Origin of the sequence: Vibrio injensis (genome assembly GCF_001895205.1) — a bacterium.
In the GTDB taxonomy this organism is placed as follows: domain Bacteria; phylum Pseudomonadota; class Gammaproteobacteria; order Enterobacterales; family Vibrionaceae; genus Vibrio; species Vibrio injensis.
The window spans coordinates 57,672-115,342 of sequence record NZ_BDJF01000010.1 but is presented as its reverse complement, the minus strand read 5'-3'; the positions used below and the strand labels follow the sequence as shown (position 1 = coordinate 115,342).

General features: G+C 44.7%; 52 protein-coding genes and 9 tRNA genes (2 of these 61 cut by a window edge). 36 read left to right on the top strand and 25 right to left on the bottom strand.

Annotation, left to right across the window (positions count from 1 at the left end; genetic code table 11):
• The 25 genes from BSR11_RS03300 to BSR11_RS03180 form a co-directional block, all read left to right on the top strand.
• Positions 1-394 carry the 3' portion of a PilN domain-containing protein gene (locus BSR11_RS03300; protein ID WP_072669055.1) on the top strand. Its footprint begins 1,049 nt before the window's first position, so 394 of the gene's 1,443 nt are visible here — the last part of the coding sequence; its start codon lies off the left edge, out of view; it ends in the stop codon at positions 392-394.
• Positions 394-1,044 carry a type IV pilus inner membrane component PilO gene (locus BSR11_RS03295; protein WP_072669054.1) on the top strand — a complete coding sequence of 217 codons (651 nt, stop codon included), beginning with the start codon at positions 394-396 and terminating at the stop codon, positions 1,042-1,044. Before BSR11_RS03300 ends, BSR11_RS03295 begins: the two co-directional genes overlap by 1 nt.
• Entirely contained in the window at positions 1,037-1,354 is a 318-nt protein-coding gene (locus tag BSR11_RS03290) for an MSHA biogenesis protein MshK (protein WP_240004038.1), read from the top strand. Before BSR11_RS03295 ends, BSR11_RS03290 begins: the two co-directional genes overlap by 8 nt.
• Positions 1,355-1,366: 12 nt before the next feature.
• Entirely contained in the window at positions 1,367-2,977 is a 1,611-nt protein-coding gene (gene mshL / locus BSR11_RS03285; protein ID WP_072669074.1) for a pilus (MSHA type) biogenesis protein MshL, read from the top strand.
• Between the two features lie 45 nt (positions 2,978-3,022).
• Positions 3,023-3,868 carry an ExeA family protein gene (locus BSR11_RS03280; RefSeq protein ID WP_072669053.1) on the top strand — a complete coding sequence of 282 codons (846 nt, stop codon included), beginning with the start codon at positions 3,023-3,025 and terminating at the stop codon, positions 3,866-3,868.
• The gene (locus BSR11_RS03275; RefSeq protein WP_072669052.1) at positions 3,865-4,998 is read left to right on the top strand and encodes a tetratricopeptide repeat protein; all 1,134 of its coding nucleotides are present in this window, start codon (positions 3,865-3,867) and stop codon (positions 4,996-4,998) included. The genes BSR11_RS03280 and BSR11_RS03275 overlap by 4 nt, the downstream gene beginning before the upstream one ends.
• Positions 4,988-6,712 carry a GspE/PulE family protein gene (locus BSR11_RS03270; RefSeq protein WP_072669051.1) on the top strand — a complete coding sequence of 575 codons (1,725 nt, stop codon included), beginning with the start codon at positions 4,988-4,990 and terminating at the stop codon, positions 6,710-6,712. The genes BSR11_RS03275 and BSR11_RS03270 overlap by 11 nt, the downstream gene beginning before the upstream one ends.
• Positions 6,713-6,727: 15 nt before the next feature.
• On the top strand, positions 6,728-7,948 hold the full coding sequence (locus tag BSR11_RS03265) for a type II secretion system F family protein (RefSeq protein ID WP_072669050.1): 1,221 nt from the start codon (positions 6,728-6,730) through the stop codon (positions 7,946-7,948).
• A 168-nt stretch (positions 7,949-8,116) separates the two neighbouring features.
• Positions 8,117-8,719 (top strand): prepilin-type N-terminal cleavage/methylation domain-containing protein, encoded by a 603-nt coding sequence (locus BSR11_RS03260; protein ID WP_072669073.1) that lies wholly within the window; start codon positions 8,117-8,119, stop codon positions 8,717-8,719.
• 47 nt (positions 8,720-8,766) lie between these two features.
• Entirely contained in the window at positions 8,767-9,237 is a 471-nt protein-coding gene (locus BSR11_RS03255; RefSeq protein ID WP_072669049.1) for a type II secretion system protein, read from the top strand.
• Between the two features lie 117 nt (positions 9,238-9,354).
• The gene (locus BSR11_RS03250) at positions 9,355-9,837 is read left to right on the top strand and encodes a type II secretion system protein (protein ID WP_072669048.1); all 483 of its coding nucleotides are present in this window, start codon (positions 9,355-9,357) and stop codon (positions 9,835-9,837) included.
• Positions 9,827-10,402 carry a prepilin-type N-terminal cleavage/methylation domain-containing protein gene (locus BSR11_RS03245; protein WP_072669047.1) on the top strand — a complete coding sequence of 192 codons (576 nt, stop codon included), beginning with the start codon at positions 9,827-9,829 and terminating at the stop codon, positions 10,400-10,402. The genes BSR11_RS03250 and BSR11_RS03245 overlap by 11 nt, the downstream gene beginning before the upstream one ends.
• Positions 10,402-11,181: a type II secretion system protein gene (locus tag BSR11_RS03240; protein ID WP_072669046.1), complete on the top strand. Its 780-nt coding sequence runs from the start codon at positions 10,402-10,404 to the stop codon at positions 11,179-11,181. The genes BSR11_RS03245 and BSR11_RS03240 overlap by 1 nt, the downstream gene beginning before the upstream one ends.
• Entirely contained in the window at positions 11,156-11,614 is a 459-nt protein-coding gene (locus BSR11_RS03235; RefSeq protein ID WP_139299792.1) for an MSHA biogenesis protein MshP, read from the top strand. The genes BSR11_RS03240 and BSR11_RS03235 overlap by 26 nt, the downstream gene beginning before the upstream one ends.
• On the top strand, positions 11,607-16,172 hold the full coding sequence (locus tag BSR11_RS03230) for a DUF6701 domain-containing protein (protein ID WP_339374554.1): 4,566 nt from the start codon (positions 11,607-11,609) through the stop codon (positions 16,170-16,172). Before BSR11_RS03235 ends, BSR11_RS03230 begins: the two co-directional genes overlap by 8 nt.
• A 159-nt stretch (positions 16,173-16,331) precedes the next feature.
• Positions 16,332-17,375, top strand: coding sequence for a rod shape-determining protein (locus BSR11_RS03225; protein WP_072669044.1), 1,044 nt, complete (start codon positions 16,332-16,334; stop codon positions 17,373-17,375).
• A gap of 177 nt (positions 17,376-17,552) precedes the next feature.
• A complete protein-coding gene (mreC, locus tag BSR11_RS03220) occupies positions 17,553-18,443 on the top strand; it encodes a rod shape-determining protein MreC (protein WP_072669043.1) in 891 nt (296 codons plus the stop codon).
• The gene (mreD, locus tag BSR11_RS03215; RefSeq protein ID WP_072669042.1) at positions 18,430-18,918 is read left to right on the top strand and encodes a rod shape-determining protein MreD; all 489 of its coding nucleotides are present in this window, start codon (positions 18,430-18,432) and stop codon (positions 18,916-18,918) included. Before mreC ends, mreD begins: the two co-directional genes overlap by 14 nt.
• A complete protein-coding gene (locus BSR11_RS03210; protein WP_072669041.1) occupies positions 18,915-19,481 on the top strand; it encodes a Maf family protein in 567 nt (188 codons plus the stop codon). Before mreD ends, BSR11_RS03210 begins: the two co-directional genes overlap by 4 nt.
• A 22-nt stretch (positions 19,482-19,503) precedes the next feature.
• Positions 19,504-20,973: a ribonuclease G gene (gene rng, locus BSR11_RS03205; protein ID WP_072669040.1), complete on the top strand. Its 1,470-nt coding sequence runs from the start codon at positions 19,504-19,506 to the stop codon at positions 20,971-20,973.
• Between the two features lie 12 nt (positions 20,974-20,985).
• Positions 20,986-24,852: a YhdP family protein gene (locus tag BSR11_RS03200; RefSeq protein WP_072669039.1), complete on the top strand. Its 3,867-nt coding sequence runs from the start codon at positions 20,986-20,988 to the stop codon at positions 24,850-24,852.
• A gap of 17 nt (positions 24,853-24,869) precedes the next feature.
• On the top strand, positions 24,870-25,703 hold the full coding sequence (locus tag BSR11_RS03195) for a carbon-nitrogen hydrolase family protein (RefSeq protein ID WP_072669038.1): 834 nt from the start codon (positions 24,870-24,872) through the stop codon (positions 25,701-25,703).
• Positions 25,700-27,145 carry a metalloprotease TldD gene (gene tldD / locus BSR11_RS03190; RefSeq protein ID WP_072669037.1) on the top strand — a complete coding sequence of 482 codons (1,446 nt, stop codon included), beginning with the start codon at positions 25,700-25,702 and terminating at the stop codon, positions 27,143-27,145. Before BSR11_RS03195 ends, tldD begins: the two co-directional genes overlap by 4 nt.
• Before the next feature lie 133 nt (positions 27,146-27,278).
• Complete coding sequence (rraB, locus tag BSR11_RS03185; protein ID WP_004396090.1) at positions 27,279-27,701, top strand: ribonuclease E inhibitor RraB; 423 nt, start codon at positions 27,279-27,281, stop codon at positions 27,699-27,701.
• Positions 27,702-27,837: 136 nt separating this feature from the next.
• Complete coding sequence (locus BSR11_RS03180; protein WP_072669036.1) at positions 27,838-28,629, top strand: glycosyl hydrolase 2 galactose-binding domain-containing protein; 792 nt, start codon at positions 27,838-27,840, stop codon at positions 28,627-28,629.
• Positions 28,630-28,654: 25 nt separating this feature from the next.
• Here BSR11_RS03180 and BSR11_RS03175 read toward each other — a convergent pair whose 3' ends face one another.
• The 5 genes from BSR11_RS03175 to argR all read right to left on the bottom strand — a co-directional run bounded on the left by BSR11_RS03175 (position 28,655) and on the right by argR (position 34,393).
• Complete coding sequence (locus BSR11_RS03175) at positions 28,655-29,056, bottom strand: DUF2061 domain-containing protein (RefSeq protein ID WP_004396088.1); 402 nt, start codon at positions 29,054-29,056, stop codon at positions 28,655-28,657.
• A gap of 118 nt (positions 29,057-29,174) precedes the next feature.
• Positions 29,175-29,612 carry a universal stress protein gene (locus BSR11_RS03170; protein WP_072669035.1) on the bottom strand — a complete coding sequence of 146 codons (438 nt, stop codon included), beginning with the start codon at positions 29,610-29,612 and terminating at the stop codon, positions 29,175-29,177.
• Between the two features lie 68 nt (positions 29,613-29,680).
• Complete coding sequence (locus BSR11_RS03165) at positions 29,681-32,263, bottom strand: TRAP transporter permease (protein WP_072669034.1); 2,583 nt, start codon at positions 32,261-32,263, stop codon at positions 29,681-29,683.
• Between the two features lie 311 nt (positions 32,264-32,574).
• Positions 32,575-33,543 (bottom strand): TAXI family TRAP transporter solute-binding subunit, encoded by a 969-nt coding sequence (locus tag BSR11_RS03155; RefSeq protein WP_004396086.1) that lies wholly within the window; start codon positions 33,541-33,543, stop codon positions 32,575-32,577.
• 379 nt (positions 33,544-33,922) lie between these two features.
• Positions 33,923-34,393 (bottom strand): transcriptional regulator ArgR, encoded by a 471-nt coding sequence (gene argR, locus BSR11_RS03150; RefSeq protein ID WP_072669032.1) that lies wholly within the window; start codon positions 34,391-34,393, stop codon positions 33,923-33,925.
• Between the two features lie 419 nt (positions 34,394-34,812).
• Between argR and mdh the strand changes: the two genes are divergently transcribed.
• Together mdh and BSR11_RS03140 are read left to right on the top strand one after the other, a co-directional pair.
• Positions 34,813-35,745, top strand: coding sequence for a malate dehydrogenase (gene mdh, locus BSR11_RS03145; RefSeq protein ID WP_072669031.1), 933 nt, complete (start codon positions 34,813-34,815; stop codon positions 35,743-35,745).
• Between the two features lie 534 nt (positions 35,746-36,279).
• Positions 36,280-37,686, top strand: a complete 1,407-nt coding sequence (locus BSR11_RS03140) for a basic amino acid/polyamine antiporter (protein WP_072669030.1) — start codon at positions 36,280-36,282, stop codon at positions 37,684-37,686.
• A gap of 90 nt (positions 37,687-37,776) precedes the next feature.
• Here the strand turns inward: BSR11_RS03140 and ispB are convergent, their stop codons facing one another.
• A complete protein-coding gene (gene ispB, locus BSR11_RS03135; RefSeq protein WP_072669071.1) occupies positions 37,777-38,748 on the bottom strand; it encodes an octaprenyl diphosphate synthase in 972 nt (323 codons plus the stop codon).
• A 272-nt stretch (positions 38,749-39,020) separates the two neighbouring features.
• Between ispB and rplU the strand changes: the two genes are divergently transcribed.
• The 6 genes from rplU (at position 39,021) to folA (ending at position 42,885) form a co-directional block, all read left to right on the top strand.
• Complete coding sequence (gene rplU / locus BSR11_RS03130) at positions 39,021-39,332, top strand: 50S ribosomal protein L21 (RefSeq protein WP_004396080.1); 312 nt, start codon at positions 39,021-39,023, stop codon at positions 39,330-39,332.
• A 20-nt stretch (positions 39,333-39,352) separates the two neighbouring features.
• Positions 39,353-39,610 (top strand): 50S ribosomal protein L27, encoded by a 258-nt coding sequence (rpmA, locus tag BSR11_RS03125; RefSeq protein WP_072669029.1) that lies wholly within the window; start codon positions 39,353-39,355, stop codon positions 39,608-39,610.
• 214 nt (positions 39,611-39,824) lie between these two features.
• Positions 39,825-40,994 (top strand): Obg family GTPase CgtA, encoded by a 1,170-nt coding sequence (gene cgtA / locus BSR11_RS03120; protein WP_072669028.1) that lies wholly within the window; start codon positions 39,825-39,827, stop codon positions 40,992-40,994.
• Positions 40,995-41,124: 130 nt separating this feature from the next.
• Positions 41,125-41,886, top strand: a complete 762-nt coding sequence (locus BSR11_RS03115) for a threonine/serine exporter family protein (protein WP_072669027.1) — start codon at positions 41,125-41,127, stop codon at positions 41,884-41,886.
• Positions 41,880-42,362: a threonine/serine exporter family protein gene (locus BSR11_RS03110; RefSeq protein ID WP_419796211.1), complete on the top strand. Its 483-nt coding sequence runs from the start codon at positions 41,880-41,882 to the stop codon at positions 42,360-42,362. The genes BSR11_RS03115 and BSR11_RS03110 overlap by 7 nt, the downstream gene beginning before the upstream one ends.
• Before the next feature lie 22 nt (positions 42,363-42,384).
• Positions 42,385-42,885, top strand: a complete 501-nt coding sequence (gene folA / locus BSR11_RS03105; RefSeq protein WP_072669026.1) for a type 3 dihydrofolate reductase — start codon at positions 42,385-42,387, stop codon at positions 42,883-42,885.
• On the opposite strand, the gene apaH is transcribed toward folA, so the two are convergent.
• From apaH to lptD, 6 genes are all read right to left on the bottom strand, one after another.
• Positions 42,882-43,697 carry a bis(5'-nucleosyl)-tetraphosphatase (symmetrical) ApaH gene (apaH, locus tag BSR11_RS03100; protein WP_072669025.1) on the bottom strand — a complete coding sequence of 272 codons (816 nt, stop codon included), beginning with the start codon at positions 43,695-43,697 and terminating at the stop codon, positions 42,882-42,884. The two genes, folA and apaH, sit on opposite strands and share 4 nt — an antisense overlap.
• A gap of 10 nt (positions 43,698-43,707) precedes the next feature.
• The gene (apaG, locus tag BSR11_RS03095; protein WP_072669024.1) at positions 43,708-44,088 is read right to left on the bottom strand and encodes a Co2+/Mg2+ efflux facilitator ApaG/CorD; all 381 of its coding nucleotides are present in this window, start codon (positions 44,086-44,088) and stop codon (positions 43,708-43,710) included.
• Positions 44,089-44,155: 67 nt separating this feature from the next.
• Positions 44,156-44,971: a 16S rRNA (adenine(1518)-N(6)/adenine(1519)-N(6))-dimethyltransferase RsmA gene (gene rsmA, locus BSR11_RS03090; RefSeq protein ID WP_072669023.1), complete on the bottom strand. Its 816-nt coding sequence runs from the start codon at positions 44,969-44,971 to the stop codon at positions 44,156-44,158.
• Positions 44,972-44,984: 13 nt separating this feature from the next.
• Positions 44,985-45,974, bottom strand: coding sequence for a 4-hydroxythreonine-4-phosphate dehydrogenase PdxA (gene pdxA / locus BSR11_RS03085; RefSeq protein WP_072669022.1), 990 nt, complete (start codon positions 45,972-45,974; stop codon positions 44,985-44,987).
• Positions 45,964-47,259, bottom strand: coding sequence for a peptidylprolyl isomerase SurA (surA, locus tag BSR11_RS03080; protein WP_072669021.1), 1,296 nt, complete (start codon positions 47,257-47,259; stop codon positions 45,964-45,966). The genes pdxA and surA overlap by 11 nt, the downstream gene beginning before the upstream one ends.
• Positions 47,260-47,362: 103 nt before the next feature.
• Entirely contained in the window at positions 47,363-49,720 is a 2,358-nt protein-coding gene (lptD, locus tag BSR11_RS03075; RefSeq protein ID WP_072669020.1) for an LPS assembly protein LptD, read from the bottom strand.
• A 146-nt stretch (positions 49,721-49,866) separates the two neighbouring features.
• Between lptD and djlA the strand changes: the two genes are divergently transcribed.
• Positions 49,867-50,721 carry a co-chaperone DjlA gene (gene djlA / locus BSR11_RS03070; RefSeq protein WP_072669019.1) on the top strand — a complete coding sequence of 285 codons (855 nt, stop codon included), beginning with the start codon at positions 49,867-49,869 and terminating at the stop codon, positions 50,719-50,721.
• A gap of 134 nt (positions 50,722-50,855) precedes the next feature.
• On the opposite strand, the gene BSR11_RS03065 is transcribed toward djlA, so the two are convergent.
• The 12 genes from BSR11_RS03065 to mutY form a co-directional block, all read right to left on the bottom strand.
• A tRNA-Asn gene (locus tag BSR11_RS03065) sits at positions 50,856-50,931 on the bottom strand.
• Between the two features lie 16 nt (positions 50,932-50,947).
• Positions 50,948-51,023 (bottom strand) — tRNA-Thr (locus tag BSR11_RS03060).
• 36 nt (positions 51,024-51,059) lie between these two features.
• Positions 51,060-51,135, bottom strand: a tRNA-Asn gene (locus BSR11_RS03055).
• Positions 51,136-51,151: 16 nt separating this feature from the next.
• A tRNA-Thr gene (locus tag BSR11_RS03050) sits at positions 51,152-51,227 on the bottom strand.
• A gap of 53 nt (positions 51,228-51,280) precedes the next feature.
• Positions 51,281-51,356, bottom strand: a tRNA-Phe gene (locus BSR11_RS03045).
• Positions 51,357-51,794: 438 nt separating this feature from the next.
• Positions 51,795-51,870 (bottom strand) — tRNA-Asn (locus BSR11_RS03040).
• 12 nt (positions 51,871-51,882) lie between these two features.
• Positions 51,883-51,958, bottom strand: a tRNA-Phe gene (locus BSR11_RS03035).
• 6 nt (positions 51,959-51,964) lie between these two features.
• A tRNA-Thr gene (locus BSR11_RS03030) sits at positions 51,965-52,040 on the bottom strand.
• A 53-nt stretch (positions 52,041-52,093) separates the two neighbouring features.
• Positions 52,094-52,169, bottom strand: a tRNA-Phe gene (locus BSR11_RS03025).
• 109 nt (positions 52,170-52,278) lie between these two features.
• Complete coding sequence (gene mltC, locus BSR11_RS03020) at positions 52,279-53,409, bottom strand: membrane-bound lytic murein transglycosylase MltC (protein ID WP_072669018.1); 1,131 nt, start codon at positions 53,407-53,409, stop codon at positions 52,279-52,281.
• A 95-nt stretch (positions 53,410-53,504) separates the two neighbouring features.
• A complete protein-coding gene (locus BSR11_RS03015) occupies positions 53,505-53,780 on the bottom strand; it encodes an oxidative damage protection protein (RefSeq protein ID WP_004396066.1) in 276 nt (91 codons plus the stop codon).
• 20 nt (positions 53,781-53,800) lie between these two features.
• On the bottom strand, positions 53,801-54,856 hold the full coding sequence (gene mutY / locus BSR11_RS03010; RefSeq protein WP_072669017.1) for an A/G-specific adenine glycosylase: 1,056 nt from the start codon (positions 54,854-54,856) through the stop codon (positions 53,801-53,803).
• Positions 54,857-55,065: 209 nt separating this feature from the next.
• Here mutY and trmB point away from each other — a divergent pair, with 209 nt between their 5' ends.
• Positions 55,066-55,785, top strand: a complete 720-nt coding sequence (trmB, locus tag BSR11_RS03005) for a tRNA (guanosine(46)-N7)-methyltransferase TrmB (protein WP_072669016.1) — start codon at positions 55,066-55,068, stop codon at positions 55,783-55,785.
• A 224-nt stretch (positions 55,786-56,009) separates the two neighbouring features.
• A complete protein-coding gene (gene glsB, locus BSR11_RS03000; protein ID WP_072669015.1) occupies positions 56,010-56,930 on the top strand; it encodes a glutaminase B in 921 nt (306 codons plus the stop codon).
• Positions 56,931-56,981: 51 nt separating this feature from the next.
• Here glsB and hemW read toward each other — a convergent pair whose 3' ends face one another.
• A protein-coding gene (hemW, locus tag BSR11_RS02995; RefSeq protein WP_072669014.1) for a radical SAM family heme chaperone HemW crosses the window boundary here: on the bottom strand, positions 56,982-57,671 show its 3' portion. 480 nt of this gene lie beyond the right edge of the window; 690 of the gene's 1,170 nt are visible here — the last part of the coding sequence; the start codon falls outside the window, past its right edge; it ends in the stop codon at positions 56,982-56,984.

Genomic DNA, 57,671 nt, shown 5'->3' with positions numbered 1-57,671 from the left:
GTTGACAGAACTTCAGCAGCAACAAGCCAAACATCGTCCTTCGGCAGGAAAAATGGCGGCTATCGAACGGGTCAAGCGGCAGATTGCAGGTCAGCAAGCGGCGCTAAGGGCAATGGATCAATTTACATACAGCCAGCAAGAAGGCTACTCCGCTATCATGAATGCCTTAGCGAACGTTGCTCATCGTGATATTTCGCTGACTCATATCGAGATTTCGCCCAATCGGTTAGATATTCAAGGTGTGGCTACTGAGGCTCGAGTTATTCCGTACTGGATTGGTCAATTTAAACAGCAAGCGCCGTTAGTCGGTCGCAATTTTGAACGTTTAACCATGGGTCGCAATGAGCAAGATCTGGTGACATTTGAACTGAAAACTCAGCAAGGAGCGAGATAATGAGTCAATATTGGCAAACGCTCAGTCGTCTATTTGCTGAGCGAAAAAACAGTGAAAAGGGACTCATCAGTCTGTGTGGATTGGTGATCATTGTATTATCAATACAAACTTGGCTGGTTGATCCTTTGCTTGCTCAGCATCAAAGGCAAACTCATCGTTTGCTGAGTTTGCAAACTCATCAGCAAAGTATGCAAAACACTATTCAACAATTACAACATCAACTCAGTACCAATCCGGATGCAGATATTGATATTGAGCTTGCTCAATTACAAGTTTATCACCATCAATTAACAGAGCAGTTAGCGGAAAAAGTCGGCAGCTTAGTCTCCCCGTCACAAATGGCCTCACTATTGCAAGAGGTATTAGAAAAAAGCCAGCGATTGAAATTGGAAAGTTTAATTTCATTACCCGCAGAGCCGATCGTTCTGCAAGAGCCTGTCGAGGGGGCTGGGGGTTATTTTGTTCATCCGGTGCGTATCGAACTAACCGGCAACTATTTTGCGATTCGTGATTATTTACAGGCGTTAGAGAACTTACCGGTTCGTTATTATTGGCGACGTTTTCACTATCAAGTAGGCGAGCATCCACAAGCGAGACTATTACTGGAAGTGTACACGCTCGGTACGCAGAAGGAGTTTATTGGTGGCTAACATTCCATATAGTGCAGTGCTGATGGTGTTGATGAGCACTTGTGCCGTCGCCGCCCAAGATCCGACAGCGCCTCTAGGAGGGCGGGTTTCTAACACTGGTACGGTGTCATCAGTGGCTACTGCCTTACCGGAATTACAGAGTATCGTGTGTCAGCAAGTGTGTTACGCGACGCTTAATCAACAAGTACTGTCTAGAGGTGATGAGATTGATGGTTATCGTGTTAAGCAAGTCAGTGAAGAGCAAGTGACGTTAACTAAAGGGCAGCAGACTTGGCAACTGCAGTTATTTTCGCTGGATATCAAAGAGTAGGGTATAAAAATGATGCGTCAAGTTGTTATCGCAGTAATGGTTACCACTTTAGCGGGCTGTGCTATGGGGCACCGAGATCCGGTGGAAATCAAGCAAGCCTTGAACGAAGCGATTAATGAGGCCAATAGCCGTCAACTACAACAGTTACCGGCTTCTGTTGAAGCGGATTTAATGCCCGAATTAGTCGATAGAAGTCGTGATCAGCCGCTGAATGTTGCTCGTTTTCGAGTGCAAGCTAACCAAGTTGATGCGGCGGCTTTTTTTACCAGTTTAGTCAAAGGCAGTGAGTATAGCGTTGCCATTCATCCTGCTGTTTCTGGACAAATTACCTTAAATCTAAGCAATGTTACTTTAGATGAGGTACTGACGGTAGTTCGAGATTTGTATGGCTTTGAAGTCGAAAAAGTCGGCAGAGTGCTACAAGTCTATCCTGCTGGGCTACGAACTGTCACGATTCCGGTGGACTATTTGCAATTTCAACGTAGTGGACGCTCCATTACGTCAATCAGTACCGGAACGGTGACTAATCCTACTTCATCCAATAGTTCAGGTAACAATACTGGTTCAAGCAATAATAATGCTTCTCGTGGGGGGACGGAAATTGAAACCATCAGTGAAAGTAATTTTTGGCAGCAGTTAGAAATTACCATTGGTCGATTAATTGGGTCGGGCAGTGGTCAGAGCGTGATGGTCACACCACAAGCGTCAGTGATCACCGTGCGCGCTTATCCAGATGAAATTCGTGAGGTTCGCCAGTTTCTCGATACGTCTCATTTACGGATTCAGCGTCAAGTGATCCTTGAAGCGAAAATTCTTGAAGTGACATTAAATGATGGTTTCCAACAAGGGATCAATTGGTCAAAAACTTTTTCATCTAATGGGACTAATTATCAGCTAGGTCAGGGGGTTATTCCTGCACCTACGCCCCGTTTACCGGGGATGGACGCGATTGGTACTTTATTGGGAGGACAGACTAATTTGGTGATCCAAAGCGGCAGTTTTGATGCCGTGTTAAACTTTATGGCTACTCAAGGCGATCTTAATGTCCTGTCTAGCCCGCGAGTCACGGCTGCCAATAACCAAAAAGCGGTGATTAAAGTTGGTACCGATGAATACTATGTGACTGACCTGACTAGTGAAGTCGGTACTGGTGATAACGCCAACGTCGCTCCCAATATTCAATTAACCCCATTTTTCTCGGGTATTTCACTCGATGTGACGCCACAAATTGATGATGATGGGTATGTCTTTTTGCATGTTCACCCTTCGGTGATTGAAGTGGAAGAGCAGAAGAAATCGGTGCAGTTTAATGATCGAACGATTACTTTGCCGTTAGCGCGGAGTTCAATTCGTGAGTCTGATTCAGTGATTCGAGCGCAAGATGGCGATGTGGTCGTGATTGGTGGGTTAATGAAATCGAATACTACGAATCAAACCTCTAAAGTACCGTTTTTTGGTGATATTCCCCTGTTGGGGCATCTGTTCCGCCAAACTTCTAATGTGACCCAAAAAACGGAGTTAGTGATTTTACTCAAGCCGACGGTGGTTGGGGTGAACACCTGGCAAAAAGAGTTAGAACGTTCACGAGACTTATTGCAAGAATGGTTTCCTGATTCCCAATAGTGGTTGGTCACAACACGTCGTCTTCATCAGGGGGATAAATCAGCCGTGTATTTAGCACACTTTGGTTTTGAGCAGCTACCGTTTCATCTCACCCCAGATACGCAGTTGTTTTTGGGGTTAGCGCCTCATTATGAAGCGATTCAAACCGTCAGTGGTGCGTTGACGATGGGAGAAGGGATCGTCAAAGTAACCGGAGAAGTCGGCACAGGGAAAACCATGGTTTGTCGGATGCTCTTAACTCATATGGGTGATGATATTCTGTGGCTCTATTTGCCGAATCCGTTGTTAACCGGCGCGGAATTACGCCGCGCTATTGCCAATGAATTACAACTGCCTGACGTGCCAGAGTTGCAACTGATTGAAGCTATTCAAACTCGGTTATTGGCGTGTCATCAGCAAGGGCAACGAGTGGTGGTTATTGTTGATGAAGCTCAGGCTTTGCAAGATGAAGGGCTCGAAACCTTAAGATTGCTTGGCAATCTAGAAACTGAGCAGAGTAAGCTGTTACAAATCGTCTTGCTAGGACAACCTGAACTTGATCGTCGATTGGCTGAACATCACTTAAGACAGTTTCGCCAGCGGATCACTTTTAGTGCTCATTTGCGACCATTATCATTATCTGAGTCAGTGGCTTATATTGATAATCGCCTATTCAAATCCGGTTGTCAGCGATCCCTGTTTACTCATCAACAAAAAAAAGCGTTATGGAAAGCCTGTCACGGCATTCCTCGCTTATTAAATCAGGTAAGCCATAAGGCATTATTATTGGCGTATTATGCTCAGCAACCAGCCGTTTCCAATGACCATGTCTTTGATGCGATTCATGATACGTTTGATACCTGTAAACCTAAATTTAAAATCCCGCTGTTTTGGGGATGGAGTCAGCAGTGAGTGTGATTAATAAAGCGTTATCGCAATTGGTGACTAAGCAACCGAATTCCTTAGCGGGTATAGAGCGAGCTAAGGTCGCTCCGGTCGCTGCTCGTCCAGCTTGGGTATGGGCATTGGCGGGGTTTGCTGTCAGTGTTGCTGTCGGTGGTTGGGCGGTATCTTGGCAGGCTACTTCATTGGATGCCTCTTATGGACAACATTCTCTGTCGGTCACCGCATCCCCACGGTTGGCTGAGAATCATCTTGAACTCTCAACGCCGCGTTCACCGACTCAAAATACTCAGATGTCCACCGTTCCCGTTTACCGAGTGGCTTCGGTGACAGGAACGACATCGACGGAATCTTCTCAATCTAAAACCAAAGAAAAAAAATCAGCACAGCAGACGGTTACTGCACCATTGGCCCATTTACCCGCTCTGCAAGAGCACAACGCGCCAGCGGTTGGTGTGGTAAAAACCGCGCAACCCCCTGTAACGACCGCCACCAATGTGCCTAATATTGGTGCCTCTCAATTGTCGATTGAACAAGTTGAATTAAGCCCTGAACAACTCGCTCGCAAAGCCATTGCTCGTGCGGAGCGAGCAATGGTACAGAATGATTTTAACCAAGCCGTGAATGGTTACAGTGAAGCGTTACGTCACACCCCTTTAGATGAAGTAGTGCGTCAACAATTGGCCGCTCTCTATTATGGCAAAGGTGAATTAAGAAAAGCGTTTGATTTATTACAACGTGGTATGCAACTGAATCAGGAAGGGGAAACGTTACGAATTGCGCTTGCTCGGATGCTACTCAAAGAGGAGCAAAACCAAGCGGCGCTAACTCCACTCGCGTATTTACCCGCTAACCCATCGATTGAGTATTTATCGCTGCGAGCGGCAGTTGCTCAGCGTAATCGGGTTGATGATATTGCTTTGCAAAGTTATCAATTATTAACGGAGCAAGAACCGAGTAATGGACGTTGGTGGCTCGGGTTAGCGATTACTCAAGAGCGTTTAGCGCAATGGAGTGAAGCCAAGTATGCTTATCAGCAAGCGTTGAAGAACATCGGGTTATCTTCTCAATCTCACCAGTTTATTCGTGAACGTTTACAAGCGCTGACTCATAGCGAGGAGACGAATCTTGCAAATTAAACTTAGAAAGCGTCTTGGGGATCTCTTAGTTGAAGAAGGGATCATTACTGAGCAACAAGTACAACAAGCACTGGCGGCCCAAAAGCAGACAGGCAGTAAATTAGGCGCAACCTTAATTGAGCTTGGTTTTGTAACCGAGCAACAAATGCTCAGCTTTTTATCTCAGCAACTGTTTATCCCACTGATTGATCTCAATCGCGCTCATGTAGACATTGATGCGGTGCAAATCCTCCCCGAAGTTCACGCTCGACGTTTACGAGCGTTGGTGATGGGCAGACAAGGTAATGTATTGCGGGTAGTGATGAGTGATCCTGCGGATCTGTTCGCGCAAGAAGCACTACTTAATCAATTGGCTGATTATCAATTTGAGTTTGCGATTGCGCCAGAAAAGCAATTGGTTGAAGCTTTTGATCGCTATTATCGCCGGACTAAGGAAATCGCTTCATTTGCTGAACGGTTGCAAGCGGAACACCAAGAAAATGACGCCTTTGACTATGCCGTTTCTGGTGAGGAGACCGAGGATGTCACGGTTGTTAAACTGATTAACTCCCTGTTTGAAGATGCGATTCAAGTTGGTGCATCCGACATTCATATTGAGCCTGATGCCAATATTTTGCGTATTCGGCAGCGAATTGATGGGGTATTACACGAAACGCTGCTTAATGAAGTCAATATCGCTTCCGCCTTAGTTTTGCGTCTTAAACTGATGGCCAATTTAGATATCTCAGAAAAACGCCTGCCACAAGATGGTCGATTTAATATCCGTACCAAGGGACAATCGGTGGATATTCGTTTGTCGACCATGCCGGTGCAATATGGTGAATCGGTGGTGATGCGTTTGCTTAACCAAACCAGTGGCGTACGTAAACTGGAAGAGTCTGGTTTACCGGATGATTTACTCCTACGCTTACGTAAGCAACTCAAACGTTCTTACGGAATGATTTTAGTTACCGGCCCGACGGGGTCGGGTAAAACCACCACTTTGTATGGTGCATTATCAGAACTTAATGAAGCGGGTAAAAAGATCCTGACGGCAGAAGATCCCGTTGAGTATCGCATCCCTCGCCTGAATCAAGTGCAAGTGAATCCCAAAATTGGCTTAGATTTTTCAACCTTACTGCGAACGTTTTTACGTCAAGACCCAGATATTATTTTGGTCGGTGAGATGCGTGATCAAGAAACGGTTGAAATCGGTTTACGTGCCTCGTTAACGGGGCACTTAGTGTTAAGTACGCTGCATACCAATGATGCCATCGATAGTGCACTACGTTTGATTGATATGGGCGCTCCCGGTTACCTTGTGGCCAGTGCCGTGCGTGCCGTGGTCGCGCAGCGTTTGATCCGTAAAGTTTGCCCAGATTGCAAAACCGAAGAGATACTCGATGATGCTCGCCAGCAATGGTTGAATGTGCGTTTTCCTAATCAAGTCTCGGCGACGTTTATGCATGGACGAGGTTGTCAAAGCTGCAATCTAACCGGATACCGAGGACGGATCGGGGTGTTTGAAATGTTGGAATTAGAGGCGCATATGATGGATGCTTTACGGTCAAACGACGCAGTAGGTTTTGCGGAAGCGGCTCGCGCTTCAGCGGGATACAAGCCTTTATTGGCTTCCGCGATGGATCTGGCTTTACAAGGCATTGTGAGCTTAGATGAAGTGATGGCGCTGGGTGAGGGGGATATTTCTGGCCTTAATCAGCCGATTCATCTCTAGGAGAGCGAATAGACTATGCCGAGATACCATTATACCGGACGACATGCTGATGGCAGTAAAGCTTCGGGAACCGTTGAAGCGGCGACAGAAAATTTGGCCGCCGAAAGCTTGCTCAATAAAGGTATTATTCCGACAACGATTACTGCTAAATCATCCAGTCAAACTCCGTCGATTGATTGGCAAGCTTGGTTTATGCCTTCGCTGCCACTTGAGGTTCTGGTGATTTTCTGTCGTCAGCTCTACAGCTTAACAAAAGCAGGAGTACCGATTTTACGCTCGATGCGTGGCTTAACCCAAAACTGTTCCAACAAACAATTGCAGCAGGCATTAGAAGAGGTTGGTCGAGAGCTGACCAATGGCCGCAGTTTATCGGCGGCAATGCAAATGCACAGTCGAGTTTTCAGCCCGCTGTTTGTCTCAATGATCAATGTTGGGGAAAATACCGGTCGTCTGGATCAGGCGCTACTGCAATTGGCGAACTATTATGAGCAGGAAGTAGAAACCCGTAAGCGAATTAAAACCGCCATGCGTTATCCAACCTTTGTGATCAGTTTTATCACCTTGGCGATGTTTATCCTTAACCTAAAAGTGATCCCTCAATTTACCACTATGTTCAGCCGTTTCGGGGTTGAACTGCCTCTACCAACCCGAATTTTAATTGGCATGTCGAATTTTTTCGTTAATTACTGGATGGTAATGATAGGAGTGATGGTCGCTTTGCTGTTTGCCTTTCGGGCTTGGACCGGTACTCGTCGTGGCGCTGAAAAATGGGATAAATTTCGTTTACGGATGCCGATTGTGGGTGGAATCGTCAATCGAGCACAATTAGCCCGTTTTTCGCGGACTTTTTCCTTAATGCTTAAAGCAGGGGTGCCGCTTAATCAGTCGCTCTCTTTATCGGCTGAAGCGTTGGAAAACAAATTTTTAGAGAATCGAATTTTAAAAATGAAAAGTGATATCGAGGCGGGGACCAGTGTTTCGGTAACGGCGGCTAATGCCAATATTTTTACTCCGTTAGTGCTGCAGATGATTGCGGTGGGTGAAGAAACGGGACGGATTGATGAGTTATTACTTGAAGTCGCTGATTTTTATGATCGTGAAGTCGATTATGAATTAAAAACCCTCACCGCACGAATTGAACCAATTTTATTAACCTTGGTCGCGGGCATGGTGTTGGTGCTTGCCCTTGGCATTTTCTTACCAATGTGGGGCATGCTCGATGCTCTGAAAGGTTAATGTTATGCAGCGGTGATGAAATGAACGTGCGTTATTATTAGTCTTATTTTTAAGACGATGTAAAAATTTATCTACTGAGCACAGTTTATTACTGTATTTCATTCTATAATCATTAGCATAGATAAAGTATCACAGAGGTTATGGATGCAGATTGCAACCTTCACGGTGATGCCTAACGTGGCTCATCAGCATCGTATAACGCGACCGTCAGAGCAGGGGTTCTCTCTCGTCGAATTAGTGATCGTGATTGTAATTATTGGCCTATTAGCCGTCGCGGCATTACCGAAATTTCTTGATGTCACTGATGAAGCGAAAAAAGCCAGTATTGAAGGTGTTGCCGGTGGCTTTGCGACTGGGGTGTTATCTGCCAGAGCGCAATGGGAAGCGAAATCGCGACCGAGTGTCGCCTCCGGTGAGCAAAATCAAAACCGTATTGATTACGATGGCGTGCAGTTTTGGCTCACGCGTGCCCAAGACAGCAGCGGTAATGCAACGGGTTTTCGAGATGGCTATCCCATCGCGGTCAATAATAACGGCAGCTTTCCTTCTGGCTTAACCGATCAAATCTGTGTCGATTTGATGGAAAATTTATTACAAAACCCACCGCCCGTGGCCAGCGCATCTCAGGCGGGGGAAAGTAATAATTTGCGTTATCTAGCGCGAGCGAATAGTGCAGAGTGGCAGTGTGTTTATGTCCAGCAAGAGGGAAAAACCGCACACCAATTTGTGTATGAAATTACTACCGGACGAGTGACGGTGACCTTAAATTAACCCGATCATAATTTGTTAATTAAATGCAGAATAGAGAGAGAGTCATAATGAAAAAACAAGGCGGTTTTACCCTAATTGAATTGGTGGTGGTGATCGTAATTTTGGGGATCTTAGCCGTCACTGCAGCCCCACGGTTTTTAAACTTACAAGGTGATGCGCGTGACGCTTCACTGCAAGGTCTAAAAGGCGCAATGCAAGGGGCGGCAGGGATAGTTTATGGTCGTGCTGCTATATCTGGTAATGAAGCTAGTGCTTCTGGAGCCGTAACTATTGATGGAGTCTCTGGAGCCGTGAGTTTAGTATGGGGTTATCCCGCAGCCAGCGAAACTGGTATTGGTCGAGTAGTTACAGGTTTAGAAAGTGATTGGAAGGTAGTATCGGGTTCAGATACTACAAACTCGATTGCTTATACATTCAAATCTGGTGTAAATGATGCTGCTAAATGTTTTGTAAGATATGACGTGACCCCAGCAGTATCTTTTTCTGAGCCAACCATTACAGTTGTAACCTGTAAATAAAAATTGATTACCTTAGCCATTAAGCAGTGAAAATAAGTTGCTTAATGGCTATTAATTTATAACTGATTAATAAATCGATTTTATCATCCATGATATTCCCACTTCGGTGAGACAACGATGCGCAAATCCCTTCGTCGAACATTGGGCTTTACCTTAGTCGAGCTGATCGTGGTTATTCTCTTGCTCGGTATTCTGTCTGCCTATGCGGCGAGCCGCTATTCGGGTACCAGCTCGGTCGCTGCGTTCACCACTCAACAAGAAATTCTTGCTTCACTGCGTTTAACCCAAAACCGCGCCATGCAGCGCACGGGTTATTGTAACCGCTGGTTAGTCACCGCTAATCAAGCTGGTCAAATATCACCACAGGCTGTAGCTGGAAGTTGCAGCAGCATCTTTGCTGCTGTTGATAACGACATTTCTCGGGTTGAGGCGCCAAGTGGTGTAACGTTAAGCCTTTCTACACCTAACGGTTATCTTGATTTTGACTCTCTAGGCCACGCGGCTCAATGCACCGCTTCACCCTGTACCGTAATGATTTCCAGTGCAAGCGATCAGCGCCAAGTATGCATTAATACTGAGGGTTATATCTATGCCTGTTAAGTTAATTAACCGAACGCGCGGTTTTACCCTGGTGGAAATGATCATTGTCATCACCATCACCGCGATTGCGATTACTGGCTTGGCGGCGGCCCTTTACCCGCGTTCGCAGCAGAGCGCCGAGCAGGTGATTGCGGTCAAAGCCGCTGAGCTGGGCAGAGCAGTATTAGATGAAATTTTAGGTCGTCAGTTTGATCACAATTCAGGCCCTAATGGCGGCTTGCCAGAGTGCGTATTAGTTGCGACTACTGGCCGCACGCTGTGCACAGTTCCTACCTCATTTGGGCCTGACACTACGGCTGAACAAAGCGACCGAACGCTGTATAACGATGTGGATGATTTTATCATCACTACACCAAGACCGATTCAAGATGTGCTTGGTCAAACTCTTGATATTAGTTATCGCAATTTTACTGTCACCATTAATGTCTTTTACGAGCAGGATAATAGTGGTCAGTTTACTGGCGTTAATGCTAATCAGCGCACTCATTACAAACGCATCGAGGTGGTGATTATTGATTCACAAGGCAATCGCTACCCGTTTGCCGCTATTAAGGGGAACTACTGATGGTGCGTGGTTTCACCTTAATGGAAATGGTGATTGCGATTATTTTACTTGGCATTGTTGGCTTGTTTTTGGGTAATGTCGCTGGTCAAGCAATGGGTATTGCAGCGACCAGCTCATCTCGTGAAGCATTAATTCAGCAAGGGCGATTTATTACCGAGCGGTTGAGCCGAGAAATTCGTGAGGCGGTGCCCAATAGTGTCATCGTCGAGAATAACTGCATTGAGTTTTTACCAATCATTAATAGCGGCATTTATAGTCAATTAGCCAATAATACTAACCAGCTGAAATTTTTGCCTCTCAAAAAACAGAACCTGCTGCAAGGCGATCGACTCGTGGTGTTTCCAACCCAAGCGCAGCCGCTACGCCAGTCGTTAAGCGATTCTGCCCCGCCAAGCCAAGTCGCTCAGTTAGCGAATGACGTACCAATCGCTAATGAAAACAGAGAGGAGATTGAGGTGACATTAACTCGTGAAACCTTATTCCCTCTACAATCACCAGCAAGGCGGGTGTATCTGTATCGTGATCCGGTGGCCTATTGTTACATCAGTAGTGAGCAACGAATCTATCGCTATCAAGGCTATCCATTAACTCGCAGTCAATTAGCGCCAGCTCAATTGGGCTCTGGCGTCTTGATGGCTGAGAATATTAGCAGGGCTAACTTTGTCGTTGATGTGGCTAGTTTACAACGTAATGGCCTAATTAAAATTGAGTTAACCTTTGCTGATCGCGGTGAAGAGGTGAGGTTTGATCATGATGCGCTTATCTATAACACGCCGTAGCCAGCAAGGTAGCGGGCTGGTTTTGGTGATCTTTATTATCGTCGTGGTCGGTTTTGTCGCCGCGGTCGCCAATCGTAATCAGCAACGTAATAGTCAGCAGTTGGTCTCTATGGTGATGGGCACTCGCGCCGAAATGGCCGCCCGCTCGGCGGCAGAAATCGCGATTAGCCGCTATTATCAAGATAATGCACAAAGTAGCTGCCGCGTTGCTGAATCACAAGCTCAGCTTTCAACACCGGATTATTCCCCTATTGCACGCAATATTGAATTTCAGGGTGATGGCTTAGCGCAATGTATGGCGCAAATCAGCTGTGAATATATCGGTGTATTAGATAATCAGCAAACGGTACTGCAAATTACCAGCGACGGACAATGCAGCAGTGGCGGCTGGTCATGGCAACGGACAATTCAAGTGGGGGTGAGGGGTGAATAAATTATTAGGTCTACTTCTACTAATGTTGGTTGTTTTGTTATCACCTTTTAAGGTTGCTGCTCAGCAATATAATTTATCGAATGGGCAGTATCCACCATGTAATAATAACTGGCAGGTATCAGGTAATACATATACCTGTACAGGAGGGAATGGTCGAGTAACATTAAATGATGGTGATATAATTATTTCTGATCAACCATCAATAATTTTTGCTGAGGCTGGTTTTTCTTTGAATAATAATGTTGTAGGAATGAGTTCTACTAAAATTAACCTTGAGTCTAATCATGGGGAAATTAATATTTATTCTGGCCAGAGTGTTATTTATGGGAGTTTTCAGGGTAATAGCACTAATGTTAATGGTGTTAATGTAAGTATTTATGGTGACGTAATAACTGGAGGTGTTATTAATTTATCTCAGGCCGAGGTTTTCGGTAGTGTTACATCAAATAATAATACTATAAACCTATCTTATGTAAATATAACAGGTAATATAACTGCAAACTCAGGAAATATAAATATATCAGACTCTTCGATTGCTGGTTCAATATCCACCTTGAGTAATAGTGTGACTCTTATCAATACTAATGCCCAAGGAAATATTCAGGCACATTCGGGTCTAACTATCACTGGAGGGACTTATAGCGGTAACATTCAATTAACTTCAGCTAACCCTGTGGTATTCAACTCTGTTAATATGATGTCTGGGCAAGTCGCTGGTTCAAGTGTATTTACATCAAATAATAGCCAACTAGGCACTCCTAATTCACCTGTCAATATCAATACCAGTGCTAATGAAATAAATCTAAATAATACAACTGGTTATGGGGACTTTGTTGCACCATCTTATAGCCGGGTGAATATATCAAATAGTTATATTGTCGGACAGTGCTTACCTATTTCAAACCCAGCTAATGCTTGCCACCCTAGACCTGCTGCTAAATACCATTTTGATGAGTCTACTTGGACTGGTAATGCTAATGAAGTAAGAAATTCATTTGGTGATTTTTTACATGGCAGAGCTTTTAATGGATCTACAACAGGGAGATTATTACCAGCGATACCAAATGATGCTAACAACTATGGAAGCTGTGCTTATGGCATATTTAATAAGTCTAATAACCAGTATGTAGAAGTTCCTGATTCATCCTATTTAGATTTTGAAGATGCTGTCACTGTATCTGTATGGATATATCCAAAAAGTTACCCAAGTGGTTCTGGTTTAATGAGTATTGTGTCAAAAGATGGAAATTATGAATTTCATTTAGATAGTTCAGGCCGAGTGCATTGGTATTGGGAAAGAGTAATAGGTGGTAGTAGAACATTAACTTCAAACGTATCTATACCTTTAAATCAATGGTCGCATATTACTATTCGTTATGATAAGAATCGGAGCAATCAGCGGCAATCGATTTTTATTAATGGTCAATTAAATATCTCATCTAATCACAATGAAAGTTTGCTAACCAATACTCGTCCATTACAAATAGCTCAAGATCAAAATACTTCAGGCCGTGCTTTTGATGGTTATATTGATGAAGTAACTATATATGGTCAAGGACTGCTCGATGAGCAAGTATGGGCTGAGTATCAGTCTCGTCATTTGTGTGAAGGGGATGTGGGGCTACAATGTTTTTCTGATGATTTTGAAAATCAGCCTTTAAGCGATCAGTGGCGGGTCTTCCGCAGTAGTGGGGCGTTTACGCCCTCAAAAGTCATCGTGAACGGTAATAACCGCTTACGATTAACCCAAGCGGTGCAAAATCAAGCGACGGCTTCAACCTTTCAACGAATTTTTCCAGCGGCCAATAATCGTGTTGAAGTAGAGTTTGACTATTTTGCTTATGGTGGTACTGGTGCTGATGGTGTGGCAATCGTCTTTTCTGATGCTACAGTAACACCCCAAGTCGGCGCTTTTGGTGGGCCTTTAGGATACGGCTATAAAGTTGCCGAACAGCAGCCAGGGTTTGCAGGAGGCTGGTTAGGCATTGGCTTAGATGAGTATGGTAATTATTCTGTAGAAGGGGGCGGTAATAGTGTCAATAGTAGAAGGCGTCAAGCGGTTGTATTAAGAGGTTCTGGGGCGGGATATTCAGGCTATAACTATTTAGCTGGAACTTGTAATAACGGTTCAACCAATATCAATAGCGATTGTTTAAGTCCCAAAGTTGATAATACGAATGGTAATCCTCAACACCGTTATCGTATCGTAATCGATTCAACTCAACCCTCAACGTCATTTGTGACCGTTAGCCGCAAGGTCGGGACCAGTAGCTGGGTAGACTTAATTGGCCCTATTAATGTGATGTCTTTGTCAGGACAAGAAAATGTACCCAATGAACTTTTTATGTCGATTACCGGATCAACTGGCTCGGTCACAAATAATCATGAGATTGATAACTTTGAAGTTTGTGCTCTAAACTCTCGCCCTGTTGGTCAACAGATTGATCATTTTCGGATGGATTTACCAATTCAAGGATTAACTTGCAAGGCATCAGAAGTAACGGTTACCGCTTGTGCTAATAGTAACTGTAGTGAAAAATTTACCGATCCTGTGACCGCTTTTTTAACTCCAAACTCAGCGCCTAGTGCTTCTGGTGGTTGGCTTAATGGTCCAAGTCTTGCGTTAACTAATGGTGTTGGTCTTTCTCAGTTAAGAAAAAATAGCATCAGTTCAACAAATCGGGTCAATGTTGGTATCTCTGGTTCCAATCCTACGGCAATCGCATTTAATCCAACGCTCTGTCGTCGTGGTGGCGGTGTTTATTCATCAACGGCCTGCTATGTTGATTTTGTGGATAGTGGATTTGAGATACAGGTGCCTCATGCTTATGCCAATCAATTAGTTACTGGAACTATCACTGCATTAAGTAAAGGAGATAATCCTGAACAATGTGTCCCCAATTTTGCCGGTGTAAATAAAGATGTTTCATTGTGGAGTGAATATCTTATCCCTTCGGGAGGACAAGGGTTTTCAGCAATGAATGTTGTCGTGGATGGTTCAGCCATTAGCAATAATAGCGCAGCCCCAAGTCATCGTAGCCTGTATTTTGATCAAAATGGTCAAGCGGAATTTGAACTTACCTATCGCGAAGCGGGGAGCTTAGCTTTGCACGCCCGTTTTAATGGCAGTGGCAATGAGCAAGACTTGCAATTGACTGGACAAGCGAATTTTATTCGTGTGCCGCGTGCATTGGTGCTTAGTGCTAATCACTCTTATGACCTAGCTCATCCCGATGGCAAGTGCTCTGCTGCTGACTTAAGCTGCTTGGTTTTTGCAAGAGCGGGAGAAGGATTTAATCTTAATATCAAAGCGGTAGCGGCTGAACCGAATGAAGATAATGACTTTACCAATAACTTGGGAGTCATGAATTATCAGCAACCGTCGATTATTCTCAATCATACGCTCGTTCAACCTTCCAATGGTTCTGCTGGTTCTATTGGTACGCTAAATTACGATCATGAGCTTGGAGAGGTTACAACCGTTCAACAGAGTGTGAGTGAAGTCGGGGTGTTTGATTTTTCATTAGTGCCACCTACTTCTTATCTTGGCCTTGATTTACTTGCCGCCAATTTGCCGATCGCTGTTGCTTCAACAGGGCGAATAGGCCGCTTTATCCCGGCTTATTTTGCTGTCTCACCCATGTCGGTGACATTGACGGCTGCGTGTTCGACAGGCGTTCAATCCTTTAGTTATCTAGGCCAACCATTTGGTTATGCGGACAGTCCGGGGCTCTATTTGCAGCCTAAATCAGGAAATGGAGCCGATACGCTGAATTATTTAATTGGACCATGGTGGCGTTATAACAACCTATGGATGGATAGAAATTATAGCGATGCTGTGAATAACCTCCCGATTGTTTTCACTAACCAAGTGGACGAGCCGGTGACGCGTCAAGCCGCATCAACCAGTGGTGTAATACTCAATGGAGAGCAGCTTAGTTATCAAAAACCTATAGAGCCGATTGTTCCGTTCAATGCAGACTTTAACTTACACTTGTCAAGCAATGACCTAACAGATAGTGATGATGTCTGTTATCGAACGTCTTACTCAGGGCCTTGCTTAGATTATACCTTTGAAAATATCGACCAAACCATGCCACTGTATTGGGGACGTTTAACCATTGAAGATGTTGATGGTCCTGAAACACAAGGCTTACAGCAAAAAATACTCAGTGAGTATTATACCTCAGCCGGATTTGTGACCAACACTCATGATAGCTGTACTGAGTTACCTCCGCTAAGCGTTTTTGAGTTTGAATCGGACGATTTTAGTGTTAACCAAAGTGGGCCAATACCTCCTCCCATTACTGTAACCATGCTGCCAGATACAAGCCCATTTACTTTAGACCAAGGGGTGAGAAGTTTAAACTATACCGCGCCGGGGGTAAGCAATCGCGGTGTAATAAAAGCGTTACTCGATTTAGAACAGCATGGACTACCTTGGTTACGCCGTTATAATCCTCAAAATGGAACTTGGGACGATAGTGTTGCTGGGCAGGCTCAGTTTGGAATCTATAGTGGCAGTAACCGAGTGATTTGGTGGCGTGAGTCAAATTAAGTCACTTATTGTGGGTTAATTTAACCGTTAAGTTAGGGAATCGTCAGAAATTATGGGTTTTCCTTCATGTTTATGGATCAACGCCTTGCTGTGACTGCAAGGCGTTGGTACATTTAGTGCAATTTTATTTTTATTCACCTCGCAGGACGAACGAAGATTATGTTTAAGAAACTTCGTGGCATGTTTTCCAATGACCTATCAATAGATTTAGGTACTGCCAACACACTTATTTATGTAAAAGGACAAGGGATTGTTCTTGATGAGCCTTCTGTAGTTGCTATTCGCCAAGACAAAGGTCGTGGTGGAAAAACAGTTGCTGCCGTAGGGCATGCAGCGAAACAAATGCTTGGCCGTACGCCGGGTAATATTTCTGCTATTCGCCCAATGAAAGATGGCGTTATTGCTGATTTCTATGTTACTGAGAAAATGCTGCAGCATTTTATTCGTCAAGTGCATGACAACAGTGTATTAAAACCAAGCCCACGCGTGTTAGTGTGCGTGCCTTGTGGTTCGACTCAAGTTGAGCGCCGCGCAATTCGTGAATCCGCCCTCGGTGCTGGTGCGCGTGAAGTGTATTTGATTGATGAGCCGATGGCGGCCGCGATTGGCGCCGGTTTGCGCGTTTCTGAGCCAACGGGCTCGATGGTGATCGATATCGGTGGTGGTACTACCGAAGTCGCGGTTATCTCACTGAACGGCGTTGTTTATTCTTCTTCCGTGCGTATTGGTGGTGACCGTTTTGATGAAGCGATCATTAACTATGTGCGTCGTAACTACGGTAGCTTAATCGGCGAAGCCACTGCTGAAAAGATCAAACATGAGATAGGTTCTGCTTACCCAGGTGATCAAGTGCTTGAAATTGAAGTCCGTGGTCGAAACTTAGCGGAAGGGGTTCCTCGCAGTTTTACTCTTAATTCCAATGAAATTCTGGAAGCGCTGCAAGAGCCGTTAAGCGGAATTGTCTCTGCGGTGATGGTGGCTTTAGAGCAGTGTCCGCCAGAGCTCGCTTCAGATATCTCTGAAAATGGCATGGTATTGACAGGGGGGGGAGCATTACTGAAAGAACTCGACCGTTTGTTAACCGAAGAAACAGGGATTCCAGTAGTGATTGCCGATGACCCGTTAACCTGTGTTGCCCGCGGCGGCGGTAAAGCACTAGAAATGATTGATATGCACGGCGGCGATCTGTTCAGTGACGAGTAATGGTGAATAATGCCCTACCTGCTTGCAGCGTGAGTGGAATTGACTAAGTTAGCAAACCCCAACACACAGTGTTTCGCTAGGTGTTGGGGTTTGTCTACCCGTGTTGTTACTGCAACGCCAAGTTGTTTGGGTACAGGTATCGCCTGATACCTGAATCAAAATTTGGGATTATTTAACATGAAGCCAATATTTGGTCGAGGACCCTCTTTACAGCAACGTCTCTTTTTTGCCGTGATCGCTTCAGCCAGCTTAATGTTGGCTGACAGTCGTTTAGATGCCTTCTCTCAGGTCCGTTTTCTCTTAAACAGTGCTGTGGCTCCTATTCAATATGCTGCCGATTTACCACGCAGTATGTTTGATGGCTTTTATGATCGGTTCAGCTCTCGCCAGCAATTGATGGAGAGCAATCATGGTTTGAAACGTGAGGTATTAATCCTTAAAAGTGACCTCATTTTATTGGATCAATATCGTGAAGAGAATCAACGTCTACGCAAATTGCTTGGATCGTCGTTTGTCCGTGATGAGAAAAAAGTGGTTGCCGAAGTGATGGGAGTGGACACATCACCTTATCGTCATCAAGTGGTGATCGATAAAGGTCGGGTGGATGGTGTTTATGAGGGGCAACCGGTCATTAATGAAAAAGGGATTGTCGGTCAGGTGACGTTTGTTGCAGCACATAATAGCCGAGTCCTATTATTGATTGACTCTAATAGCGCTATACCTGTACAGAATATCCGTAACGATATTCGTGTTATCGCTTCCGGTAATGGGCAAACCGATGAAATTCAACTTGAGCATATTGCTACCAGCACTGACATGAATGTAGGAGATATGTTAGTGACCTCTGGATTGGGAGGCATTTATCCAGAAGGCTATCCAGTCGCTTACATTACTGAAGTGGATAAAGATACTCGACGGGAATTTGCGGTGATCAAAGCCACTCCGGTAGTCGATTTTACTCGTTTACGTTACTTATTGTTGATTTGGCCGAATGAAGATCGACAGCAAAAGGTACTACAGGCCATGCCTCAACATATGCTAAAGGAGGCTCGAGATGGATCGCAATGATTGGTCAAGCCGCTTGGTGATTTGGGGATCATTTTTATTAGCGCTGATTGTGCAAACTATTCCTTGGCCGGGGACATTAGATCTACTACGTCCTTCTTGGTTGCTGTTAGTGATCTGTTATTGGGTAATGGCCTTACCTCATCGAGTCAATGTTGGTACTGCATTTACGATGGGCTTGTTGTGGGATCTTTTACTCGGTTCGACGCTGGGTATCCGTGGCATGATGATGTCTATCGTGATTTACCTTGTCGCCGTTAACTTTTTGTTGCTACGTAATATGGCACTCTGGCAGCAAGCGATTGTGATTGCTTTGTTAGCCATGGGATTAGAGGTACTGATTTTTTGTGGTGAGTTTTTAATACAAGATGTCACCTTTAACCCTTTGTCACTCTGGAGTGGCGTGATTAGCTGTATACTTTGGCCATGGATGTTTTTATTACTGCGTCGCGTTCGTCGCCATTGGAATATAAAATGAACCATAAAAAATTACTGCTCGCCTCCGGCTCTCCGAGGCGACGTGAGCTATTGGCTCAGTTGGGATACGATTTTGATATTGTCGTTCCTAATGTGCAAGAACAGCGTCAAGTCACTGAATCAGCTCAAGACTATGTTTTACGCCTTTCACAAGATAAAGCGCGAGCTGGATTGTCGATGACAGAGTCCGACGCCGTTGTACTCGGATCGGATACGATCGTTGTCTTGGATGAACAAGTGCTGGAAAAGCCGAAAGATTTTGCTGATGCTCGACGAATGTTGTTACAGCTCTCTAATACTAACCATCAAGTGATGACCGCGGTCACCGTCGTCGATGCCGAGCGCCACCACTCTCTATTAGTCACCACTGATGTGTGGTTTAAAGCATTATCTGAACGAGAAATTGAGCATTATTGGCAAACGGGTGAACCTTGCGATAAAGCGGGCAGTTATGCCATTCAAGGATTAGGGGGACGCTTTGTCACTCGAATAGAAGGCAGTTATTACGCTGTGGTCGGCTTGCCTCTTTATGAAACGGACCAGCTCTTGCACGAATTTTTATAACTTACATCATTGAGGTGCGCTCATGAGTGCGGAGTTGTTGTTAAACGTTACCCCAAGTGAAACTCGGGTGGCGATGATTGAAGGTGGAGTGCTGCAAGAGATCCACATAGAACGTGAAGCTAAACGCGGTATTGTCGGGAATATTTATAAAGGCAAAGTCAGTCGTGTCTTACCCGGTATGCAGGCGGCGTTTGTTGATATTGGTTTAGATAAAGCGGCATTTTTGCATGCTTCTGATATTGTTCCTCACACTGAATGTGTTGCTGAGAATGAAAAGCAACAGTTCAAGGTGCGCGATATTTCTGAGCTCGTGCGCCAAGGGCAAGATATTGTAGTGCAAGTGGTCAAAGACCCATTAGGCACCAAAGGCGCGCGCTTGACCACGGATATTACGCTTCCTTCACGTTATTTAGTGTATATGCCGGGTGCCATTCATGTCGGTGTTTCGCAACGAATTGAAAGTGAACGAGAGCGAAATCGTTTAAAAAGTGTTGTTGGTCAATATTGCGATGAACACGGCGGTTTTATTATTCGCACCGCAGCCGAAGGTGCGAATGAAAAAGAGTTAGCGCAAGATGCCGCGTTTTTAAAGCGGTTATGGACTAAAATCATGGAGCGACGTGCGAAATACAAAACCCGCACCACGTTGTATGGTGAACTAGGCCTAGCGCAGCGAATTTTACGTGATTTTGTTGGTACCGATTTAACTAAAATCTTGGTCGATTCGCGAACTGAATTCGATAATCTACTTGAATTTACCTCTGAATATGTGCCTGAACTGACTGATAAATTAAGTTTGTATGAAGGCGATAAACCGATTTTTGATATGTATGACACCGAGAATGAGATTCAGCGCTCGTTAGAACGAAAAGTTGAATTGAAATCCGGTGGTTACCTGATCATTGATCAAACAGAAGCAATGACGACCGTTGATATTAATACCGGAGCTTTTGTTGGGCGTCGAAACCTAGAAGAAACGATTTTTAATACCAATGTTGAAGCCACTCAAGCCATTGCTCGTCAGCTTCGACTGCGTAATCTTGGTGGGATCATCATCATTGATTTTATCGATATGATTTCAGATGACCACCGTAAGCGTGTATTGGCTTCTCTTGAAGCGGCGTTAAGCAAAGATCGAGTGAAAACCAATATTAACGGGTTTACTCAATTAGGCTTAGTGGAAATGACCCGTAAACGAACTCGCGAAAGTATTGAACATGTTCTGTGTTCGACTTGTCCAACTTGTGAAGGACGTGGCAGCGTAAAAACCGTTGAGACGGTCTGTTTTGAAATTTTACGTGAAATTACTCGAGTGAATCGTGCTTATGACGCCGATAAGTTTGTCGTTTATGCCTCACCAGCAGTAGCGGATACTTTACAAGGCGAAGAGTCTCACTCACTCGCTGAATTAGAAGTGTTTATCGGTAAGCAAGTCCGTATTCAAGCGGAACCTTTGTATGTACAAGAGCAATTTGATGTTGTCATGATGTAAGTAGGATTGTGAGTGCTTTCGATATTAACTCGCCTTAGGCGGATAGTGTTGTGGTTACTGGTAAGTCTGTTAGTGGTGCTGGCCTTGGTCATCACCACTTTACGTATCGTCTTACCAGAAATGAATCGTTTTAAAGGCGAGATTCAACAGTGGGTTGGCGAACAAACCCAAATTCAAATTACCATTGCCGATGTGCGTGGCTTTTGGCGTAATACCCACCCTTCGCTTGCTCTGCAAGGGGTTCAGGCGAACCTGCCTGATGGCAGTCAAATACAACTGGAAACCGCGCGGATTGATGTCGAGTTTGATTTACTAGAAAGCTTCAGACAGCGAGCGCCAGTGGTAGCTAATCTCGTCATTCATCAATTAAATCTGGATATTCGTTCGGTTGATTGGTTGGCAATCAATCAAGCATCGGATCAGCCATCAAGCCAAACTGGCGATCAAGGCCGTATTTTACAGCGCTTAGACGATTTATTCTTACGTCAGCTCGATGATTTTTCTATTCAGGATTCGACCATCCTCTATCAAACGATGGCGGGCGACTTTCGTCAATTAGATGTTGAAAAACTGCATTGGAAGAACCGTGGACGCCAGCACATTGCGGAAGGGATCATCAGTTTAGCGGATAGCGAAATTAACTCATTAAAAGTAAGTGCTCACTTTAAAGACCACGGTTCATTACGGGATGTTTCTGGGCAATTTTATATCAGTGCCGATAAACTGCGGGTTCGTCCATGGTTGACGCGTTATTTAGCTGATGCAACAGGGATTGAACGTGGCTTAATCAGCTTTAATGCCTGGATCTCATTAGAGCATAATCAGCCTATTGATGGTTATGTTGAGCTCAAACCTTCAGAGCTTGCGTGGCACGATACAGAGCGACATGAGTTACTCTTGGAGTCAGGCATTGTTCAGTTACTTCCTACCGAAAATGGTTGGCAAGTTAGTGCCCACTCTCTCAAATTGCGTACCGATGATAACCCATGGCCGGAATTGGATTTTGCTTTAGATTGGCAACCACAAGGTTGGCGCTTGAATGTCTCTCAATTGGCGCTACCCACTTTAACGCCATTAGTTAGGTTGATACCAAATTCACAAACGGCGCAAAGCTGGCTTGCACATTTAGAACCCCATGGTTTGTTGGAGGATGTACGGCTGTCGGTGAATCAAGATCATGGTATCCAGTACTCTGTTCGACTGAATCAAGGCGGTATCAAGCAGTGGGATTTGTTGCCCGGAATCGAGAATCTACAGGCAACAGTCCGAGGTTCGACAGAGAGCGCCGTTATACATGCGAGCTTAGTTGATGAAACCCTGCCTTATGGTGATGTTTTCCAAGCGCCACTGTCTCTGCGTCAAGGATCGATTGATCTAGTGTGGCAGCGTGATGAAAGCGGTTGGCGTTTATGGGCCGATAAAGTAAGCGCTGACAATGCGGATCTGAAAGTATTAGGGGCTTTTCGACTTGATTTTCCGGTCCAAGGAGAGCCCTTCTTATCTTTTTATGCCGAAGCCGATCTCTACAATGCGGGCGAAACGTGGCGTTATTTACCTACGAGAGCACTGGGCCAGTCTCTTACCGATTACTTATCGACGTCGATTCAGGGCGGTCACGTTGATACCGCTAAATTACTTTGGTATGGCGAGCTAGCCGCGTTTCCTTATCAGGATAACAACGGTATTTTCCAAGCTTGGGTTGGATTAAAAGACGCGACATTCAGCTTCGATACCGCGTGGCCAGCGATCACCGATTTACAGCTTGATCTGCTGTTTGAAAATGAATCCATGTACCTTGATTCTCGTTCGGCGACATTAATGGAGGCTAAAGCGGAGCGTATTGTTGGGCAAATTGCTCATTTGTCTGAAGATGGCTGGCTAGAACTCAGTGCTACAGTAAAAGCTCAAGGTAATGCGGTACGGGATTATATGACCGCAAGCCCATTAGTCGATTCCGTTGGCGCTGCATTAACCGCTATTGATGTACGTGGGCTGGTCAACTCTCAGTTCCAATTAGCGATTCCTTTTGCGCATGGTCATGATGTTCGAGCGTGGGGGTGGGCGGATTTGATGAATAATCAGGTTGAGATCAACACGCCGCCAATGACATTAAATGGCGTATCGGGACGAATTCATTTTGATAACGATCAGGTCTCGGCCGCAGGACTAACGGGTGAGTTACTCACACAGCCGATTTCTTTTGATTTTAAAGGTGAGAGTGCAGCGCAAGGTTATCATGTTGGCATTGATTTAGTGGGTGATTGGGATATTGCTCCTTTAGCGCCCTATGTCGGTGAGCACTGGCTGGCGCCTGTCACTGGTCATGCGCCTTGGCAAATGGGGGCCAATATTCAGCTCAATGATGTTGGCTTTACATATCAAATTGATGCACAGGCTAATTTACAGTCTATCGCGAGTGCTTATCCCTATCCTTTAGCTAAACCTGCCAACCATCAAGGGACAGCGCGTTTGCAAGCCTCGGGTAATCAGCAAACAGTATCTGCTCGTTTACAACTGCCTGATGCGAAGTACCAAACAGAGATTGATATTACTCAGCCAGTACCACGCTTAACGGCAAGTTATCTGTTACTGGGGCAAGGCAGCTTTAAAATGAGCCCAGTTGCTGGGCATGATGTTCAGATTCGCAGCGAGAGATTTAACCTTGATCAATGGTTGGATGTTATTGATCAGCAAACCGATAGCCCTGCACCTAGTGTATTGGCGGAGTTACAAACGCCAAGCTTACCTATACCAGAACGAGTCGATATTGATGTCCAAGAGCTTACCTTTGCTGGTTTAGAGTGGCACGATGTGGAATTCAGCGCTCGCCAAAAAAATCTTGGTTGGTCTGCTACGGTCAATAGCCAAGAGGTGCAAGGCCAAGCCAGTTATATTCAGCCTTATGATTTGACGGTGGCTTTACAACGTCTCCATATCTATCTGCCGCAACTCGATCAACATCAAGGGCATAGCCTGTTGATTGATAGAGAAAAGCAAGATGCACCACTGATTTCAGAGTTTGATCGCCGCTTTCATCAGTTAGTGCCTAATCTTACCTTAGTGATTGATGATTTTTGGTTACAAGGATACAGCGTCGGTAAGTTGAATATGGATTTTCAGCGCCAAGGCGATACTTTAGCTTGGAAAAAAATTGACATTGTCAGCGGTACCAATCAAATCAATATTAATGGTGAGTGGACGCTCACCGATGAGAATAGTCACACCGTGATGAATATTGATATGCAAGGTGAAAATAACAGCGATCTTATGGAGCGCTTTGGGATCACCTCTGGTATACAACGAGCCCCGTTTTCGCTGAAAAGTCGTAGCGAATGGGACGGTGCGCCATGGTCGATGCGGATTAATACCTTACAGGGCACGGTAGAAACTGAATTAGGTAAAGGGGTTATTTCTAATGTCAGTGGGGCAGCGAATCTGCTTGGATTATTCAGTCTCGATTCGATCATTCGTAAAATGCAGCTCGATTTTAGCGATATTTTTGACAAAGGGATGGCGTTCAACCGTATAACGGGGAGTGGAGAAATCGAGCAAGGTATATTTGTGACCAATAATATCAAAATGGATGCGATTGCTGGTGAAATGACCATCCGTGGTATGGCGGACCTCAATACTCAGATGGTGGATGCACAAGTGAACTTTGTCCCCGATCTGACCTCAGGAATTCCTGTCATGACAGCGTTTGCTGTGACTCCAGTGACGGCCTTATATGTGTTAGCGATCACTACGGTGATATCACCAGTCGTTGAGGTCTTTACTCAAGTTAATTATGAAGTTAAAGGGCCTTTGAATGCACCGAATGTGCGTGAAATATCGCGCCGTAAAGGGGAATTTAAGCTGCCTGAACGGCTAAAAAAATAACTCAAGGAGAGAGGATCATGTTGCGAGTCGGATTAATACAAATGACGTCCAATCATGTTGTTGATGATAATCTAAATTACATTGAACAGCAGGTGATAAAACTGGTGGATCAAGGCGCGCAATTGATTGTTACCCCGGAAAACGCAGCCTTATTTGCCAGTCACGACCAATATCAGCAAAATGCTGAGCCATTAATGACTGGACCAATTCAGCAGCATTTTTCTCGATTGGCTAAACAGCATCAGGTGTATTTATTGCTGGGTAGTTTACCCATTCGGCGCTCAAATGGCCTTACCAGTACCTCGATTTTATTCGGACCTCAAGGCGAATGGCTGGCAGACTATGATAAGCTACACTTATTCGACGTTGATGTTGCTGATCAGCATCGTTGTTATCGCGAATCTGCGCTATTTTGCGCAGGTCAGCGCGTAGTGGTAGCGAACACGGGATTAGCTAATTTAGGCTTATCGATTTGTTATGATCTGCGCTTTGCTACGTTATACAGTGAGCTACGCCGAAAAGGTGCACAAATTTTGCTGATCCCGGCTGCGTTTACTGCGGTGACTGGTCAAGCTCACTGGGAACTGTTATTACGAGCGAGAGCGATTGAAACCCAGTGCTGGGTCATCGCCGTTGGACAAACAGGCCAGCACTCCGGCGGAAGACAGACTTGGGGACATTCGATGGTGGTCAATCCTTGGGGGGAGATCACCGCTTCTCTCGGTCATGAAGCCGATAATCTTTTGGTCGATATTGATTTACGCTCGCTGCAAACTATTCGTCAAAACATGCCGGTGCTTGAGCACACACGTTTTCATCATCAATTTATAGAGAAAAAGAATCCGCTATGAGTATTACCCGTATTGAACAAGCGTTACTCGCCCCAACGGGCCTGACTGAACAGGATGTTGCTGATACGCTAGCCAGTATCATGACTCGTGATATTGATTATGCTGATCTTTATTTTCAATCGAGCTGGCATGAATCTCTGGTGTTAGAAGATAGCATTATTAAAGATGGCTCATTTAATATCGATTGCGGGGTTGGCGTACGGGCGATCAGTGGTGAAAAAACCGGTTTTGCTTACTCGGATCAAATTCAACTTGATGGATTAAAACAAAGTGCGATTGCAGCTCGAGGCATTGCGACTCAAGCCAAAAATGGTCAAGTGCAAGCATTCCGACGCCATGATAACCAAGCGTATTATGCGGCGGATAATCCATTAGAAAATTGGCAAAAACAGAAAAAAACCGAGCTACTGCAACAGCTCGATGCTTATATTCGAACCAAAGAACCTTTGATTCAAGAAGTCTCGGTGAGCCTGAGTGGGGTTCATGAACAGATGCTGGTGGCAGCAACCGATGGCACTTATGCTGGTGATATTCGTCCGTTGGTGCGTTTATCGATCTCCGTGTTAGCTAAAAAAGGCGACCGTCGTGAGCGTGGCAGTGCAGGGGGCGGTGGTCGATTTAATTATGATTACTTTTTAAATGAAGAAAACGGCCAAAAAATTGCTTTTGCTTATGCCGATGAAGCGATTCGCCAAGCGTTGGTGAATTTAGAAGCGGTGGCTGCTCCTGCTGGCACCATGCCTGTAGTATTGGGCTCTGGCTGGCCAGGTGTCTTACTGCATGAAGCGGTAGGGCATGGTTTAGAAGGGGACTTTAATCGTAAAGGTTCTTCTGTTTTCTCTGGAAAAATCGGGCAGCAAGTGACCTCTAAACTGTGCACGATTGTCGATGATGGCACGTTAAAAGATTTACGTGGTTCATTGAATGTCGATGATGAAGGGGTTCACGGCCAATACAATGTGCTGATTGAAAAAGGCGTTCTTAAAGGTTACATGCAGGATAAGCATAATGCGCATCTAATGGGTGTTGCCCCCACGGGGAATGGTCGCCGTGAATCCTATGCTCATTTGCCGATGCCTCGCATGACCAATACCTATATGTTACCCGGTGAGCATACTCCAGAAGAGATCATTGCCAGTGTCAAGAAGGGGGTTTACGCGCCTAATTTTGGTGGTGGTCAAGTGGACATTACCTCTGGAAAATTTGTCTTCTCGGCCTCTGAGGCGTATTTGATTGAAAATGGCAAAGTGACACGTCCGATCAAGGGAGCAACATTAATTGGCTCTGGTATTGAAGCGATGCAGCAAGTCTCAATGGTTGGCAATGATCTGAGTATTGATCGCGGTGTGGGTGTCTGTGGTAAAGCGGGACAAAGTGTTCCAGTCGGTGTCGGCCAGCCAACGTTAAAGTTGGATGCCTTAACCGTAGGTGGGACAGAATAATTGACGGAATAAAATCGGCCGCTTACACGAGAAGTTGGGGTAAAGCGGCTTTTCTCGGTAGTAATTATTGACGATCCGTGCGATATTTCGCGCTAATTTTTTGAGCCTGTTTATAAACTCTGGAGTCACCATTATGTCTCATGAAGATGAATATCTCTCTGTTGAAGCCTTTATTGAAATGCAAAAAGAAGAGACTCGCGATATTATTCAAGCACTACTCGACGACGGCAGTGATCCAGAAGCCTTGTACGATATTGAGCATCACTTGTTTGCTGAAGATTTTGAAATCTTAGAAAAGGCTGCTGTTGAAGCTTTTAAACTGGGTTTTGAAGTATTAGAAGCTGAAGAGACTGAAGATGAAGATGGTCATAAACTGTTCTGCTTTGATGCGACCATGCAATCGGTTTTGGACCCTCAAGCGATCGATCAGCAAGTCGCAAAATTAGTCGAGTTAGCTGAAAAGTTTGATGTTATCTACGATGGGTGGGGGACGTATTACGAAGGTGAAGATGCCCTTTATCCAGAAGAAGATGACGAAGACGAAGAACAAGCCTAATACTCAGTGGCCGTTATCCGTTAATGTTGCCACTGTGAGCAATTAATTTGTCATAGTAAATACCAGTCAACCGGCTGGTATTTTTGATCCCGCTCAGGTATATATGAAATAAATTTGCTCAAGACAATCGATGACAATGCAGTTTTCTCTTTCTGGTCCATGGCAGCTTTCTCCTCTGACAGACGTATCCATTCCTCAAGTTGATCTTTATTTTCCTAATCCATTCAGTTGCGCCTTGCCAAGTGAATTCGCTGAGCATGAACTGGCACAGCAAGAGTGGCATTTAATGCATGATATTGAAGTCGATGACCATCTCTTAGCGTTTGCTGCTATTGATGTCGTGATAGAAGGCATCGATTATCCAGCCGAAGTGCGTCTTAATGGAGCCGCTATCTTTGATTGTGACGGAACGCAATATCGTTATAAAAAAGAGATCCGTTCGCTACTTAAGTTAGGCCGAAATCGGTTTGAAATTTTATTCTTACATCAGGAAGACGATTGGTTGATTGAAGAGCCGATTTGTCCGCTTGGTGAAGAAAAGCGAGTTGCATATGACTCGAGGATTGGTATTTGGCGAGCGCCTTATTTACAGGCTATTTCTCACTTACGCCTTGAGCATCTAACGACAGAGCAAATCTGGCATCATGGTGGTGGTTGTGAGCTGTTAGTGAATCTTTACTTTACTACCTACGCGACTGGTTTAGTGTCGGCGGCAGTTCGTTTTGATGGTATGACTTACCATTTACCGATAGATGTACGTAGTGATCATGTAACGGCTATTTTCCAAGTCGATGCTCCTCGCTATTACGACGCAGAAAAACCGAATCCTGAAGATCTTTATACGATTGATGTTGAGTTAGATGGACAACAAGCCTCCGTTAAACTGGCATTGAGTGACACTTTGTGTGTCACTCATTTTCCGTTATAACGCTATTGGCGGAGCCGATCATTATCTAGTGCGCACAGCCAAAATGTTTGTCGGTGCCTTTTTTCTGTGGATGCAGACTTTGCCATACTTTCTCATGAAAGTAGTAAGCACAAGTATTAAAGCTAGGTTCAATCATTGCCATAATACCGCCAATTAACCAGCTACCAGTGAGCAAATAAGCGATACCAAAAGCAACGCTAAAGTGGATAACGGCGAAGCTGGCGGTTTTTATCCGAGTCTTGCCTGCGTAACGTTGCAGTGCTGGATGCTGAGTCCATACTCGTTCATGGAAATAAAAAGCGACAGTATTGACCATCGGTTCCAGCATAGCGATTAAACTACCGAGAATGATATCGCCCGTCAGTAGGTAAGCGATAGTAAAAGCGATGGTAAAGTGAATAGCAGCAAAGCTGAGTGTTTTTTTCATGATCCGATCCCACCTATTTCTTCTTGATGTAAACATTATTGATAATTATTCTCAAAAAGAAAAGGGGAATCGAACAATTAATCTCATCGGTAAAATCGATGAGTCTTCCTTTTGGTGATTAACCTTGCGGTTTGATGACTAAAACGGGGATGGGGGCGTTCTCGACGACCTTGCTGGCTACCGAACCAAGCATCACTTTATCCATTCGCGAGCGCTTATGGCTGGGCATGACAATTAACTCTGCCTCGAGCTTTTCTGCATATTCAAGAATGGTCGTGTAGGGCTTACCTTCGGCGACATGTAACTGATAATGAATATCTTCAGGCAGATACTGCTGAGCAAACGCTTGTAAGCGTTGTGCGACATCTTGTTTCATTTTATTGGCTGCATCACGTGGGAAATAAGTTGCGACCATCGACATGTGAATACCGGGCAGTACCGTTAAAAGGTGTACTTGAGCACCACTGTGCCTCGCTTGCCATACTGCACTTTGCGCGGCTTTATCAGCAAAGCCTTGTTCATTTAAATCTACGGGGACTAAGATATGTTTATACATAGTTTTTGATCTCTGTATGGCTTTCCCCTACTGATTCGATAAGCAGAGGAAAGCAAAGTCATGATGGTTTAAGGTTGTACCGCCGTTTTTCTGAGAGCTCGACGTCTTTGATTCCAGCCAAGCAGTAAGGTCAGCAACAGTGCAGGGACAAAGACCCACTCTTTCATTGGACGATCACTATCTACGACTACCGTACGGACCTCCCAATCAAAATCGATCCCTGCCGCTTCAGCTGGGCTACGAAATTCAACAGCGTCGATCAACATTCGATTATTGATCTTATTAACGGTAAGCCCCATCGAACGAATCCGTTCTTCCGCCGTTAGCGCTCGATCATCAAACGGCAGTTGCACGGTTTTCGACACATAATCACCCATTAAGGTTTCTCCGGCGACGATCATCACAATTGGTTGACCTACTGGTGCTTTATCGACGATGTAGGCTAAGTCTGTGCCTGGGTATTGATACTTAGCTGGGTAAATTTTATCCCACCAAAAACCGGGTCGTAAAAAGCTAAAGGTTAGTAGCAACAATAACAGCACTTCCCACCATTTTGCTTTGGTAAACCACCAGCCTTGGGTCGCCGCTGAAAATAACAGCATGGCGATGATTGAGGATCCAACCGTTAATGCTAAGTGCCACCATGACTCAATACCCATCAGTAATAATTGGGTATTAAAAATAAACATAAATGGCAGAATGGCGGTTCGAATATCGTAGGTAAATCCTTGAATACCAGTACGAATGGGGTCTGATTTGGCGATCGCCGCTGCGGCAAATGCAGCCAGACCGACAGGTGGTGTATCGTCTGCTAAGATACCGAAATAAAACACAAACAGGTGTACGGCAATCAATGGGATGATCAAACCATTCTGTGCACCTAAGGTAACGATCACCGGAGCCATCAATGTCGATACGACGATATAGTTGGCGGTGGTTGGTAACCCCATACCTAAAAGTAAGCTGATCACGGCAGTAAACAGCAACATCAACATAATGTTACCGCCAGAGATAAACTCGACAAAGTCGGTCATGACTAGGCCAATTCCCGTTAAGGTAACCACACCAACCACGGTACCAGCGGCTGCAGTCGCGACACCAATCCCAATCATATTGCGTGCACCAGACACTAAACTTTCGAGTAAGTCTGTAACGCCAGCTTTGGCTTGTTGAGCGGCATCGTTAGTGCGATTAAACCAAGCGATCATTGGCCTTTGAGTTAAGAGAATAAAAATCATAAACACGCTAGCCCAGAAGGCAGATAAACCCGGCGAAAAGCGCTCAACGGTCAAACACCAGACTAAGACCACGATCGGCAGTAAGTAATGCAGCCCAGATTTAACTGTCGGGCCAACGTCTGGGATTTCCTGAATGTTTTCATCCAAACTAAATTCACGCTCGTGAGTATACTGAGCAGAGACTTTCAACAGTAAGAAATAACAGACTAACAGTACGAGTGTGACTATAGGTGTTGCTGCCGCGCCAAACACGTCCTTCGTCCAACCGACCCCGTAATAGACCAACGCACTCAAGACACATAACCCTAAAATGGTGCCAGTGAAAGAGAGCAAACTATTGAGTAACGTTGAAGGTCGACGACGAGGTAGGCCAGTCATGCCGGCTTTACAAGCTTCTAGGTGGACAATATAGATAAGCGCTATGTACGAGATAAGCGCAGGCAGCAGTGCCGCTCGGATCACTTCGACATAAGAGATACCGACGTATTCGACCATCAAAAAGGCCGCAGCGCCCATGATTGGTGGCGTAAGCTGGCCATTGGTTGAAGCGGCAACTTCGATAGCACCGGCTTTCGTGCCAGAAAAGCCAACGCGCTTCATGAGCGGAATAGTAAAAGTTCCGGTTGTGACTACGTTGGCTATCGACGAGCCGGAGACCAAACCGGACAGTCCTGAGGCGACAACAGCCGCTTTCGCCGGTCCGCCACGCATGTGACCGAGTAAAGAAAAGGCCACCTTGATAAAATAAGCCCCGGCTCCGGCCCGTTCTAGCATTGCTCCAAAGAGTACAAATAAGAACACAAAAGAAGTCGAGACTCCTAAAGCGATACCAAATACGCCTTCAGTAGTTAGCCATAGATGAGACATGGCTTTATTAAAGCTCGCTCCTTTGTGCGCAATGACGTCGGGCATATGTGGCCCAGCAAAGGTGTAGAGTAAAAAGAGCCCGGCCACACACATTAACGGCGGGCCTAATGCACGACGCGTAGCTTCCAGTAACAGCAGCATGCCCATACCAGCGACAATGATGTCAGTATCGGTGGGTGCGCCTGAGCGGCCGGATAAAGAAGTATAAAAAAGATAGATATAAGCTGCCGAGAAACTGCCCGCAAGGGCCAAGATCCAATCCACAGCAGGAATACGGTCACGGGGAGAATGTTTTAACGCCGGATAAGCGGTAAAAGCAAGAAAAACGGCAAAGCTCAAATGGATAGCGCGAGCTTCGGTATCATTTAAAATCGCAAAGTTAAAAATAAATGGCAGTGGTGAAGCATACCAAAGTTGGAAAAGAGACCAGCACAGTGGTACAAACCACAAAATTCGCCCAGAAAAACCTTGTGGATTCCTAGCGCCAGTATCTGCTTGTGCAACCATCTCTTGCACATCCTGCGACGGAGTTGTTGCCTGCGTCATGTACGTTATCCTTAATATTGATGGTTCATACCTTTTCTATTGTGTAACTAACGTCTACTCAGTGAACGGTCCTGCAAAGCTTAGTATTAGCTTGACTATGTTCGCTGAAAAGCGAATAGAAGAAGGTGCGGTGCAAATAAAAAATTATCCAATGTCTACCCAAAACAACGCGAGTGCTCAGTAAAGCTTGCCATATTGGTACGATTGCAGAGGGAAGAGTCGATAGCGAATATAAAAATGTTATGCGTAGGACTTATCAATCAACCCCCAAGCGAATGGGGATTGATTGCCTACCTACAATGGGTCATGATTTATTTTAGTAAACCGACCTCTTTGTAATATTTTTCAGCGCCAGGATGGAGCGGAATAGAAAGACCAGCTTTAACCATGTCTTCTTTTTTCAACGTGGCAAAGGCAGGATGAAGACGAGTAAAGGTATCAAAGTTTTCAAATACCGCTTTGGCAACGTTGTAAGCCACTTCATCGGAGACATCAGCGCTGGTTACCAGTGTTGCGGCAACTCCAAAGCTTGTTACTTCGTTATCGGTTCCACGGTACATTCCTGCAGGAATGGTGCTGTAGGCGTAGTAAGGACGCTCGGCAACAATTTTCGTCACTTCTGGTCCGGTTGCTGAAACCAGTTTAGCGTTACAAGAAGTGGTCGCTTCTTGGATGGCACCGTTTGGATGTCCGACCATATAGATAAAGGCATCAATACGATTATCACACAACGCTTGTGAACGCTCGGATCCTCTCAGTTCAGAGGCAAGTCTGAAGCTGCTATTAGTCCAGCCAAACGCGTCCATTACCACTTGCATGGTGGCACGATCACCAGAACCTGGGTTACCGATATTAACGCGTTTCCCTTCAAGATCTTTTACATTATTGATGCCGGAGTCTGCGCGAGTGATGATGTTAAAAGGTTCTGTATGCAAAGAGAACATCGCGCGTAGCTTTTTGTAAGGGCCGAGTTCAGAAAACTGACTGGTGCCATTATAACCGTGGTATTGCCAGTCCGATTGGACGATAGCAAAATCGAGCTCACCATTACGCATGGTGTTGACGTTGTAAATGGATCCTCCGGTCGATTCCACGGAACAACGAATATTGTGCTCTTGGCGGTCGCGATTCACTAAGCGACAAATAGCACCGCCAGTCGGATAGTAAACGCCGGTTACGGCTCCAGTACCAATGGTAATAAATTCCTGAGCGTGAACCGCACTCGCTCCCATAACAGCCGCAGCGATAGCACCTACTTTGATGATCTTGTTCAATAGCATGAATATCCCTTCCTTTTATTTATTATTCCCAAAGAGCTTGAACGGTTGTCGGGGGTATGATTCCTTGCCCCCTGATGACTAGAGGTTATTGCACGGTAAGTGCCCTCGGCAAGTCGTTTGGGTCTAGCAATTGGCGCTGGTTCTGCTGAAAAGCAGAAAAAGTGCCGAGTGATAATAACAAAAAATGCTTAATAAATTATAGAATTGTAAAAATTTATCATCGGCTAAAGCACGCTGTTTAGTGGCTAGGGATGTTATTAATTGAGGTTAATTGATTGATAATTATTAGTTTAATGTATGGTTTGTGGATGATGGTAAGATACGTGAGATGTGAATTGGGTCACATTAATTTAACAATGTAACCCGTTATTAATGCGCTTTAGCCTGCGTATTCGAATAGCTCGCACACGGAAATAAATAACTGTTTAGTCGTGATATTCATTGTCGGGGTAATGAATATCGTATCATCGCCAGCAACGACGCCGAGGATACCTTCTGATTTACCAAGAGAGTCAAGTAAACGAGCAATCAATTGCGCTGCCCCTGGGCCTGTATGTATCACGACTAATGCGTTGTTATGATCGACATCGAGAACGAGTTCTCTGAGAGAGCTGGAAACTGTTGGTACTCCAAGCTCGGCAGGCAAGCAATACACCATCTCCATTTTGGCATTGCGCGTGCGAACGGCACCAAACTTGGTTAGCATACGCGATACTTTGGACTGATTGATGTTATCGAATCCTTCATTCTTTAAAGCATCGACAATATCGCTTTGTGAGCCAAAGCGTTCTTCTTTCAATAAGGCTTTAAAAACACGAACTAAGTTATCTTGTTTATCTGTAGGGCGCATTGTGGATTTTCTTTTGCTGTTCAACCATTAATGACTATTGTCACATAGCTCACGACAGAGAGGCAAATTATCGTCGAAAAGTGTCTAAATGGTCACTGTAAAAATACCGTATTTACGTTTATATCCTTCTTACTTTGCCGCTTCTGCAATACAGGTTACGTTCTTACTGACGGGCTATTGTCATCCTAGGTGATTTGGCTCTGTAGATGGTCGCTAATACTTTGTCATTCCTCATGAATCCTCGCATAATGCTTCACTGACTGTGGTCTATTCATGAGGAATTGCGCAAAGTCGCAAAGCTGAGGTTAATTGATTGTAATCAAGATGTAGTTGCTATAGCTTTTTGACATCGGATAAATCAGATAAAAAGATACCCTACCAAAACATATATAAGAGATTTACTCTCAAGGAGAACTACGATGAAAGTCGCTGTTATTGGTGCCGCTGGCGGCATCGGTCAAGCCCTAGCTCTGTTATTAAAAAATCATCTTCCTGCTGGTTCAGATCTTGCTCTGTATGACATCGCTCCAGTGACGCCGGGTGTGGCTGCGGATTTGAGCCATATCCCGACGCCGGTGTCGATCAAAGGTTATTGCGGTGAAGATCCAACTCCTGCATTAGAAGGCGCGGATGTCGTGCTAATTTCGGCAGGTGTGGCTCGTAAGCCGGGAATGGATCGTGCGGATCTTTTCAATGTTAACGCCGGGATCGTCAAATCACTCGCTGAACGAATTGCCAATGTTTGTCCAACGGCTTGCATCGGGATCATTACTAACCCAGTCAATACAACAGTGCCGATCGCGGCTGAAGTATTGAAAAAAGCTGGCGTTTACGACAAGCGCAAGTTGTTTGGTGTCACGACGTTAGACGTCATTCGCTCGGAAACGTTTGTTGCTGAACTAAAAGGCAAAAATCCTACCCAAGTTCACGTTCCTGTGATTGGGGGACACTCTGGTGTGACGATTCTGCCTTTGCTATCACAAGTCGATGGTGTTGAATTTACTGAGCAGGAAATCGCGGCGCTCACTAAGCGTATCCAAAATGCAGGTACTGAAGTGGTGGAAGCCAAAGCGGGTGGCGGTTCAGCGACACTCTCGATGGGACAGGCTGCTTGCCGTTTCGGACTGTCTTTGGTGAAAGCATTACAAGGTGAATCAGTGATTGAGTATGCTTATGTGGAAGGCGGCAGCGAACACGCTTCATTCTTTGCTCAACCGATTAAACTGGGTAAAAATGGTATCGAGGAAGTGCTTAGCTACGGACCATTGAGTGATTTCGAAAAAGCAGCACTTGATGGTATGTTAGAAACGCTCAATAAAGATATTGAGATCGGTGTTGAGTTCGTTAAATAACAATAACCATCGTTAGATGATTTGATTTGTCATGCCGTTTATCCAGTGTACGTATTGGTCGTCGTCATGGCAGAGCATAAAAGACATCAACAATGCCGCAGTTTAACTTAGCGGCATTTTTTCTGCGTGAAGCTCCTATGATTTAAAGCTGCCATTAACCATCCTTACTTTCTCCTCCCATAGACTTAAGAGGGCAATCTCATTCTTGATGTTCTCTGGTCGATGTTCTGAGTCGTTTTTTCTTTGTCTTCGTCATGATTAACCATTTGATTGTCTCAATTTTTTATCCATTTCAGTAGTCATAAAATTGGTATAGAGTTAAATTTTTATTCATTAATGCTGAAAAAATAGTATTATCTGGCCTTTTTTATGGCCGCTAAGGCGATTTTATGGCGCAATCTGACGCAGATTTGATCGTTGGCAATGAATGTGGAAAAACTTTGACTTTGTTAGTGAAGTGGATCACGTCGAGTCTGCTATTAAAGGCCATTTCTGACTACTATAGCGTTTTCCAGAAGCAGGTTGGAAATCATCATGGATAACAAATTGGGTTTAGGCTCTTTAACCGCCTTGGTTATCGGCTCTATGATTGGGGCTGGGGTATTTAGCTTACCGCAAAATATGGCGGCAGTGGCGAGTCCTTTGGCGGTGATGATTGGTTGGGGTATTACCGGAATAGGTATGATCTTCCTTGCCCTATCATTTCAACAATTAGCGATACATAAACCAGAGATCAATAGCGGTGTATTTGGTTATGCCCGGGCAGGTTTTGGTGATTTCGCCGGATTTTGCTCGGCTTGGGGATATTGGTTCAGTGCGATGGTCGCCAATGTATCCTATCTAGTGATTGTCTTTAGTACTTTAGGCATGCTGTTTGATACACCAGATCGAGTTATTTTTGGTGATGGCAATACGTTGATCTCGATTGCTGGTGCTTCGGTACTTCTTTGGCTGGTACACGGGCTTGTTTTACGTGGCGTGCAAACGGCAGCGTTGATCAATTTAGTGACGACTTGCGCGAAAATGATCCCGTTGGTGCTGTTTATTTTATGTGCCATGGTTGCTTTTCGTTGGCAGACATTTACGGTTGACTTTACCGGACTTCACTTTGGATCTGAGCACGATTTATGGTCGCAAGTCAAAGCGACCATGTTGATTACGGTTTGGGTGTTTATTGGTGTTGAGGGTGCGGTGGTTGTTTCTAACCGGGCTCGAGTACGGCGCGATATTGGGCGAGCGACGATTTTTGGTTTACTGACCGCGTTAGCCATTTATGTCTTAGTAACATTGCTGTCAATGGGGGTGATTGTTCCCGTAGAACTGGCCAGCTATCAGAATCCGTCGATGGCCAGAGTACTAACCGAGATATTGGGTCCTTGGGGACAGTATATTATTGCGATTGGTTTAATTATTTCTGTGTGTGGTGCATTTTTGAGCTGGACGGTATTGGCTTCGGAAGCGCCATTTTTGGGAGCAAAAGATGGTATGTTCCCAGCACGGTTGGCGAAACAAAACGCTGCAGGTAGCCCCGCGAGTGCATTGACGTTAACCAACGTTTGTATCCAAGTCTCACTGATCATTGTGATGTTTGCTGGTAGTACCTACGACACCTTATTGATCTTTGCTTCGGAAATGATCTTGGTGCCGTACTTTTTGGTAGGGGCTTATACTCTGAAGCTGGCGCTTAATGAGTCTAAACAAGGAAAAATTTTACTCATCGGGTGCGGTGCGACTCTCTATGGCGCTTGGTTATTGTATGCCTCTGGATTGCATTATTTATTACTTTCGACGTTATTGTATCTGCCTGGTATCGCTTTTTATATTAAAGCCAAACGAGAACAGGGGGTGCAGCCTTTTCTTGGTCGAGAGAAACTCGGTGCGGGTACGTTAACTCTCTGTGCTTTATTTGCCTTTGGTTTAATGTGGCAAGGGTGGTTTTAGTTAACAAAAGGACTCACTTGTCGCTTTATTGGTTTGACTCAGAGCGACAAGTGAAGAAGCAATAATCACGGCGTAGCCTAAGGTTTTTTATTACTTACTGCGTTTTACCGCCATATGTGCCAAAGCAATCAGCGCTTGTTTATAGTCACTGTCGGGGATAATAGCTAATTCAGCAATTGCTTTATCGGCTTCTTGTAGAGCTTTAGCGGTGGTGTATTCTAATGAACCGGTTTGCTGCATTGTCGCTAAAATCGCCGTTAATTTCTCCATCCCATTGGCTTTTTCAATCGCTTCACGAATCATCGCTGATTGCTCTCCTTGGCTATTGCGCATGGCATGCAGCAAAGGTAGCGTTGGTTTTCCTTCTGCGAGATCATCGCCGACGTTTTTACCCATTTCTTTGCCATCGGCGGTGTAATCCATAACATCGTCGATCAATTGGAAGGCAGTACCTAGATATTTACCGTAGTTTTGCATTGCCTTTTCAACTTCCGGAGGGGCATCACATAACATGGCTCCAATTTGCGTAGCGGCTTCAAACAATCGAGCAGTTTTTGAGTAAATGACCTGCATATAACTCTCTTCCGTAGTCTCCGGATCATTACAGTTCATTAATTGCAGAACTTCACCTTCAGCGATAACGTTGACCGAATGACTCATTAATTTGAGGATCTTCATTGATCCTAGCTCGGTCATCATTTGAAAAGAGCGAGTGTAGATAAAATCGCCGACCAGTACGCTGGCAGCGTTACCGAACGTTGCATTCGCAGTGGCTTTACCACGGCGCATATCGGATTCATCAACGACATCATCGTGTAATAAAGTTGCCGTGTGAATAAATTCAATAAACGCGGCAGCCATGGTGTGGCCCTCACCTTGGTAACCTAAGGCTTTGGCGGACAAAATGGCCAGTAATGGACGTAGGCGTTTACCGCCACCACTGACGATATAAAACCCCAGTTGGTTGATAAGGGAAACGTCAGAATTGAGTTGAGCAAGTATCGTTTTATCCACTTTTGCCATGTCATCGGCAGTAAGCGCTTGGATAGCTTTAAAATCCATCATAAATCCGGCTGAAGTTAGAGCTTGTAAGGCATTATGTTCTGCTTGAGTTGTTGAATAATACACTAAAAAATATTGATTAATACATGGCTTAAAGGCATGATTGCCGCACTTTTGTTTGGCGATTAGCTTTTCGCCAATTTTTTTTAAATATGGCTTGTCATGGGGACGCCATTCACGTAGAATCTGCGCCCTATTGATGATTAGTTTAGCGCACACCCTTTTTGCTCAAAAATGTTAGCATAGGCTGTGCGGAAAGAGCGGAGTAAAATATGTACGCTGTTTTCCAATCTGGTGGTAAACAACACCGTGTTAGCGAAGGTCAAACTCTTCGCTTAGAGAAATTAGACGTTGAAACTGGCGCAACAGTTGAATTTGATAAAGTTCTTCTGATCGCTAATGGTGAAGCAATTCAAGTTGGTGCTCCTCTTGTAGAGGGCGGTAAAGTGACTGCTGAAGTGGTACAACATGGTCGTGGCGATAAAATCAAAATCGTTAAGTTCCGTCGTCGTAAGCACTCTCGTAAGCAACAAGGTCACCGTCAGTGGTTCACGGAAGTGAAAATCACTGGTATCAACGCTTAAGTTATTAGGAGAGTTTAACAATGGCACACAAAAAAGCTGGTGGTTCTACTCGTAACGGCCGCGATTCAGAAAGTAAACGTCTTGGTGTTAAGCGTTTTGGTGGTGAAGCTGTATTAGCAGGCAACATCATCGTACGTCAACGTGGTACTAAGTTCCACGCTGGTAGTAACGTTGGTATCGGTAAAGACCACACTCTTTTTGCTTTGTCTGATGGTAAAGTGAAATTTGAAGTGAAAGGTCCTAAGAACCGTAAATTCGTTAGCATCGAAGCTGAATAAGTTTAGTTTCTCGCTGAATTTAAAAGCCCTGCCGTTTGGTGGGGTTTTTTATTTATCAGCAAAGTGCTTATAACCAGTGATCCCTTACTAATGGGTCTACTTGTTATGTGTTCTAAAGCAGAAAGGCGTGATCGTTTATCTCGTGATGAGTTCTGCTAAAATTTATACCGTTAGTTAATAATGGTATTGCAACGCAAAGTGTGCGGAGTAACAAATGAAATTCGTTGATGAAGCGGTAATAAAAGTTCAGGCTGGTGATGGTGGCAACGGCGTCGTCAGTTTCTGGCGTGAAAAATTCATTACCAACGGTGGTCCAGACGGCGGTGACGGCGGTGACGGCGGTGACGTTTATATACTGGCTGATGAAAACCTGAATACACTGATTGACTACCGTTTTCAGCGTTTCTATGACGCTGAGCGCGGAGAAAATGGGCGTGGCGCAAACTGTACCGGCAAGCGTGGTAAAGATAAGGTACTACGGGTTCCTGTTGGAACGCGGGCGGTCGATATCCATACCAATGAGGTGATCGCTGAAGTTGCTGAGCATGGTAAAAAGGTGATGATCGCGAAAGGTGGTTGGCACGGTTTAGGTAATGCTCGTTTTAAATCTTCGGTCAACCGTTCTCCTCGTCAAAAAAGTATGGGCACCAAAGGTGAAGTCAGAGAAGTGCGTTTAGAGCTACTTCTGTTAGCGGATGTCGGTATGTTGGGTTTGCCTAATGCGGGTAAATCAACCTTTATTCGCGCTGTTTCGGCGGCCAAACCTAAAGTGGCAGATTATCCTTTTACCACTTTGATCCCAAGTTTAGGGGTAGTGAGTGTCGTTCCTGAAAAAAGTTTTGTGGTTGCTGACATTCCAGGGTTGATTGAAGGTGCTGCGGAAGGTGCTGGGCTAGGTATTCGCTTTCTTAAACATCTAGAGCGTTGCCGAGTGCTACTGCATATGATCGATATTATGCCTGCGGATCAAAGTGATCCAGTGCAAAATGCACTGACGATCCTTGATGAACTTGAGCAATACAGCGAGAAACTGGCGAAAAAACCACGCTGGTTAGTGTTCAATAAAACGGATCTAATGCCAGAGCAAGAAGCTAATGAAGTGATTCAGAATGTCTTGGACGCATTGGGATGGGAAGATCAGTACTTTAAAATTTCTGCTATTAATCGTCAGGGTACCAAAGAGCTATGCATGAAGTTAGCTGACTTTATGGAAACCCTACCTCGTCAGCAAGAAGAGATCTCTGAAGAGCAAAAAGTGGAATTTATGTGGAATGATTACCACAAAGATGCCATGGCTGGTCAGCAAGTGATTGACGAAGATGACGATGACGACGATTGGGATGATGAAGAAGACGACGGTCATGTTATTTATGTTCGTGAATGATCTGCTTGATATTTAAAGTTAGTGAGCCGCAATCTTGATTGCGGCTTTTTTATATTCTAAATCATATCGTCACGACACATTTTGTTGCAAACTAGGCTTTCGGTAAATTGAGGTAGTTAGGAATGGAATCATGACATCCAAACAACGAGCAATTTCACGTTTGATTGCTCAAGCGGGACAAATGCTACTGGCGCATGGCGCAGAAAGTACTTTGGTTGGCGATATTATGCGCCGTATGGGGCTTGCTTCAGGTATGGATGAAGTTGAAGTTTCGCTCTCTGCGAGCTCATTAGTGGTGACTACCGTTTATCAACAGCATTGTATTACGACAGCTCGTCGCTGTGCGGATCGAGGAATCAACATGCGAGTCGTGACCCAAATTCAACGTATTTGTATTTTGATGGAGCGCGGATTATTAGATTACTCGATGGCACAGCACAAACTTGAACGAATAACGCCAGAGCGTTATAACCGTTGGCTAGTGGTGATAATGATTGGCCTGTCATGTGCGGCATTCAGTCGTTTAGCTGGTGGCGATGGAATGGTGTTTCTCATGACTTTTATCGCTTCGGCGATAGGTATGATGGTCCGCCAAGAGATCGGTCATCGCCAATTTAACCCTTTACTTAATTTTGCGGCGACAGCGTTTGTTACGTCACTTATTTCTACTCAAGCGGTGATCTACCAGCTTGGCAATAAGCCAACCATCGTAATGGCGTCTTCAGTATTAATGCTGGTACCGGGCTTCCCATTGATCAACTCAGTTTCTGATATGCTGAAAGGTTATATTAATATGGGCATCGCTCGCTTTGTGATGGCGAGTTTACTGACTTTAGCGACCAGTTTAGGGATTATTGCCGCGATGAGCGTGACGGGAGTGTGGGGATGGTAGAGCTGGTGAATTGGAATTTATTGCTAGGGTTAATCAACGATATGTTGTTTGCCTCGATTCCTGCTGTTGGGTTTGCGTTGATCTTTAATGTCCCAGTCCCAGCATTAAAGTATTGCGCTTTAGGAGGAGCCATCGGTCATGGCTCGCGTTATTTGATGCTGCATTTTGGTATTCCGATTGAGTGGGCGAGTCTCTTTGCTGCTGGGATTGTTGGCATGATTGGTGTTCAGTGGTCGAGACGATTTTTGGCTCATCCTAAAGTGTTTACTGTCGCTGCATTAATTCCCATGGTGCCTGGTGTATTTGCTTATAAGGCAATGATTGCGATGGTAGAAATTCACCATCTAGGCTTTAAACCGGAGCTGTTTGCGAGTTTAATGGAGAATTTTTTAAAAGCGATGTTTATCATTGCTGGATTAGCCGTTGGCCTAGCGATACCAGGGCTGTTATTCTATCGTCGTAAACCCATAGTCTAGAAGCAGAAGCAGGAATAGAGAGATGATCATCAGTATGATTGCCGCGATGGCAAACGAGAGAGTGATAGGCCAAGATAACCAAATGCCGTGGCATTTACCGGCGGACTTTGTGTGGTTTAAACGCTGTACTATGGGGAAACCGGTTATTATGGGGCGTAAAACCTATCAATCGATCGGACGCCCCTTGCCTGGACGTCATAATATCGTGATCAGCCGAGATCCAACTCTGGTGATTGAAGGTGTTGATGTTGTCGCTTCGCTGCAAGCCGCGTTACTTAAGGCTGGAGCGGTCCCTGAGGTGATGATCATTGGGGGTGGCAGTATTTATACGGAATGTTTATCTCAAGCAGACAAACTGTATATCACACTGATTGATGCTCAGCTCATCGGTGATACCTATTTTCCTGATTGGGGAAAGAATTGGCGTGAATGTTACCGTGAGCACTACCCGGCAGATGACAAAAATGCGTATTCGATGGATTTTGTTATCTTAGAACGCGAGGCTGAAGAACCTAGAACCTAGAACCTAGAACCCAATGCCGGCTGCTGAAAGACTTGTTTATCTTCCCAACGTAACATGGTCAGCGGCCCGCCCCATACGCAGCCAGTGTCTAAGCCAATTACCTTCGGACTAAAGTATCCTTCAAGTGCCGCCCAGTGACCAAAAATTACCGTTTTTTCTAATTCAATCCGTTGGGGTAGGGCAAACCAAGGCATCAGCTCGTGACTACTCACTTGAGTGGGGGGAAGTTTACACGCCATATCAAGACGCCCATCAACAAAGCAAAAGCGCATGCGAGTGAAGGCATTGATGATATAGCGATAACGCTCAATTCCTTGTAGATCGTCATTCCACAGATCAGGAGTATTCTCGTACATATTTGTCAGTAGCCATGGCCATCGTTCGCTACGTAATATGGCTTCTACCTCGTGGGATGCTTTACGAGCGGTCTGCAAATCCCATTGAGGAGAGATCCCTGCATGAGTAAGGACAAACTCGGGGTGCTCTAACAAGAGTGGCCACTGACGAATCCAATCTAATAATTCATCTGCATCAGGCGCAGCAAAAATAGTTAAGGTTTTATCTTTGTTTTTGGCAGGGTGAATGCCTAGTGACACAGCTAATAGATGTAAATCATGATTGCCGAGCACCGCTTTTGCCGCCGGTCCTAATTCACGAATAAAACGCAGTGTTTCTAGTGATTTTGGTCCGCGTGCGACCAAATCACCGGCGAGCCATAAAGTATCACTGGTGGGATTAAAGTTGACCTGTTTAAGCAATAGCTGCAGCTCATCTAGACAGCCTTGAATATCACCGACAATGTAATTTGCCACACAAACTCCGTTAATTCAGTACGTTGGGGACCGCTAAACGAAAGGGTTCTATTTCAGCAAGAAAAGGTTCGCCAAGGCTATTGAGCATTCCATAATGGCCTTGCATAACGCCAACGGGCGTTTCTAATGCTGTGCCACTGGTGTAGGTGTACTCATCATTAGCGGCAATAATCGGTTGTTCACCGACGACACCTTCCCCTTCAATCCTCATTTGCTTTCCGTTAGCGTCAGTCACTAACCAAGAGCGACTAATGAGCTGCACGGTTTCAGTACTGAGATTCTTTATAGTAATAAGATAAGCAAAGACGTAGCGGTGCGCTTCAGGATGGGATTGTTCGGGCACGTACTTAGTTTGAACCTGAATCTTGATGCAAGGATGAGTAATATCCATAAATACTCCTGATTCGGATGACAAAACGAAGAAAATAGAGGATGGCGTTTGAGCCATCCTATTCTATTTATGTGGGTTGAGTATGCTGGGCATCAAGCCAATTTGCCATCGATACGAACTGTTTTAATGTCAGATTCTCTGGACGCATCGTTGAGTCGATTGCAAGGTGCGCAAAGGCTTCATCATCCAATAACCCTTTATAGCAGTTACGTACCGTTTTACGGCGTTGATTAAATCCTTCACGTACGACACGATCCAACCATTTTAAACTCGTTGCTGGATGTGGTAATTCCTCGTAAGGCAGTAAGCGAACCACAGCAGAATCAACTTTTGGTGGTGGAACGAAGGCACTCGGTGGTACTTCTAATACTGGGACAACCTTACAGTAATATTGTGCCATAACGGTCAAGCGACCATACGCTTTACTACCAGGCCCTGCAGAAAGGCGATTGACTACCTCTTTTTGCAGCATAAAGTGCATATCTTGAATTTCTTTATGAAATTCAAATAGATGGAACATTAATGGCGTCGAGATATTATACGGCAAGTTGCCAAAAATACGCAGTTTATTATTGGGTTTAACCAATTGCTGAAAGTCAAAACGCATCGCATCACCTTCGTGAATGGTCAGCTTATGCGACAATTCGGGATGGTTACGCAAACGTTCGGCTAAATCACGATCGAGTTCGATTACCGTAAATTTATCGACTTCACGGCCTACTGGCTCAGTAATGGCTCCTAAACCTGGACCAATTTCTACTAAATTCTGCCCTGGCAGAGGATTAATAGCAGACACGATCCCATCAATAATATAAGGATCGTTTAAAAAGTTTTGACCAAAACGTTTACGCGCTTTGTGCCCTAAATGGACATCATTTCTCATAGTGTTCTCAAAGTTATTGCGTTTTTTTATCAACTAATTCAATTGCTTGTTCTAGTGCGGTTTTAAAGCTGCCCGTGTCGGCTAATCCCGTTGCTGCTAAGTCGAGCGCCGTTCCATGATCCACCGAGGTTCGAATAAAAGGTAAGCCTAAGGTAATATTAACCGAACGACCAAAGCCTTTATATTTTAATACAGGAAGAACTTGATCGTGATACATTCCTAAAACGGCATCCGCTTTTTGCAAATATTTTTCGCTAAAGATGGTATCTGCTGGTAAAGGGCCTACTAAGTCGATACCTTGCTGACGAAGCTTTTCTAAGCTTGGAGCGATGGTATCTATCTCTTCATGCCCCAGTACTCCGTCTTCTCCTGCATGAGGATTAAGACCGCAAACATAAATCGTTGGCTGAGCAATCGCAAATTTCTCCACCAAATCTTGATGGAGAATACGAATGATGCTTTCTAGACGTTCACCAGTCACCGCGGCAGAGACTTTAGCCAATGGAATATGTGTAGTCACTAGAGCGACACGTAGTCCTTCGGTTGCCAGCATCATCACCACTAATGGGGTATTGGATAGCTCGGCAAAAAACTCGGTATGACCACTAAAAGCGACGCCTGAACGATTAATTACGCCCTTGTGCACTGGGCCGGTGACAATAGCATCAAATTCACCATTCATACAGCCTAATGCGGCTCTTTCTAAGGTTTTTAATACATAATGTCCGTTCGCTGGATTAAGTTGTCCAGCAATAACCTTTTCTGATACGGCAATGGAGTCAACCAACAAATACCCCGCCTTTTGCGGTGTGGCTTTTTGATCGGGCTGATAATCAAGTAGCTTTACTGCAATTCCCAATGCTTTGGCGCGTTCTGCGAGCATCTGTTTATCGGCGCAAATCACTAATTGATGTGGCCAATCATTTTGTGATAATGCCAGTACTAAATCAGGGCCGATACCAGCGGGCTCGCCGGCGGTGACGACGATGCGTTTAATCGTCATCTTGATCGTCCTGTAGGATTTCAACAAAAGCCCCGGCGCGCAGCTCTTGTAACCAAGTACTGGCTTCTTCATTGAATTTACGGTTAAACAAAATGCGATAAGCCCGATTTTTCATCGCGGCATCAGTACGATCAACTTCGCGGCGATCTAAGACTTCGACAATATGCCAGCCGTGTACGGTTTTAAAGGGTTCACTAATTCTTCCAATTGGAAGCGTTTCAATTTGATGTTTAAACTCAGGGACATACAATTCAGGCGTTTGATAACCTAATTCGCCATTTTGCGCTGCAGAACCGGGATCTTGGCTATATTGTTGGGCTAATTCAGCAAAGCTCGCTTCGCCAGCATTGATGCGACGTACTAAATCATTGAGTTGATTTTTGGCGCCTTCATCACTCAAAATGATGGTTGGTTTAATTAAAATATGACGTGCATTGACCTCCGTTACCGCAACGGTTTCTAAGCCTTTGATGTCATCGATTTTTAGAATGTGGAAACCAACGCCACTGCGAAATGGACCAATAATGCTGCCTTTATTCTGCATCTTAATTTGATCGGCGAAGATCGTCGGCATTTCTTCTTTACGCATCCAACCCCAGTCACCGCCTTGTAATGCTCGTGGGCCTTTTGAATAGGTTATAGCCATGGTACTAAAATCGGCACCTTGGTTGAGTTCTGCTACTAATTTATTGGCTTGTGCTTCAACTTCGGATTTGTCTTGCCCATCATTAAAACGCAGTTGAATATGACTGATTTTATACTGTACGGTCGCGTTGGTTTCTTGAGCGAGTAACTCCGCTAGGGTATCGACTTCGGCTGGGATAATGTTAATACGGCGGCGTACTAATGCGTTACGAGCTTCACTCGCGGCGATCTCTTTTCTGATCTGTTCGCGAAACTCTGGGTAAGTTAATCCTTGTTCAGCGATCGATAAGCGAAGTTGTTCTGGTGTCTGTTGGTTATTATGGGCAATTTCGGCAATCGCGTCGTTTAGGGTATTATCATCAATACGTACCCCGATACGATCGGCTTCCTGTTGTTGTAAAGTATCGACAATCAACTTTTCAATGATTTGTTCACGCAAGATGTTTTCGGGTGGAAGAGTTTGTTGATTTGTTCTTGCATTAGCTTTCACCGTTAATAGCGCACTGTCTATATCGCTTTGCAAAATCACCCCACTATTAACAATCACTGCTACGCGATCAAGCTCAACAGGTTGAGCCTGCACTGTCGCAATGCTTACTAAGCTGGTTAATGTATATAAAGCAAATGTCCACAGTTTCATTAGAAATCCTATTCATTATCGAGCGTTAATCATTGCTGATCACGTCACGGTTATTATGCGAAAAATTCAGATTTTTAGGGCTAAGGTGCCCAAATATACTGCCCTAGTTATTTAAGAAAAATGGGCGTCCATAACCCAAGGAGTTATCAGAACTTTTAATTCCAGCCATGCTTTCACTGGAACTCACTTTGGTGCCAAAACCGATAATACCAATGTTAAAGCTAAAGTTATTTTCATAGTTTGGATCTTCGAAACCCAGATAAGTGTCACTTGGTGCTCGCTTCCAGTCTTTTAACTGATTACTGTAAGAAAAGCCCATGTACCAGCAATCGGAGGTATAGCGAATGCCAACCAGCCATTCCAATGCTTCATTGGTGGTCATGTCGTAAAAATATTGTCCAGTAACATGCCATTTATCAGAAAGCTGATAGCCGCCAAGCAGTCCTGCTTGAGATATTCCTCGCCGAGTAATACTGCTTACCGGAATACTATCGCCCACCGTGTCTTCGATATACTCTTTGGTAACATAACGATAATTGGTTTGTAAGTAACCCCCGTTAAAACGGTATTCCAGTGTACTGTTGGCCAGCTGCATTGCGCTAGTATCGATATCGTACTGAATACCGCCATGATAAAAGAGAAAATCATCATAATTGAAATCCATTTCCACTGCCCAAGCGGAATAGTTCGATTGCGTATCTTCCACTTGGCTCGTATCGGTATTACTCGATTTTAAACCTTTATCGATATAGAAGATCTGTCCAAAGGCGATGTTCAATCGTTCTTTGTATTGGTCATCAAAAAACCGTGTTGATGCGCCATAGCTAATTTGGTTGGCGGCAGAGATAAAGTCTACGCCACTGTATTTTCTACTTCTGAATAGACCGTAGTAATCGGTTTGTAGCAACGTGGTATCATAGCGTGAGATATTTTGTTGGTTTTCTTTAGGAACATACAAGTACTGGACTTGTGGTTCAAGCGTTTGGGTATAACCATTAAATAACGTGGTGTCTCGTTCTAAGACGATACCTGCATGTGTTCTGAATTCAGGAGTAACCCTTGAGACACTTTCTTCTAGGTCTTGGTAATCATTACTGGTTACCCCAGATAAATCTTGTTGGTAATAGGTCGCTAACAGTCTTGCTTCTGTCGTCCATGTTCCCCAAGTATTACCAAGTGGAATGGTAATGCCGGGTTCAATATGAGCGCGAGTAGCTGAAGGCTTACCTATCGCATCAGTTTCAAAACGTGAAATATGGCTTTTTATGTCCAAGTCTAGATAGCGCAGCAGCTCTGGTGCATAGTAGTTAAAAGCGACTTGCGGCATTAATCGATAGGGGAGGTTATCTTTATCGGTTAATACTTGAAAGTCTCTTGCCAACAATGAGGTATCCCATGCGGAAGAGCGGTAAGTCACTCGTGCTTGCTGCATCAGTTGGCCATCTTCTCGATTACCAATCCCTGAGCTTAAGTCGGAAAAATACTCGACATCACTAACGCGTGAGTAATCCAGATCTAACTTCCATGCTTGTTGATAAATACCATCGTGGCGATATTGGAAACCCCAACGTTTCCCTTGTTCTGGATGTAATTCATCATCAGGTAAAAATTCACCTTTGAGGCTACCAGAACCAAATTCGGTGAGATAACGAAACACGGTATTTAACTGAGTTCCACGATTATCCATATATCGCAAAGTGGTTTCTAAATCGTAGTTAGGCGCTAAGTTCCAATAAAAAGGAACTGAGATTTCAAAACCATCACGTGAACCATAGGAAATATCTGGATAGAGGAAACCCGTTTTACGAGTATCGCCAATCGGTACCGTGAGATAAGGTAAATAGAACACGGGGACGTTTTGGATCTCTAAACGAGGGTTATAAAACGTCGCTTGTTCAGCGTCCTGGTCAACGTCAATACTGGAAGCACGCAAACGCCAAGCGCTATCACCTTCTGGACAAGAGGTGATGGAGCCATCTTCAATCTCGTAAATAGCTTTACCGGTTTTAGCGATATAAGCCGCATGGCCACGACCAGGTTGACATAAAAACTGGTATTGGGTGTTTTCTAATGTGATTTGATCAATATTGAGTTGATTGGTCACTCTATCTGAGGTTGCTTTTACCTGACCATCACTAAAGGTTACATTGCCTTCAGCCACAACAATATTTTCTTGTTGATGGAGTGTCACATTGTTAGCGCGGATCTGCTTTTGTCCTTGTAAAACGACGACATCGCCAGAATAAGTCGCGCGTTGACCACTAATTGCTTCTAGCTTATCCGCTTTGACCTTGATAGGCTGTGGATTCGGATTTTCCGACTCGGGTTCATTCACTAAGCATTGATCAAGAGTGGGCAGTTCCTGCACACTGTTATCCACCGTTGCTTCTGCTTGAGTCTGTGGCGCAAAGAGCGCGGCGCTGATCGAAGCGGCTAAAAATGTGCGGGAAAAACGTGACATCGAGTTGTACTATCCTGTTGTTCTGTTTGATTCCGACTTTAAGAGTGTTAAGTCAATAAAATGCTTCCTTATCATAAAGGAAAATAACGCTCCCGGCACTATCAGACCACAGCACACCTAAAAAATTCATAGATTGAGAGCACATAATGCATATTTTTGGCAAAATTCTTGGCGCTTTCTTTGGCCTGCTATTTGGCGGCCCATTGGGCGCAATCTTTGGTCTATTTCTTGGCCACCAGTTTGATAAGGCTCGCTATCGAAGCCAAAACCCGTTTGCTAATGGGCAGTTCAGTTCAGGACCAACACAAACCGAAAGGCAAGAAGAATTCTTTAAATCTGCTTTCGCAGTAATGGGACACGTTGCCAAAGCTAAAGGTCAAGTCACCCAGCAAGAGATTCAATTAGCCAGCATCATGATGGACAGAATGAATTTGCATGGCGATCAGCGCCGCGCTGCCCAAGATGCTTTTCGAGAAGGTAAAGAAGCGGATTTTCCTTTGCAGCAAACATTAGAAAATGTCCGTTTTTTTACGGGTGGTCGTTTTGATTTAATGCAATTCTTCCTTGAGTTACAAATCTCTGCTGCCTTTGCTGATGGTGATTTACATCCTAGTGAGCGTCAGGTTCTACATAAAATTGCTCAGGGACTTGGATTTTCATCCGATCAACTAGAGCGTCGATTACGTATGCAAGAAGCGGCATTTCGTTTTCAGCAAAGTGGTGGTTTTACCGGTCAGCAGGGCGGGTCATCGGGTTCAAGTCAATGGCAGCAACCCTCTAGTCGAGATAGATTGGCGGATGCCTTTTCCGTTCTGGGAGTCAATCAAGATGCAGATGTACAAACCATTAAACGGGCCTATCGTAAATTGATGAATGAGCATCATCCAGATAAATTGATGGCTAAAGGCTTACCCCCTGAGATGATGAACATGGCAAAAGAGAAATCACAAGAGATCCAACATGCTTATGATTTGATAAAGAAAGAGCAGGGGTTTAAGTAAGCGCGTTTTTTACGCTGATTGAAGGGCAGTAACGATTAGTGCTAGCAAGGCTTATCTTATAAAGGGATAAGCCTTTTTATTTATGGTTTATCTTGCTATAAAAAAAGCCCAGTCATTGACTGGGCTTGAAAATTTGGCTCCTCCTGCTGGGCTCGAACCAGCGACCTGCGGATTAACAGTCCGTCGCTCTACCAACTGAGCTAAGGAGGAACAGATTTTTTAATAATGGTGCCGACTACCGGAATCGAACTGGTGACCTACTGATTACAAGTCAGTTGCTCTACCTACTGAGCTAAGTCGGCGTTCATAACTGATGACGTATCATCAGTCAGAAATAGTGGCTCCTCCTGCTGGGCTCGAACCAGCGACCTGCGGATTAACAGTCCGTCGCTCTACCAACTGAGCTAAGGAGGAACAGATTTTTTGATAATGGTGCCGGCTGCCGGAGTCGAACTGGCGACCTACTGATTACAAGTCAGTTGCTCTACCAACTGAGCTAAGCCGGCTCACTTTATCAGTTAAGATACTGGTTGCGCTTGCACCAATCTCTTTCAAAATATGGTGCCTCGAGGCGGAATCGAACCACCGACACGAGGATTTTCAATCCTCTGCTCTACCGACTGAGCTATCGAGGCAACGGGGTGTATTAAACGAGTTTTCCGATCCTTCGTCAACAGTAAAATGCAAAAAAAAACTCGTTTGCTGATTTTCTATACTTAGTGGGCTGTTTTTATCCATTTTTGTTTAGAAAAGCTAACAGAAACAGAGCCCAACCCGATATTCCTTCCTACTTAACATCATTATAGTGTTGGCAACTCGTAGGATTTTATCGTCTTGCTTAGGTTCAGATTCGGACGTGTTTACTTATCGAGGTAAGATACCGTGTGATAGAAAAGTGTTTTGAGTGAACGAAAAGCACAACGAGCTTATCTTCTCGGTAATCTGTGCGATGAACGGAGTTCCGATTGATTGTTGTAAATACTTTAAGTGTCATTGAAAAAGGCGGTGAAGAGGGGCGTCATCGGTAATCGTTAGATAAAGAAAAGCCCAGTCATTGACTGGGCTTTGAAAAGTGGCTCCTCCTGCTGGGCTCGAACCAGCGACCTGCGGATTAACAGTCCGTCGCTCTACCAACTGAGCTAAGGAGGAACAGCTTTAATATGGTGCCTCGAGGCGGAATCGAACCACCGACACGAGGATTTTCAATCCTCTGCTCTACCGACTGAGCTATCGAGGCAATAAATGGTGCCGACTACCGGAATCGAACTGGTGACCTACTGATTACAAGTCAGTTGCTCTACCTACTGAGCTAAGTCGGCGCACTTAATTTATTGCTTGTTGTTACTGACCACAGCACCAACAATAAAATTCGTGGTGCCCGGAGGCGGAATCGAACCACCGACACGAGGATTTTCAATCCTCTGCTCTACCGACTGAGCTATCCGGGCAACGGAGCGCTATTAAACGGATTTTCCCTCGTTACGTCAACCACTATTTTTAAAAAAGCCAGAAAACCGTTTCAAGTGTCGCTATTTTAGGCAAGTGCAGCGTTAAAAATCACTTCGCGTTAAATTCTCGTTTAAATTGAGTTACTTTTTCTAAGTAGCGTCGTGCTTCTGCGTTTGGGTGACGATTGGTCAAAGCCCAATACACCTGATTAGGTTGTAGGCTATTTAAATTATTCATGGCTCGCTGTCGATCTTGATGGAATGTTCGCAGAACACCGCCAGCGCCTCCGTTGTAAGCAGAAATCATGCTGTATTCAAGAGAAAGAGGGTGGCGGACATCTTTCAAATAACGATTTTTGAGCAGATAAAAATAGGCGGTACCAGTATCAATATTATTTTCGGGATTAAAGAGATATTCAGGCGTTGGTTCACCGGGTTTATTTTTTACCAAGTTAAACACATCACGTCCGGCGGTTTTCGGCACCACTTGCATCAAACCATAAGCGTTAGCCCAACTGACCGCATAAGGGTTAAAGCTACTTTCTGTTTTGATGATCGCGTAGATAAGATCTTCTGGAATACCATATTTACGAGAAGCTCGGCGAACAATGTCGGCGTATTGGTAGCTACGGATCTGCATTTGATCGGCGACCATTGGAATTTCGACGTAGTAAGCCTTCTTAAAACCAACTTGTTTGACTTTGAGGTGATGAGCGAGCAGATAATCAGCAAAACGGTTGGCACGCCAACGCCACTGAATGGGTTGCTTATCTTGATCGACAACTTGCTGGTATAAGAAAGGTTGTCCTTTTAATTCAATGTTTTGTGATGAGAAAAGATCGACGCTAGCTGGATCGTCAGGCGTTAATAACGTGGTGATGATCGCTCTTTTTAAGTGCCCTTGAGGATCCGTGGGGGAGATGGTTTCAACCAATATTTTACCATCACTAAAATTGACTTCCGTTCGGCTCAGGTAATTATCGATGTATTTTACGTAATTACTTTTACCAGCAATTTTGATTTCTCGGCTACCCCAGCGGCGCTCGATATTGCCAGAGAAACTGAGGATCAAACTATCTAATGCGGCGGTGTCTTTTTCAAATTGCCCGGGTAATTGAGCGAGATTTTTTGCAAAACGGTTGGTTGGCTCATAATCCACCGCATAGAAACGTTCAACAAACTCACGACTGCAGCCGACTAAGAGTAAGAGTGTGGTTAAACAGTACAGTGACTTTTTCATCGCTTTCCTAGGCAAATCAATTTCCCTGCTGATTTGATCTTGCAGCGAAAATAAACAGCTGCAAGATCAAATTGTCTAGAGATTATCCGTGAAACTCAAGCTTGGCTTGGTGGAGTATAACCTTCAATATGGACCTCTTTACCTTCGAAGAGGAAATTGACCATTTCATTTTCGAGAAATTTGCGGTGTTCAGGATCCATCATATTAAGTTTTTTTTCATTGATCAGCATAGTTTGTTTGGTTTGCCACTCTGCCCAAGCTTGCTTACAAATATGATCAAAAATACGTTTACCCAGCTCTCCGGGGTAGAGCTGAAAATCCAAACCGTCAGCTTCTTTCTGTAATCGAGCACAAAATACCGTGCGGCTCATAATGACTTCCTCTTAATCGTTTACGGATGAATTTCAAAGGGTAAGCTGTGTAACAGCTGCTTCACTGGGGCTGCTAAGCCAATTTCTTCAGGCTGCTGTAAGTTATACCAAAGACCTTTCGTTCCTTCCATGATGATGTCTGGTTTATGAGTCAGTTCCAATAGAATCGGGGTAATATCTAAATGGTAATGACTAAAAGTATGCCGAAAGGCAATTAATGTGCGCTGAGATTGAATGTGGTTATCTTGTACAGCACGATGCGATAACGTTGCTTCAATCTGCTGATCGGTATGTTGTGGAAAACAGTATAACCCGCCCCAAATCCCGACTTGTGGGCGTTGTTCAAGCCAGACTTGACCCTGATGATAAAGAATGACAAACCACGTTTGCTTAACTGGTTTGTCGCTTTTTGGTTTTTTACCAGGATAATCTAAAGGGTTACCTTGTTGCTTAGCAATACATAAGGATTCCACTGGGCACAGTGTACATTTGGGCTTACTTCGGGTGCAGATCATCGCCCCCATATCCATCATCGCTTGATTGTACTTATCGACATCGACGTTTGGAGTCTGTTGCTCCGCATGCTGCCAAAGCTGGTTTTCAACGGTTTTTTTCCCCGGCCACCCTTCAACGGCAAAGCAGCGAGCTAAGGTCCGTTTAACGTTACCATCTAAAATAGCATGTGGTTTTCTAAATACCGAAGAGAGCACCGCCGCTGCTGTCGAGCGACCAACACCGGGTAACGCATTCATAGCCTCCAGCTCAGTTGGAAACTGGCCTTGATACTGATCGACAATGATCTTTGCGGTTTTATGTAAGTTCCTCGCTCGGGCGTAGTAGCCGAGACCAGTCCAATAGTGTAGCACTTCGTCTTGTTGAGCCGCTGCTAAGTCAGCAACACTAGGAAAACGTTCAATAAAGCGCTGGTAATAAGGGATCACGGTGGTTACTTGGGTTTGCTGCAGCATGATTTCTGATAACCATACCGTATAGGCCGTTTTATTTTGCTGCCAAGGCAGATGCTTTCGCCCATAGGCGTCATACCAAGTCAAAATTGCGGAAGCGAATGGAGTCACGACATGCTCTGTAATAATAAAAATAATGAATCAAAATTGCACCACAGAATGCCCGTCGAGTACAACCGATAAATTATAAGGGTATCTTTAAGGTTTCAGGTGATCGTTCTAGTGAAGCGCTGGACTATAATAACACTTGCATGGCAAGCAATTCTTTGGATAATCACACTCCCTTTGAGTGAAGACGAAAAAATAGACAGGCAATCGCAATGAGTGAAGTTACCACCAATCAATTGACAGAAGATGGCAAAGTGCTACGTAGGATCCGTAGTTTTGTTCGTCGTGAAGGTCGACTAACCAAAGGTCAAGAAGCGGCGATGAAAGCCTGCTGGCCAACCATGGGTATTGACTATCAAACTGAGTTACTGGATTGGGCTCAGGTGTTTGGTAATCAAAATCCAGTGGTGTTAGAAATTGGGTTTGGTATGGGGGCCTCATTGGTTGAGATGGCCAAAAATGCACCCGATAAAAACTTTATTGGTATTGAAGTGCATAGCCCTGGCGTTGGCGCTTGTTTAGCTTCTGCTCGCGATGCTGGTGTGACTAATTTACGAGTAATGTGCCACGATGCGGTTGAAGTTTTTGCTAACATGATCCCTGATAATAGCTTGGCGACGCTACAACTGTTTTTCCCGGATCCTTGGCATAAAAAACGCCACCATAAGCGCCGTATTGTCCAGTTAGAGTTTGCAGAAATGGTGCGCCAAAAACTGATCTCAGGTGAAGGGGTGTTTCATATGGCAACGGACTGGGAAAACTACGCCGAGCATATGATTGAAGTGATGAATCAAGCTCCAGGCTATCGTAATCTTGCCAAGGAAGGGGATTATATCCCACGTCCAGAAGAGCGCCCGTTAACCAAGTTTGAGCAGCGCGGTCATCGCTTAGGCCATGGCGTATGGGATATTAAATTCCAACGAGTGAATTAACCTGTCCTACCAGTTTATACTGGACAAGTATCAAGCTGAGCAAGATACTGCTTAATAGCCTAATAACGTTCTGTTGTTTGGGTATAGAACTTAGCCAACATGGTTCATCGTGTTGGCTTTTTTGACTCTTCCCTACATCATTCACCCATTTGATTGGCAAGATCAACGCCGATTGGGCGTTAATCTTGCCGCGGATGGGAATAATAAAAAAGTAAACTCAGACTATGAAACCAAGCTCCGCTATTTTGGCGACCATTCTCGATGAAGTCCGTCCGTTAATCGGACAAGGTAAAGTGGCTAACTACATTCCCGCTCTGGCCCAAGTGGCGAGCGATAAACTCGGTATCGCGGTTTACACGAACCAAGGCGAGATCTTTGCTGCTGGTGATGCGCAGGAGGGATTTTCCATCCAATCGATTTCCAAAGCGTTAAGTTTAACCTTGGCGATGGGCTTATATCAGCCAGATGAGCTATGGCAACGAGTTGGCAAAGAGCCTTCTGGTCAGGCATTTAACTCCTTAATCCAGTTAGAAATGGAGCAGGGCATCCCGCGTAATCCATTTATTAATGCCGGAGCGATTGTGATCGCGGATATGCTTTATAGCCGCTTATCCGCCCCTCGCCAGCGTTTGCTGGAATTTGTGCGTCAGTTAAGTGGTGAAGAGGCGATCATCTATGACAAAGTGGTGGCAGCGTCGGAAATGATGCACAGTGATCGCAATGCTTCGATTGCTTATTTAATGCGCTCGTTTGGTAATTTTGAAAACGAAGTGATTCCGGTTTTAAATAACTATTTTCACGCTTGTGCACTAAAAATGAGCTGTGTTGAATTGGCTAAAACGTTCAGCTATTTGGCAAATAAAGGGGTATCGGTGCATACCGGTCAGCGCGTGGTTAGTGTGACGCAAAGTAAGCAAATCAATGCGTTATTAGCCACCTGTGGTCTTTATGATGGTGCGGGTGAGTTTGCTTATCGAGTGGGTATGCCGGGTAAATCGGGAGTCGGTGGTGGCATCATCGCTATCGTGCCCGGTGAAATGACCATTGCGGTTTGGTCTCCAGAGCTTGATCCTTCGGGCAACTCATTAGCCGGGACTAAAGCGCTGGAGCTGCTATCTGAGCGTATTGGACGTTCGATTTTTTAAAGCGATATCAAACGCTACTGGCAAGCATTCCACCGTCAGTAGCGTAGTGGCTTACTCTTCAGTCATAAATGCCGCCAGTAAATCATTCAAAAATAACTTACCATGTTCAGTGATCTGCCACGAGGTGGCATCCTGTGTTAGATAATTCATCTCACACGCCCATTGAATAGTCGGCTCAATCACACTTAACTCTAATCCTGTGGTGGTGATAAAGTCTTGTTTTGGGCACGCTTCGAGCAAACGAAAACGGTTCATGAAAAATTCAAAAGGGCGATCGCCGGTGGCAACGAGCTGTTCATCACTCAAATAAGGCTTCACCATATTCTGATAAGCGGCTAAGTAACCACGCGGATGCTTGACTTTAGTGGTGCGAATGATTCGACCATCAGCAAAACTTAATTTACCGTGTGCTCCACAGCCAATGCCCAAATAGTCACCAAATCGCCAGTAGTTAAGGTTATGTTGGCATTGATAACCAGGCTTGCTGTAGCCAGAGATTTCATATTGCATATAACCAGCCTCAGTGAGTTTTTGATGGCCAAGTTCAAAAATATCCCACAGCGCATCATCATCGGGCAGAGTGGGGGGCTTAGAATAAAACAGCGTATTGGGCTCAATGGTCAATTGATACCAAGATAGGTGAGGAGGATTTAACGCTATCGCTTGGTCTAAATCATCCAAGGCTTGCGCTAGGCTTTGATCGGGCAGGCCGTGCATTAAATCCAAGTTAAAGCTGTTGAG

What these genes read in the sequence shown, in the direction of transcription:
- BSR11_RS03295 (WP_072669054.1), top strand. Translation starts at nt 394, where the DNA reads ATGAGTCAATATTGGCAAACGCTCAGTCGTCTATTTGCTGAGCGAAAA.
- mshL (WP_072669074.1), top strand. Translation starts at nt 1,367, where the DNA reads ATGCGTCAAGTTGTTATCGCAGTAATGGTTACCACTTTAGCGGGCTGT.
- BSR11_RS03265 (WP_072669050.1), top strand. Translation starts at nt 6,728, where the DNA reads ATGCCGAGATACCATTATACCGGACGACATGCTGATGGCAGTAAAGCT.
- BSR11_RS03260 (WP_072669073.1), top strand. Translation starts at nt 8,117, where the DNA reads ATGCCTAACGTGGCTCATCAGCATCGTATAACGCGACCGTCAGAGCAG.
- BSR11_RS03255 (WP_072669049.1), top strand. Translation starts at nt 8,767, where the DNA reads ATGAAAAAACAAGGCGGTTTTACCCTAATTGAATTGGTGGTGGTGATC.
- BSR11_RS03250 (WP_072669048.1), top strand. Translation starts at nt 9,355, where the DNA reads ATGCGCAAATCCCTTCGTCGAACATTGGGCTTTACCTTAGTCGAGCTG.
- BSR11_RS03245 (WP_072669047.1), top strand. Translation starts at nt 9,827, where the DNA reads ATGCCTGTTAAGTTAATTAACCGAACGCGCGGTTTTACCCTGGTGGAA.
- BSR11_RS03240 (WP_072669046.1), top strand. Translation starts at nt 10,402, where the DNA reads ATGGTGCGTGGTTTCACCTTAATGGAAATGGTGATTGCGATTATTTTA.
- BSR11_RS03235 (WP_139299792.1), top strand. Translation starts at nt 11,156, where the DNA reads ATGCGCTTATCTATAACACGCCGTAGCCAGCAAGGTAGCGGGCTGGTT.
- BSR11_RS03225 (WP_072669044.1), top strand. Translation starts at nt 16,332, where the DNA reads ATGTTTAAGAAACTTCGTGGCATGTTTTCCAATGACCTATCAATAGAT.
- mreC (WP_072669043.1), top strand. Translation starts at nt 17,553, where the DNA reads ATGAAGCCAATATTTGGTCGAGGACCCTCTTTACAGCAACGTCTCTTT.
- mreD (WP_072669042.1), top strand. Translation starts at nt 18,430, where the DNA reads ATGGATCGCAATGATTGGTCAAGCCGCTTGGTGATTTGGGGATCATTT.
- BSR11_RS03210 (WP_072669041.1), top strand. Translation starts at nt 18,915, where the DNA reads ATGAACCATAAAAAATTACTGCTCGCCTCCGGCTCTCCGAGGCGACGT.
- rng (WP_072669040.1), top strand. Translation starts at nt 19,504, where the DNA reads ATGAGTGCGGAGTTGTTGTTAAACGTTACCCCAAGTGAAACTCGGGTG.
- BSR11_RS03195 (WP_072669038.1), top strand. Translation starts at nt 24,870, where the DNA reads ATGTTGCGAGTCGGATTAATACAAATGACGTCCAATCATGTTGTTGAT.
- tldD (WP_072669037.1), top strand. Translation starts at nt 25,700, where the DNA reads ATGAGTATTACCCGTATTGAACAAGCGTTACTCGCCCCAACGGGCCTG.
- rraB (WP_004396090.1), top strand. Translation starts at nt 27,279, where the DNA reads ATGTCTCATGAAGATGAATATCTCTCTGTTGAAGCCTTTATTGAAATG.
- BSR11_RS03180 (WP_072669036.1), top strand. Translation starts at nt 27,838, where the DNA reads ATGCAGTTTTCTCTTTCTGGTCCATGGCAGCTTTCTCCTCTGACAGAC.
- BSR11_RS03175 (WP_004396088.1), bottom strand. Translation starts at nt 29,056, where the DNA reads ATGAAAAAAACACTCAGCTTTGCTGCTATTCACTTTACCATCGCTTTT.
- BSR11_RS03170 (WP_072669035.1), bottom strand. Translation starts at nt 29,612, where the DNA reads ATGTATAAACATATCTTAGTCCCCGTAGATTTAAATGAACAAGGCTTT.
- BSR11_RS03165 (WP_072669034.1), bottom strand. Translation starts at nt 32,263, where the DNA reads ATGACGCAGGCAACAACTCCGTCGCAGGATGTGCAAGAGATGGTTGCA.
- BSR11_RS03155 (WP_004396086.1), bottom strand. Translation starts at nt 33,543, where the DNA reads ATGCTATTGAACAAGATCATCAAAGTAGGTGCTATCGCTGCGGCTGTT.
- argR (WP_072669032.1), bottom strand. Translation starts at nt 34,393, where the DNA reads ATGCGCCCTACAGATAAACAAGATAACTTAGTTCGTGTTTTTAAAGCC.
- mdh (WP_072669031.1), top strand. Translation starts at nt 34,813, where the DNA reads ATGAAAGTCGCTGTTATTGGTGCCGCTGGCGGCATCGGTCAAGCCCTA.
- BSR11_RS03140 (WP_072669030.1), top strand. Translation starts at nt 36,280, where the DNA reads ATGGATAACAAATTGGGTTTAGGCTCTTTAACCGCCTTGGTTATCGGC.
- ispB (WP_072669071.1), bottom strand. Translation starts at nt 38,748, where the DNA reads ATGGATTTTAAAGCTATCCAAGCGCTTACTGCCGATGACATGGCAAAA.
- rplU (WP_004396080.1), top strand. Translation starts at nt 39,021, where the DNA reads ATGTACGCTGTTTTCCAATCTGGTGGTAAACAACACCGTGTTAGCGAA.
- rpmA (WP_072669029.1), top strand. Translation starts at nt 39,353, where the DNA reads ATGGCACACAAAAAAGCTGGTGGTTCTACTCGTAACGGCCGCGATTCA.
- cgtA (WP_072669028.1), top strand. Translation starts at nt 39,825, where the DNA reads ATGAAATTCGTTGATGAAGCGGTAATAAAAGTTCAGGCTGGTGATGGT.
- BSR11_RS03115 (WP_072669027.1), top strand. Translation starts at nt 41,125, where the DNA reads ATGACATCCAAACAACGAGCAATTTCACGTTTGATTGCTCAAGCGGGA.
- BSR11_RS03110 (WP_419796211.1), top strand. Translation starts at nt 41,880, where the DNA reads ATGGTAGAGCTGGTGAATTGGAATTTATTGCTAGGGTTAATCAACGAT.
- folA (WP_072669026.1), top strand. Translation starts at nt 42,385, where the DNA reads ATGATCATCAGTATGATTGCCGCGATGGCAAACGAGAGAGTGATAGGC.
- apaG (WP_072669024.1), bottom strand. Translation starts at nt 44,088, where the DNA reads ATGGATATTACTCATCCTTGCATCAAGATTCAGGTTCAAACTAAGTAC.
- rsmA (WP_072669023.1), bottom strand. Translation starts at nt 44,971, where the DNA reads ATGAGAAATGATGTCCATTTAGGGCACAAAGCGCGTAAACGTTTTGGT.
- pdxA (WP_072669022.1), bottom strand. Translation starts at nt 45,974, where the DNA reads ATGACGATTAAACGCATCGTCGTCACCGCCGGCGAGCCCGCTGGTATC.
- surA (WP_072669021.1), bottom strand. Translation starts at nt 47,259, where the DNA reads ATGAAACTGTGGACATTTGCTTTATATACATTAACCAGCTTAGTAAGC.
- lptD (WP_072669020.1), bottom strand. Translation starts at nt 49,720, where the DNA reads ATGTCACGTTTTTCCCGCACATTTTTAGCCGCTTCGATCAGCGCCGCG.
- djlA (WP_072669019.1), top strand. Translation starts at nt 49,867, where the DNA reads ATGCATATTTTTGGCAAAATTCTTGGCGCTTTCTTTGGCCTGCTATTT.
- mltC (WP_072669018.1), bottom strand. Translation starts at nt 53,409, where the DNA reads ATGAAAAAGTCACTGTACTGTTTAACCACACTCTTACTCTTAGTCGGC.
- BSR11_RS03015 (WP_004396066.1), bottom strand. Translation starts at nt 53,780, where the DNA reads ATGAGCCGCACGGTATTTTGTGCTCGATTACAGAAAGAAGCTGACGGT.
- trmB (WP_072669016.1), top strand. Translation starts at nt 55,066, where the DNA reads ATGAGTGAAGTTACCACCAATCAATTGACAGAAGATGGCAAAGTGCTA.
- glsB (WP_072669015.1), top strand. Translation starts at nt 56,010, where the DNA reads ATGAAACCAAGCTCCGCTATTTTGGCGACCATTCTCGATGAAGTCCGT.